General features: G+C 43.8%; 38 protein-coding genes and 3 pseudogenes. 27 read left to right on the forward strand and 14 right to left on the reverse strand.

From position 1 onward, the window contains the following. Positions 1 to 54 precede the first annotated feature (54 nt). From panD to RMO55_RS01750, 5 genes are all read left to right on the forward strand, one after another. The gene (panD, locus tag RMO55_RS01730; RefSeq protein WP_310422675.1) at positions 55 to 441 is read left to right on the forward strand and encodes an aspartate 1-decarboxylase; all 387 of its coding nucleotides are present in this window, start codon (positions 55 to 57) and stop codon (positions 439 to 441) included. A 449-nt stretch (positions 442 to 890) separates the two neighbouring features. Further along, positions 891 to 1,574, forward strand: a complete 684-nt coding sequence (locus tag RMO55_RS01735) for a (2Fe-2S) ferredoxin domain-containing protein (protein WP_310422550.1) — start codon at positions 891 to 893, stop codon at positions 1,572 to 1,574. A gap of 17 nt (positions 1,575 to 1,591) precedes the next feature. Then, positions 1,592 to 2,026, forward strand: coding sequence for a ferritin-like domain-containing protein (locus RMO55_RS01740; RefSeq protein WP_310422554.1), 435 nt, complete (start codon positions 1,592 to 1,594; stop codon positions 2,024 to 2,026). A gap of 97 nt (positions 2,027 to 2,123) precedes the next feature. Beyond that, on the forward strand, positions 2,124 to 3,566 hold the full coding sequence (locus RMO55_RS01745) for an iron uptake porin (RefSeq protein ID WP_310422557.1): 1,443 nt from the start codon (positions 2,124 to 2,126) through the stop codon (positions 3,564 to 3,566). 320 nt (positions 3,567 to 3,886) lie between these two features. Beyond that, on the forward strand, positions 3,887 to 4,396 hold the full coding sequence (locus RMO55_RS01750) for a hypothetical protein (RefSeq protein ID WP_310422560.1): 510 nt from the start codon (positions 3,887 to 3,889) through the stop codon (positions 4,394 to 4,396). A 132-nt stretch (positions 4,397 to 4,528) separates the two neighbouring features. Here RMO55_RS01750 and RMO55_RS01755 read toward each other — a convergent pair whose 3' ends face one another. From RMO55_RS01755 to RMO55_RS01775, 5 genes are all read right to left on the reverse strand, one after another. Next, positions 4,529 to 4,804 carry a MoaD/ThiS family protein gene (locus RMO55_RS01755; protein WP_310422562.1) on the reverse strand — a complete coding sequence of 92 codons (276 nt, stop codon included), beginning with the start codon at positions 4,802 to 4,804 and terminating at the stop codon, positions 4,529 to 4,531. Positions 4,805 to 4,897: 93 nt separating this feature from the next. Then, entirely contained in the window at positions 4,898 to 6,196 is a 1,299-nt protein-coding gene (gene thrC, locus RMO55_RS01760; RefSeq protein ID WP_310422565.1) for a threonine synthase, read from the reverse strand. Positions 6,197 to 6,333: 137 nt separating this feature from the next. Continuing rightward, positions 6,334 to 9,810 (reverse strand): amino acid adenylation domain-containing protein, encoded by a 3,477-nt coding sequence (locus RMO55_RS01765; protein ID WP_310422568.1) that lies wholly within the window; start codon positions 9,808 to 9,810, stop codon positions 6,334 to 6,336. A gap of 212 nt (positions 9,811 to 10,022) precedes the next feature. Continuing rightward, positions 10,023 to 10,259 carry a hypothetical protein gene (locus RMO55_RS01770; protein WP_310422571.1) on the reverse strand — a complete coding sequence of 79 codons (237 nt, stop codon included), beginning with the start codon at positions 10,257 to 10,259 and terminating at the stop codon, positions 10,023 to 10,025. Positions 10,260 to 10,308: 49 nt separating this feature from the next. Further along, positions 10,309 to 11,766, reverse strand: a complete 1,458-nt coding sequence (locus RMO55_RS01775) for a sugar transferase (protein ID WP_310422574.1) — start codon at positions 11,764 to 11,766, stop codon at positions 10,309 to 10,311. A gap of 672 nt (positions 11,767 to 12,438) precedes the next feature. Here RMO55_RS01775 and RMO55_RS01780 point away from each other — a divergent pair. From RMO55_RS01780 to RMO55_RS01810, 7 genes are all read left to right on the forward strand, one after another. Then, positions 12,439 to 16,137, forward strand: a complete 3,699-nt coding sequence (locus tag RMO55_RS01780) for an amino acid adenylation domain-containing protein (RefSeq protein ID WP_310422579.1) — start codon at positions 12,439 to 12,441, stop codon at positions 16,135 to 16,137. A gap of 235 nt (positions 16,138 to 16,372) precedes the next feature. Further along, the gene (locus RMO55_RS01785; protein ID WP_310422582.1) at positions 16,373 to 21,283 is read left to right on the forward strand and encodes an aminotransferase class III-fold pyridoxal phosphate-dependent enzyme; all 4,911 of its coding nucleotides are present in this window, start codon (positions 16,373 to 16,375) and stop codon (positions 21,281 to 21,283) included. Beyond that, complete coding sequence (locus RMO55_RS01790) at positions 21,276 to 22,409, forward strand: acyltransferase (RefSeq protein ID WP_310422585.1); 1,134 nt, start codon at positions 21,276 to 21,278, stop codon at positions 22,407 to 22,409. Before RMO55_RS01785 ends, RMO55_RS01790 begins: the two co-directional genes overlap by 8 nt. A 45-nt stretch (positions 22,410 to 22,454) precedes the next feature. Further along, positions 22,455 to 25,718, forward strand: coding sequence for an amino acid adenylation domain-containing protein (locus tag RMO55_RS01795; RefSeq protein WP_310422588.1), 3,264 nt, complete (start codon positions 22,455 to 22,457; stop codon positions 25,716 to 25,718). Then, positions 25,715 to 29,917: an amino acid adenylation domain-containing protein gene (locus RMO55_RS01800; protein ID WP_310422591.1), complete on the forward strand. Its 4,203-nt coding sequence runs from the start codon at positions 25,715 to 25,717 to the stop codon at positions 29,915 to 29,917. The genes RMO55_RS01795 and RMO55_RS01800 overlap by 4 nt, the downstream gene beginning before the upstream one ends. A 22-nt stretch (positions 29,918 to 29,939) precedes the next feature. Next, the gene (locus RMO55_RS01805; RefSeq protein ID WP_310422594.1) at positions 29,940 to 31,358 is read left to right on the forward strand and encodes an oligosaccharide flippase family protein; all 1,419 of its coding nucleotides are present in this window, start codon (positions 29,940 to 29,942) and stop codon (positions 31,356 to 31,358) included. Then, the gene (locus RMO55_RS01810) at positions 31,355 to 32,449 is read left to right on the forward strand and encodes a glycosyltransferase family 4 protein (RefSeq protein ID WP_310422597.1); all 1,095 of its coding nucleotides are present in this window, start codon (positions 31,355 to 31,357) and stop codon (positions 32,447 to 32,449) included. The genes RMO55_RS01805 and RMO55_RS01810 overlap by 4 nt, the downstream gene beginning before the upstream one ends. A 193-nt stretch (positions 32,450 to 32,642) precedes the next feature. Here RMO55_RS01810 and RMO55_RS01815 read toward each other — a convergent pair whose 3' ends face one another. Further along, the gene (locus RMO55_RS01815; protein ID WP_310422601.1) at positions 32,643 to 33,584 is read right to left on the reverse strand and encodes a methyltransferase domain-containing protein; all 942 of its coding nucleotides are present in this window, start codon (positions 33,582 to 33,584) and stop codon (positions 32,643 to 32,645) included. Positions 33,585 to 34,033: 449 nt separating this feature from the next. Between RMO55_RS01815 and RMO55_RS01820 the strand changes: the two genes are divergently transcribed. The 9 genes from RMO55_RS01820 (at position 34,034) to RMO55_RS01855 (ending at position 44,545) form a co-directional block, all read left to right on the forward strand. After that, complete coding sequence (locus RMO55_RS01820; protein ID WP_310422604.1) at positions 34,034 to 35,296, forward strand: O-antigen ligase; 1,263 nt, start codon at positions 34,034 to 34,036, stop codon at positions 35,294 to 35,296. Positions 35,297 to 35,335: 39 nt separating this feature from the next. Continuing rightward, a complete protein-coding gene (locus RMO55_RS01825) occupies positions 35,336 to 36,415 on the forward strand; it encodes a glycosyltransferase family 4 protein (RefSeq protein WP_310422607.1) in 1,080 nt (359 codons plus the stop codon). Between the two features lie 414 nt (positions 36,416 to 36,829). Beyond that, a complete protein-coding gene (locus tag RMO55_RS01830) occupies positions 36,830 to 37,603 on the forward strand; it encodes a WecB/TagA/CpsF family glycosyltransferase (protein WP_310422610.1) in 774 nt (257 codons plus the stop codon). A 64-nt stretch (positions 37,604 to 37,667) separates the two neighbouring features. Continuing rightward, positions 37,668 to 38,624 carry an NAD-dependent epimerase/dehydratase family protein gene (locus RMO55_RS01835; protein WP_310422612.1) on the forward strand — a complete coding sequence of 319 codons (957 nt, stop codon included), beginning with the start codon at positions 37,668 to 37,670 and terminating at the stop codon, positions 38,622 to 38,624. Positions 38,625 to 38,783: 159 nt separating this feature from the next. After that, the gene (locus RMO55_RS01840; RefSeq protein ID WP_310422615.1) at positions 38,784 to 39,920 is read left to right on the forward strand and encodes an endo-1,4-beta-xylanase; all 1,137 of its coding nucleotides are present in this window, start codon (positions 38,784 to 38,786) and stop codon (positions 39,918 to 39,920) included. A 121-nt stretch (positions 39,921 to 40,041) separates the two neighbouring features. Continuing rightward, a complete protein-coding gene (locus RMO55_RS01845) occupies positions 40,042 to 42,354 on the forward strand; it encodes a polysaccharide biosynthesis tyrosine autokinase (protein WP_310422617.1) in 2,313 nt (770 codons plus the stop codon). An 83-nt stretch (positions 42,355 to 42,437) separates the two neighbouring features. Beyond that, the gene (gene trmFO / locus RMO55_RS01850) at positions 42,438 to 43,820 is read left to right on the forward strand and encodes an FADH(2)-oxidizing methylenetetrahydrofolate--tRNA-(uracil(54)-C(5))-methyltransferase TrmFO (protein ID WP_310422619.1); all 1,383 of its coding nucleotides are present in this window, start codon (positions 42,438 to 42,440) and stop codon (positions 43,818 to 43,820) included. After that, positions 43,807 to 43,887 (forward strand): element excision factor XisI family protein, encoded by an 81-nt coding sequence (locus RMO55_RS22150; protein WP_396134149.1) that lies wholly within the window; start codon positions 43,807 to 43,809, stop codon positions 43,885 to 43,887. The genes trmFO and RMO55_RS22150 overlap by 14 nt, the downstream gene beginning before the upstream one ends. A 19-nt stretch (positions 43,888 to 43,906) precedes the next feature. Next, positions 43,907 to 44,545: a transglutaminase family protein gene (locus tag RMO55_RS01855; RefSeq protein ID WP_310422622.1), complete on the forward strand. Its 639-nt coding sequence runs from the start codon at positions 43,907 to 43,909 to the stop codon at positions 44,543 to 44,545. Here the strand turns inward: RMO55_RS01855 and lysS are convergent. From lysS to purS, 6 genes are all read right to left on the reverse strand, one after another. Further along, positions 44,542 to 46,098, reverse strand: coding sequence for a lysine--tRNA ligase (gene lysS / locus RMO55_RS01860; RefSeq protein WP_310422626.1), 1,557 nt, complete (start codon positions 46,096 to 46,098; stop codon positions 44,542 to 44,544). The genes RMO55_RS01855 and lysS overlap by 4 nt on opposite strands. Before the next feature lie 119 nt (positions 46,099 to 46,217). Then, positions 46,218 to 46,514 carry a Mo-dependent nitrogenase C-terminal domain-containing protein gene (locus RMO55_RS01865; RefSeq protein WP_396134148.1) on the reverse strand — a complete coding sequence of 99 codons (297 nt, stop codon included), beginning with the start codon at positions 46,512 to 46,514 and terminating at the stop codon, positions 46,218 to 46,220. A 459-nt stretch (positions 46,515 to 46,973) separates the two neighbouring features. Beyond that, a complete protein-coding gene (locus RMO55_RS01870) occupies positions 46,974 to 47,387 on the reverse strand; it encodes a YraN family protein (protein ID WP_310422628.1) in 414 nt (137 codons plus the stop codon). A gap of 89 nt (positions 47,388 to 47,476) precedes the next feature. Beyond that, positions 47,477 to 49,402 (reverse strand): amino acid transporter, encoded by a 1,926-nt coding sequence (locus RMO55_RS01875; RefSeq protein ID WP_310422631.1) that lies wholly within the window; start codon positions 49,400 to 49,402, stop codon positions 47,477 to 47,479. A gap of 62 nt (positions 49,403 to 49,464) precedes the next feature. Then, positions 49,465 to 50,127 carry a phosphoribosylformylglycinamidine synthase subunit PurQ gene (gene purQ, locus RMO55_RS01880; protein WP_310422634.1) on the reverse strand — a complete coding sequence of 221 codons (663 nt, stop codon included), beginning with the start codon at positions 50,125 to 50,127 and terminating at the stop codon, positions 49,465 to 49,467. Between the two features lie 129 nt (positions 50,128 to 50,256). Continuing rightward, a complete protein-coding gene (purS, locus tag RMO55_RS01885) occupies positions 50,257 to 50,517 on the reverse strand; it encodes a phosphoribosylformylglycinamidine synthase subunit PurS (RefSeq protein WP_310422637.1) in 261 nt (86 codons plus the stop codon). A gap of 333 nt (positions 50,518 to 50,850) precedes the next feature. On the opposite strand from purS, the pseudogene RMO55_RS01890 reads away from it, so the two are divergent. The 6 genes and pseudogenes from RMO55_RS01890 to alaS form a co-directional block, all read left to right on the forward strand. After that, positions 50,851 to 51,231, forward strand: a pseudogene (locus RMO55_RS01890) (Fur family transcriptional regulator); the annotation flags it as partial. 184 nt (positions 51,232 to 51,415) lie between these two features. Continuing rightward, a complete protein-coding gene (locus RMO55_RS01895) occupies positions 51,416 to 52,546 on the forward strand; it encodes an MraY family glycosyltransferase (protein ID WP_310422642.1) in 1,131 nt (376 codons plus the stop codon). 2 nt (positions 52,547 to 52,548) lie between these two features. Further along, complete coding sequence (locus RMO55_RS01900; RefSeq protein ID WP_310422646.1) at positions 52,549 to 53,187, forward strand: hypothetical protein; 639 nt, start codon at positions 52,549 to 52,551, stop codon at positions 53,185 to 53,187. A gap of 32 nt (positions 53,188 to 53,219) precedes the next feature. Then, positions 53,220 to 53,552, forward strand: coding sequence for a YtxH domain-containing protein (locus tag RMO55_RS01905; protein WP_310422649.1), 333 nt, complete (start codon positions 53,220 to 53,222; stop codon positions 53,550 to 53,552). Continuing rightward, positions 53,545 to 53,949: a DUF948 domain-containing protein gene (locus tag RMO55_RS01910; protein ID WP_310422652.1), complete on the forward strand. Its 405-nt coding sequence runs from the start codon at positions 53,545 to 53,547 to the stop codon at positions 53,947 to 53,949. The genes RMO55_RS01905 and RMO55_RS01910 overlap by 8 nt, the downstream gene beginning before the upstream one ends. Before the next feature lie 114 nt (positions 53,950 to 54,063). After that, positions 54,064 to 56,700 (forward strand): alanine--tRNA ligase, encoded by a 2,637-nt coding sequence (gene alaS, locus RMO55_RS01915; RefSeq protein ID WP_310422655.1) that lies wholly within the window; start codon positions 54,064 to 54,066, stop codon positions 56,698 to 56,700. 239 nt (positions 56,701 to 56,939) lie between these two features. On the opposite strand, the pseudogene istB reads toward alaS, so the two are convergent. Both istB and RMO55_RS22155 read right to left on the reverse strand, forming a co-directional pair. After that, a pseudogene (gene istB, locus RMO55_RS01920) lies at positions 56,940 to 57,569 on the reverse strand (IS21-like element helper ATPase IstB); the annotation flags it as partial. Then, positions 57,565 to 57,666, reverse strand: a pseudogene (locus RMO55_RS22155) (glutamate synthase-related protein); the annotation flags it as partial. The pseudogenes istB and RMO55_RS22155, both read right to left, overlap by 5 nt. Positions 57,667 to 57,671 lie beyond the last annotated feature (5 nt).

Consider the following 57,671-nt stretch of genomic DNA (forward strand, 5'->3'; position numbering starts at 1 on the left):
CCCACACCCCCACACCCCCACACCACCACACCTCCACACCCCCACACCCCCAAAATGCACCGCACGTTATTGGCAGCAAAAATTCACAGTTGTACGATTACAGATGCTAACCTGCAATATATGGGGAGCATTAGTATTGACGAGCTTTTACTGATGGCGGTAGACATCATGCCTTACGAACAAGTCCAGGTAGTCAATGTAAATAATGGCGAAAGATTTATTACCTATGCGATTGCAGCTCCACCTGGTTCTGGCTCGATCGAGTTAAATGGTGCAGCAGCTAGACTGGGTGTCAAGGGCGATAAATTGATTATCATGACGTATGCCCAATTCGATCGGGTCGAAGCCGAAAATCACCAACCCAAAGTAGTATTGGTAGACGATCTCAATCAAATCTCGTCAGTTAAATCCTATATTCTGACTGGATTGGGTCGATCTTGACGATTTGAAATTTCTCCTCAAAGTTTAGGGTAGGGGTAATTAATAAATTGCCCCTACCCTAAATTTTTTTATTTAATTGCTAATAGTTGTCATTTGTTTCTCGATCCTATATAGTATTTGGGGAATACTAGTGAATATCCTTACTAAAAAATTATGTCAGCCCTGTTCCTAACCATGTTTTGGAAAGGTATTGAGATAGGGTCGATCGCGATGATTCTACTTAGCTATCTATACCAAGCCGAACAACTGCACATAATGAAATCGATCTGGGAGTCGGGGTGACAAATTTGAGATATTTTATTGAACATAATTAACTACTACGATTAGTAAAAATAATAAGAATTACTGGCAGTAACGATCGAGGCGATCGCCTTGAGGATTGTGACTCAGTTCGATCTGGGGATGCGCCGTGTGGCAAAGGTTACAGTTATACATTTGATAAAGTCATCATGAGTAATCGGCAGGAAAAACTGATTCGACCATTGACAGGTAGCTTTCTGGGTTGGGGAGACGATCGAACTCCGCACCGCTATATCAAATTAGCCACCATGAATGGGGAGCATTTAATCAAGGTTGCGAAAAGTCTCCGTCCACAAATTCAAGATTGGCAACCAGGAATCTGGTTGGCATTGTTGACGCAGGAGCAGATCTGTCGATCCACTGGCAAGACAAAAATCAAAGTCAAACAGTTATTGACTCTACCGTGTATCGCCCCTGTCAACAATCGCCCCAGTGGATCGCCATCACCGTCAAAAATTGACGGTAGCCCCGTCAAGCCAACCAAAATTCAGGTTTGTCAGGGTTCGACTTGTCGGCGACGTGGAAGCGATAAGATATGTAGATTGATGGCAGCATATGTCGATCGACACGATCTCAACGCAGCAGTGCAAATTGAATCGGTAAAATGTCTCCATCAATGTAAAGCCGCTCCACACGCGATCGTCACCAGTCCAGCCGGAGCCATACTACCAGGAAAAACGCACTACCGCCAAGTCCAGTCCAGTCAAATGCAAGCAATTTTAGCCAAACATTTCCCGATCGTTTCGCAGCCAAAACTAAGCAGCACCAATTTAATCGCAAAAATTGGTGCTTATTTACAACAAAATCAAATTTCCACCTCTATTCCTCTCTAAAATTCGACTCTTCTATCATGCAAGATCTAGACCAAGAAAAAGCGATCGATGTCCTCCGTTCCCTGATGGAATTTGAATTGGCTGGAGTGGTTCGGTATACACATTACGCCCTGATGGTAACTGGCCCAAACCGGATTCCGATCGTCGATTTCTTTAAAGCCCAAGCCACAGAATCACTCCTTCATGCCCAGCAAGTTGGTGAAATTCTGACGGGCTTAGAGGGTCATCCGTCCCTCCAAATTGCTCCAATGGAGGAAAGTTATAAACACTCTGTGAGAGACATCTTAGAAGAGAGTTTGGCTCATGAAAGAAACGCATTGCAAATGTACAAAAAACTCCTCGATATTGTTGAGGATGCAAGTGTTTATCTCGAAGAGTTCGCTCGCACGATGATTGGTACCGAAGAATTACATAACATTGAAATCAAGAAAATGTTGCGTGATTTCAGCTAATTTTAACAAATAATCAGAGTGCAATTCTCCATCTCTTTTAACTTTTAACTCATTTACAGGAGCAGATATTTTGAACCGACAACTCAACTGGCTATCGATGACCGCATGGTGCATACTGGCTACATTATTACCGATCTCTGGTGCCCAAGCTGCTGACTCCATTCTGACTGGAGCCAATTCTGCTCACCCAACAGTGGCTCAACACAGTCCGAACCAACTAATCGCCCTCAGAAAGAAGAAACGCATCAAGAAAAGAGTCAAGCAAAAAGCAAAAACAACTGCTACCGCAGCTCCAAGGACAGATGCTGTCACCACATCACCAACAGATCTCACTCAAACAACACCACCTCCAGCACCACCAACACCGCCAGCACCCCCCGCACTACCTGACGTAACTCCACCACCGCCAGTTGCACCACCAGTTGAAGCACCCAAAGCACCAGAACCCACACCCCCAGCCGCAACAACTCCAGCTCCCAATCAGTTCTCATTGAACACCAAGCTACAAGGGCAAGTAATTTTTGGCGCAACTGGAACTATTGGCGGTGATTACTCGCGAAATACGGCTTTCGGACATCGGAGTCGGCTCGAACTCAAAACCGATATCAATGGCGGTACTCTCACCACTCGGCTCCAAGCTGTAGGATTGGGCTTATCCAACCAAAACCCTAAACCAGGCACTGCGGCGGTTGCAACCCCTGAAGGGAGCCTATCCTGGACAGACGGCACAACAACTAGTAGCATCGGCATCGATGCACTTAAATATGAGTTTCCCCTCTCCCCTCAAACACAAGTGGTAGTTGCAGCAAATGCTGGGGCATCAGATGACTTTACCGATACTATCAATCCTTATTTCGATGGCGACGGTGCTAGTGGCTCGATTTCGGCTTTCGGAAATCGTCCTTCGATTTACTACACCGTTCAAGGTGCTGGAGCCGGAATTCGCCACAAGTTAGGCGATACCACCGAACTCAGTTTGGGTTACTTAGCTCGCAGTGGCAACGATCCTGCGTTAGGGAATGGATTATTTGGTGGTGGTTATGGTGCGCTGGCGCAACTCACCTTCAAGACAGGCGAAAATTCTAAAGTTGGGGTAACTTATACTCGGACTCTTAATTCAGATCCTGGTACGGGTAGCCTCAATGCCAATTTGGGCGGGATTAGTAATAACTTTGGATTGCAAGGTTCCTTTCAATTGACTCCTGAGTTCGCTCTTGGTGGTTGGGCTGGCTACACCCAAAATCAAGCGACTGGTGGTGACAGGCAGATCTGGAACTGGGCATTAACGGCGGCTGCACCAGATTTTGGTGCAAAAGGCAATTTAGCTGGATTGTTAGTCGGGCAAGAACCACGGGTAACTTCTTCTGGCGACGGCACTACTGATACTAAGTCTGGATTGCATATCGAGGGATTTTATCAGATTAAAGTTAGTGACAATCTCAGCATCACGCCAGGGATTATCTATCTGACAGCACCCAATCAAGATGCTAATAGCAGCAGCGCGGTAATTGGTGCGGTAAGAACTACGTTTAGTTTCTAATTTCTGAAATGTAGGACTTATCCCCGACTTGTTGAAGAAGCGGCTCTCTCCGGTCGGGTTTCGGAAAGTGCTGCTGGTCGGGTGCCCCGCCCAGTGGTCTTGGGGTTTCCCCTGTCTTGTCGTTTTCTGATTCGGGGGGAACCCTAGACATCAAAACGCGGCTGTCTCACCTTTTTTGACAACTGGGGGGGAGACCTGTCCAGTGGGGAACCCGTCCAAAGGTGAAGCCCAAGAAGAGCACCTTTTCAAGAGAAGAGAGACAAGACAGTCGGGGAGGGAGCATCAACTGACGATCTCGAAGCAGCTAAATCTCAATCTTAATGATCACAGCTCTATCTCTATCTATAACTTCTGCGGCGGCGATTATGTTTTTTAGCCGTCGGCTATTATGCTATATGCGCCATTTTCAGGAAGGTGGCTATAGTAGAAGACAGTTTAAGGATTGGGTGATTGCCAACAGTGTTTATGATAAAAAAGGTAGTTTAATTGCCACCATCGCAGCTCTACTGCTCGAACTTACGGAGCATAGTAATGTGAGAGGCATTCAACTAGCAATTTGTACGATATCGGCTATTGCCTTAGTCTGGCTGGGTTTTTGGGAAAATGACCCCCGTGAAGTTGGCCCGTTTAAACTAAAACCCACTAAACGGGCAACAACAACTTATAATTTAGCAGTGGGTTTGTACTCGATCGCCCTTGTAATTGTGACTATTAGTGTTTATAAACTTGGTGCCCGTGATGACATTGCCTGTTATTGGCTGGTAGTTATCGCTGCAATCCAATCTTCACCAATTTGGCTGGTGATTGCTAGCACTCTCAAAAGTTACTAATTTAGGTTTTAGGCTTTAGGTTTTAGACAAATTGGTTGCTGCTAATCAATAACCAACCAGCCTACAAATACAAAGTCCGCGATGCTGCGCGGACTCGAACTTTCCATGAAGTATTTAGACATCTTAACTAGTCTAACCGCCAGCTACAGCCGGAACGATACTGACTTGATCGCCATCGGCAAGAGGTGTATTAGTACCATCCAGGAAGCGAATATCTTCATCATTGACATAGAAATTCAGAAATCGCCGTAATTGACCGTTGTCATCACACAATCGAGCTTTCACTCCAGGACAACTAACTTCGAGTGCATCTAGCAACTCAGCGATACTATTACCTTCACATTCAATGGTAGCTCTATCGCTAGTGAATTTTTGCAGTGCAGTGGGGACGAGAACTTTGACGGTCATTTCAGAATAGGGGAGAGGGGAGAGGGGAGAGGGGATAAGAATGGGGATAGGAGTAAGAGATCGGTATTTTTGTTAATTCCTATTCCCTATTCCCTAAACTAATGTTTGTTCCCAGTCGAGGCGGTTCAGGGTCTGAGAGCGTTCTAGGGCGCGTTCAAAGCTGTCTAATTTTGCTTCGATCTCAAAAGGCTCGTTGACATAGCCTTGGATAGATTCTTGGGTTTTTAAGCCGTTTCCAGTGATGTAGACAACGGTAGTTTCGTCAGGATTGATTTTACCTGCTTCAACTAGTTTTTTGAGGACGGCGATAGTGGTACCACCAGCAGTTTCGGTGAAGATCCCTTCGGTTTCAGCTAAGAGTTTCATCCCTTCGATAATTTCGGCATCGGTAACAGATTCGATATTTCCGTTAGTTTTGCGGGCAAGTTCTAGGGCATAAATACCATCGGCTGGGTTGCCGATCGCAATCGATTTAGCGATCGTGTTAGGCTTGACGGGAACGACGAAATCACGACCTTCAGCATATGCCTGCGCGATGGGCGAACAGCCTTCAGCCTGCGCTCCGCTAAACCGGACTTGCTTGTCTTCAACCAAACCAAGTTTGGCAAATTCTTGGAAACCTTTATGAATTTTGGTAAAGAGCGAACCAGAAGCTAATGGTGCAACGATATGGTCGGGCAATTCCCAGCCTAACTGTTCGGCAACTTCATAACCTAGCGTCTTGGAGCCTTCGGAGTAGTAGGGACGAAGATTGATATTCACGAATCCCCAACCGTATGTATTAGCAACTTCACAACACAAGCGATTCACTTGGTCGTAGTTACCTTGTACCGCCATTACTGTTGGGCCGTAAATCACCGTGCCTAATACTTTACCTGCTTCTAAGTCGGCGGGAATAAAGACACAGCAGTCCAAACCAGCATGAGCGGCGATCGCTGCAGTAGAATTGGCTAAGTTACCAGTACTAGCACAAGAGATCGTTGAGAAGCCAAATTCCTTGGCTTTGGAAAGTGCCACCGATACCACTCTATCCTTGAAGCTCAAGGTGGGCATGTTGACAGCATCATTTTTGATATAGAGATTTTTTAAACCTAAGCGACGTGCCAACCGATTTGCTTTAAGCAGTGGAGTCATTCCCGTACCGACATCAACAATATGCTCGTCGGGGACTGGGAGTAAATCTTTGTATCGCCAAATTGAGTTAGGGCCAGCTTTAATGCTTTCGCGAGTTACTTTTGTGCGGAGATAGTCATAATCATACTGGACTTCCAATGGCCCGAAGCAGAGTTCGCAAATGTGGGTAGCTTTGAGTTCGTACTCTGTACCGCACTCTTTGCAGGCGAGTCCTTTTGCGGCAGTAGTTCTGTTGCTGTTTAAGGTTGCTTGGGTCATGGTGGGATGTCGCTGTGTGATTAGATATCCGTACTTGTTGAGAACAACGATATCACGACTCGATCGAGTCGTCAAACATACCCGACTAAATTAGTCGGGTATCAATTTTTCAGGTAAAATTAGTATTAGGCAAACGATTAGCTAACTCGTTCCAGATACAGCTTCAGCTTTAGAGCGAGAATTTTAATATACGGCTCCTTCAACAAATTATTGTGATTTCCAGGTAGATCGCAAACCTCGACACCTCCGCCGACCAAATGGCCCCAACCCAAATCGGGGAGTAGAGCTTTGTTTACAGATTGGACATAAGAGCGAAAGAGGGTAACTTTCCCTGGATAAAATTTTCCGGTATAGTCTCGACCAGCTTGAAAATTAGCTTCTAGGACTTGTAAGTATTCAGGAGGCAGAGGTTCGACCCAATTATCGAGGAGAAATTTTTCTTCACTATTTTTGTAGATAATCCGAAACATGAATCGATCTTTAACATACTTGAATTTTTCGGAGATCGTCAGTCGTTGGAGATTTCGGACATGAATTTCCACAGATTTCAGCAATGATGGTCGAATTTCCGGTAAATTGGGAGCCTCATTATCTAGCAATGCCAATAAACCGATTTTTTGACCCTGAAGATCGAGTTTTCGGGCGATCTCAAAAGCGACCAAGCCACCAAAAGAATAACCTAATAGTAGATAAGGTCCCTGGGGTTGAAGGCGTTGGATCTCCTGGATGTAGAGATCTGCCATCTCTTCAATTCGAGTGAGGGGAGCTGCCACCCCATCCAATCCTGGCGATTGTAGTCCATACATCGGTTGCTCCAGTCCGAGATATGTAGAGAGGGGATAATACTCCAAAACATTGCCACCAACTGGATGGATGCAAAATAATGGTGGTCTCGAGCCGCGCGATTCGATCGACACCAGCGATGACCAAGCTGTCGATCCTCGCTCTTGCCGAATTACGTTCGCAAACTCCCGAATTGTTGGTGCAGCGAGAAAAGTCGCCAAGGGAAGTTTTTGATGCCAGATCTTTTCGACTGCTGAGATCGCCCGCACCGCCAACAGGGAATGACCGCCTAGCTCAAAAAAGTTGTCCTCGATGCCGATCTGCTCGATCCCCAGCACCTGTTTCCAGATTTTGGTCAGTTGCAGTTCTACTTCATCTTGAGAGGCTACAAATTCCCCTTCTAATTGACGAGTATAAATAGGGATGGGTAACGCGCGGCGATCGATTTTACCGTTGGGTGTGAGTGGGAGCAGATCGAGGAAGACAAACGCTGTTGGCACCATATAGTGTGGCAGCTTACTGGCGAGGAATTCACGTAGATCGGAGATCGTGGGCGATCGATCCGGTTGGCGTAGTCTCTCCGAAAGAGAATTGGCGACAATATAAGCAACCAAACGACGATCGTCAGGGATATCTTCACGCACGACAACAGTAACTTCCTTCACCCCAGGATGTTTGACGAGTAACCCTTCAATTTCACCTAATTCAATTCGGAACCCGCGAATTTTAATTTGATTATCGATCCGACCGATGTACTCAATATTGCCATCAGGTAAATACCGCGCCAGATCGCCAGTTTTATACAGACGTGCATTGGGAGCATCGCTAAAAGGATTCGCAATGAATTTTTCAGCCGTTAACTCGGGACGATGGAGATAGCCCTTCGCCAAGCAATCGCCACCGATATGCAACTCCCCACGAATCCCAATCGGGACGGGCTGGAGATAGCGATCGAGAATATAAGCCTGAGTATTGGCAATCGGTCTACCAATTAGCTCCAGCGCACCTTGAAAATCAGCACTTCGACGCAGACCGTTAATCTTAGAACCAGTAGACCACACAGTGGTTTCAGTCGGACCATATAAGTCCCACAATTCGGCAACCCTGTCTAGCAATAAATCCGCCAGATTGCGGGATAAAGCCTCACCAGTCGAAACCACCCGTAGATGGGGGCTACCTTGCCACCCAGCCGCCAGTAATAACCTAAAACTGACAGGAGTTGCCTGGAGAAATGTTGCCCCCGAATCGGTCAATTTGGCTAACAACTGGAAACCATCAGCAGCAACTTCACTACTGACTAAAACGATTTTCGCCCCAACGACTAATGGTAGAAACATATCGGCAGTTGAGGTGTCAAAACAGATCGTGGTTACTGCCAATAAAGTATCTGCACTAGTCAAGCCTGGAGAATGCTGAAGATAATTTAATAAGTTTGCTTGAGAAGAATGACAAACTTCCACTCCTTTGGGATTTCCGGTGGAGCCAGATGTATAGATAACATAGGCTAAGTTATCTGGTTGAGTATCAGCGATCGGATTCGATCGTGGTTGTTGCTCGATTAGCTCTTTATTTGTCACAAAGGAAACGACTTCGGCTTGATGCCTGGGCAAAGAGGCTAATAATTGGGGATCTGCAATGAGGACTTTTGCGTCAGAATCTGCCAGAATATAGGCTACACGGTCTTGTGGATAGGCCGGATCTAATGGTACATAGGCTCCACCTGCTTTGAGGATGCCCCAGATGCCTACGACCATGGCTAAGGATCTTTCGACATAAAGTCCAACTAAAACACCAGATCCGACTCCTAGAGATCGGAGGTAGTGTGCTAATTGATTGGCTTGACTATTCAACTCTCGATAGGTGAGTTGTTGGTCTTCAAATATGACCGCGATGTTGTTGGGGGTGCGTTCTACCTGTGCTTCAAAAAGCTGATGGATGCACAGATTCGGATAGTCTGCCTGAGTCTGATTCCATGCCACTAGCAATTGTTGTCGCTCTGCTGCTGTCAGCAACGGTAATTCATCGATTCGTTGGGCTGGGTTGGCGATGATGCTTTCGAGCAATGTCTGGAAATGCATCACCATCCGTTCGATCGTCTCTACCGCAAATAAGTCTGTAGAATATTCAAAATGACCAGAGATTCCGGCATCTGTCTCTGCCAATCTAAGAGCTAAATCGAGAGAACTCGATTGCCGATCTGGAATATCGATCGCCACAGACTGGTCTAAATCGAGGTTCTCAATAGTGTCAATTTGCTCGGATGGCACGGGGACGACCGTCAAGTCTACTTTGGTTTGTTCCAAGCTAAACATGACTTGAAATAAGGGATGATAGCTGGGCGAACGTTCTATCTCTAATGCTTCTAGCAATCGATCGAATGATAAATTCTGATGTGCTCGTGCATCTGCAACTACTTTCTTAATGCGTTGTAATACTTCCAAGAAAGTAGGATTGCCTGACAAGTCAGTCCGTAAAACTATATTGTCAAAACCACAACCACCCAATCCATCAACTGTCGCTTCATTTTGGCTGACAATTGGCGAACCGATCGGGATATCTTGCCGATCTGAATAACGATAAATTAAAACTTTGAATACTGCCAATAGAACTGTGAATATTTCGACATCTCGATCCCGAGCAACGATCTGGAGAGACTCGATCGATTTGTCAGACAAGACTATAGTTTGAGTTTGAGTTTTAAAAGTTATTGACGATTGGCGAGGTTTGTCTGTGGGCAATTCCAGTAATAGTGGACTTCCAGATAGTTGCTGCTGCCAATAACTAACTAATTCAATAGATTGTTCGAGTGAATTATTTTGATTTTCTAGCATTGGTTTTAGCTCTGATACAAAAGAATTTACGAATTTTATTTAATTAATTTAATATTTATCGATCCGGTAGCAAGCCTTGCCCCGTGATTTGCACCGCAGACTACTAGAGATTTAATTTCATTCTTGCTAGTAAACTAGCGGACTAACCAATATATCCTGTCGATCTACAGATCGACAGAACGATACATCAAAACTTTGAATGCGGCTAGTAGTCACACAACCAAATCTACTTGCCGATCTTCAGCTATTGTCTTGAGTGACTCCAGTAACTTTTTGGGCAAGTAGATATTTTGATTTTCTGTGCTAAAAGTAATTGCCAGTCCGCGTGGTTTGTCTGTCAGTAAATGTAGTGATGGCGGACTTTTTACCAGTTTCTGCTGCCAGTACCCGAACGATTCACCCGTTGAGTCGAGTGAATTATGTTTAGTCTCCGTGATTAATTGGTTCATTAGTAATCAAACTGATTTAGTCTCGATAGCTATAAAAAAGCTATCTTTATTAATAAGATCCCTCTTTAAATAAGACTACTTTGATTGTTTGGAGCAAGATTTTTAAATCCAATGTTAGCGACCATTGGAGGATATAGACCATGTCCCAGTAAAAAATTTCATCAGAGTCAATAGTAGCACGCCCTTTGACTTGCCACAACCCCGTAATCCCTGGTAGAACTTCATAGCGCAGAAATCGATCTCTAGAAAATTGTTCGATATTTTGAATCGATAATTCGTAGTCTCTAATTGGTAGCGGACGCGGCCCAACTAAACTCATTTCACCTTGCAATACATTGATCAACTGTGGTAATTCATCGATGCTATAGTCGCGCAGAAATTTGCCAATGCTGGTGATGCGAGGGTCGTCTTTGATCTTAAACAGTACTCCCCCCTTAACTTCATTTTGCTGTTCTAGTTCTTTTTGGAGTTCGGTTGCATTTTCTACCATCGTCCGAAACTTCCAGACTTGGAAGCGACGACCTTTTAGACCAACCCGATATTGCTTATAAAAAATTGGTCCAGAAGATGTTTTTTTGATCAGGAACGCCACAAGCAAGAGGATCGGCGATATTACTAACAAGATTGCGGATGCAGCAATCAGATCGAGGACTCTTTTCAACCAAAAATTAAACCCAAAAATTGGCAGAGATTTGAACCGCACAGTGGGAATCTCTTCGATCATTTTAGTCTCAGCAGATCTTTCTGGCAATTGGATTTCGGTCGGTACCATTCTGAGATGGATTCCGGCTGCTTTTAAGTTCCAAAACAGAATGATTTGATTATCGATTAACTGTGGCGAACAAATAAATACTTCGCTAATTTTACGAGATTTTATCTGGTCGATAATCTCATCTAATTGCCGCTGGATGTCCCAAATGGATAAGTCAATAATGCTATCAATTCTAAATTGTCGAGATCGCTTCAGTAGTTTCCTAACATGCTCGATATCCATTTGATTTCCCACCAGCACAATTGCTTGTTGGAAAATTGGATTGCGCTTGCGAATCTGAATGATAAATAGATCGAATAAAAATCTCGCACCACTAATTGACAGAAAGTTGAGGATCAATGCGATCGCAAACACCGAGCGCGACACCCAAATTCCAGGTTGATAGAAAAAAGCTGCAATGAATTCGATCAGTTGAGCCAGTGCTAGAGATTTGAATAAGTTGGCAAATCTATGCAGTTTGTCGTCAGTCCCATAAAATCCTGAAGCAGCCAGAGTGCCGATCCCAACTGCCAGAATCGGAATCATGGAGTTAGTAATATGCACCCCAGCCGTCGGCGTGCCCAAGCGATCTGCGATTGTCCATGACGCAAATAGCATGGAAGCATCTAGTCCGACTAAAAAAAGCGACTTTAGACCATTAATTAGCGTCCACCACCGAATTGATAGATTTCTGGCTCTGATATCTTCTGTCTGCCGCGCACTACTTGTGATGTCAGATGTTTGTCGATCGGTCATGCGATCTCTCCGAATGTAAATTATATAAGGTTAAATAAAATTTGTGCTGTGATTAAGATCACTGGCTATTAGTGATATTTATTCGGTGGTTTATCGAACAAACATATATTGCCATCATCGCCAAAAAGCAGGTCAAATGTCAATGATTATTTAGCTGGATTACTACGAACATGGTGCTTGTTCTCAGTAGAGTCTAATCTAAAAAAACTCAACCTTATACATCAATAGAACATATTCAGTCATCTGGCTGTTGAAAATTAAGTAGTCCTGAAGAAAGATGAGATGTATATACTAGATAGTCTATAGAATTGCCATAAAAATAGCAAATTCATAAAACAGCTAAAAGCTAGCTCAACTAAGCGGGGATTGGATCTATCTAAATTCTTGTAAAATTACAAATATACGATCGGTAATATCAACCGGTCGATTAAAGTTTACCACCGATTTAGCTTCGGACGTAGAGGATGAAAGATTTTTATTTATCGGTAGGTACCGCTTTGCTAAACAGAGCTTTTTCAAGGCTCTATGACTAAAGTCAGGTCTTCAACCAACGATCTAGAAATCGAGATAACGATTGCTCCCGCTCTAGTTGGAAACTATAAGTTTCACCTAGATCGATCGTGTTAGCTACCATACCAAAACTGAAAAATTATCACAGCTATTAAAAATTTTATGCATCAACCTTTATCTAAATCTAACCACAATAACGTGTCTGTTGTAATTCCAGCATATAACAGTAGTAAATTTTTGCCAGCAGCAATTGAGAGTGTTCTCAATCAAACCTACCCAAATGTCGAGATTGTGGTTGTCGATGATGGTTCGACTGATGACACCAAAGTAGTTTGCGATCGCTACCCAACCATCACCTATATTTACCAAAGCAATCAAGGTGTCTCTAGTGCGCGAAATACGGGTATCCGCGTCAGCCAAGGAGCATATCTGATTTTTCTCGATAGTGATGACTGCTTGTTACCTGACGCGGTAGAAATTGGGGTAAATTGCCTGAACGATCGTCCAGAAATAGGCTTTGTGTTTGGTAGTTATTTATTTAAAACGATTAATCCCGATGGATCTTATACTACCCAAAAACTCTTTGACGAGCCACCAGCAGTGGCTAGCTATGCAACTATTTTAGCCGCGCAGCATAAAATTCAATGTTCCACTGTGATATTTCGGCGGATAGCAATCGATGCCGTGGGGGGATTCGATGCCAATTTAGCCGTGATGGAAGATCTGAATTTATTTCTGCGCGTCGCTCGGAAATTTCCGATCTATTTTCACGATCGAGTCGTTTCGGAATATCGATATCATGGTGGTAATGTATCTAGTCAATCAGCCAAAATGCTGATTAAAACATTGGCTGTCCAGAGTTTGGAGCGGAGTTATCTGCAGCAACATGGTACGCCAGCAGATTTGACAGCGGATGAATGTGGACGAGCGACTTGGATTAAATTTTTTGGCGATCGATTACCTTATGAAATCATGCGCTCTCTCCAGATGAAAAACTGGGTAGCAGCATTAGGGAATTTCCGATTGCTATTAAATTACGATCCGTACTTGGAGTCGATCGATCGAGAAGTTTCTGCATCAGCCGAGTTAGCTCTCCGCGCACAATTGGCAGAATTACCGCTCCAATCTTCTCTAGCTTACTGGCAACAACAACTGAGTGACGCACCAGGATTCTTATCCCTACCAACAGATCGCCCCAGACTAACACAGCCAACTTTTCAGGGCAAATCTCAATCTTTTGAAATCGATCTAGAACTCACCACAGCACTCAATTTACTCAGTCAGCACCAAGGTGTCACTCTATCGACAACCTTATTAGCAGCATTTAAAACCTTACTTTACCGTTATACGGGTAGTGAAGATATCATCGTGGGTACTCCGACTGTCGATTCTCCAGCGGAGAGACTCCGTCAACGGATCGACTCAGAAATTTTTGTGAATGCGGTAGCTTTGCGGAGTAATTTAGGTGGAAATCTCCAGTTTCAAGTATTACTTCAACAGGTGCAGCAGATAGCTAACCTAGCGCATCGTCATCAAGCAGTCCCGATCGAGCTAATCGAGGGCTTACAGCTCCAGTTCACTTTGGTATTTGAAGAAGATATACCATTCGACCAAATCGAACTTTCAAGGCTCACAGCCATTCCTTGGACGATTGAGTCAGATACCGCGAAATTCGATCTCACTCTATATGTCAAACAAACTAGTAATGGATTAGGAGGACAATGGGTATATAGTACCGAGTTGTTTGATGCGACGACGATCGATCGATTGAATCGGCATTTCCATAATTTACTCACGGGAATTGTCGCCAACCCCAACCAGTCGATTTCTGAGTTACCGCTGTTGACAGATTCAGAGCGACAGCAGTTAATTGGAACCAATCGGCAGCCGCAGCAAAACTACGCTTCAACTAGATGTCTCCATCAGTTATTTGAGGAGCAGGTAGCTCGCAATCCAGAACAGATAGCAGTGGTATTTGAAGACCAAACATTAACCTATCGCGAGTTAAATAGTCGAGCGAATCAATTAGCCCGTCACCTACAAAGTTTGGGTGTAGAATCGAATGTATTAGTAGGTATTTGTGTCGAACGATCTTTAGAGACAATTATCGGAATTTTGGGAATTTTTAAAGCAGGTGGAGCTTACTTACCTCTAGATCCTAGCAATCCTGCCGATCGATTAGAATATATCTTAAAAGATGCCAGTGTTAGCATTTTGCTGACTGAATCTGTCTTGCTTGATAATTTGCCCGATTGCCGATGGGTTATTTGCTTAGATACAGATCTGCCGACAATTTCTCGTTATCCCACAAACAATCTAGCTGACAGCGGAAAATCGACAGATCTAGCTTATGTTATTTACACTTCTGGATCTACCGGAAAGCCGAAAGGAGTATTAGTCAATCACGATAATGTTACCCGCTTATTTACGGCGACAGATAATTGGTATCACTTTAACGATCGAGATGTCTGGACGCTATTTCATTCCTTTGCTTTTGACTTCTCCGTCTGGGAAATTTGGGGTGCATTATTATATGGTGGAAAGTTGGTTGTCGTGCCATATTTTGTCAGTCGAGATCCCGCAGCATTTTATCAATTATTAGTGTCCGAGCAAGTGACAGTGCTCAATCAAACACCATCGGCTTTTTATCAATTAAGTAAAATAGACGAACGATTGTACGGAGATACAAAATTGAATTTGCGACTGATAATTTTTGGCGGTGAAGCATTGAACTTACCGAGCTTAGAGCCTTGGTTCGATCGACATGGCGACATACTACCACAATTAGTTAATATGTATGGGATTACCGAAACCACCGTGCATGTAACTTATCGTCCCCTCACCCGCAATGATGTCAAGTCTACTGTCTGTTCGATCGGTCGGCCGATTCCTGACTTACAAGTTTACATCTTGGACGCATATCTGCAACCTGTGCCGATTGGAGTCAGTGGAGAAATGTACGTCGGTGGTGCGGGGGTATCACAAGGCTATTGGCAACGGGATGAATTGACGCAAGAGCGATTCATTCGCAATCCCTTTACGCCAACAACACTCTTAACCTCAGCACTTAATCCGAGCGGTGAGAATGCCCGTCTGTACAAAACAGGGGATCTGGCGCGTTATTTGGCAGATGGAAATCTGGAATATATCGGACGTATCGATACCCAAGTGAAAATTCGCGGATTTCGGATCGAGCTAGGGGAGATCGAAGCCTTGCTGAGTCAACATCCTGAGATCGAAAATAGCATAGTCATCGTCCGCGAGGATCTGCCTGGAGATAAACGCTTAGTGGCTTATTTAGTCACCCAAAATCGCCAACTGACAACTACTCAATTGCGTGAATTCCTATCCGAGCAGTTACCAACATATATGATTCCCACCGTTTTTGCGATCGTGGCAGCTCTCCCACTTACTATCAATGGTAAAGTCGATCGGCGTGCTTTATTAGGAAATAAAATTGATAGTCAGATAATTGGTGGCGATCCAAACCTCATCTCAAACAACCAAATCAAACCCAATTTAGCTCATCCCAATTTAGCGATTGGTTCTACAGCTAGAAATCCAACAGAGGAAATTCTCGTCGCAATTTGGTCGGAAGTTTTAGGAAAAAAACAGGTAGGAATTAATGAGAACTTTTTTGAATTGGGAGGACATTCAATTTCGATTATTCAAGTTGCCGCAGGGATTCAACAGCAACTAGGCGGGATCGAAGTATCTGTTGTCAAGTTGTTTCAATATCCAACAATTGCCAGATTAGCTGCGTATTTGAATGGATCGCAAAATAACGAACAGTCCGATCTGAAACTCAAAAATCGTGCGCAACAGCAAAAAGCCGCAAATGCTCGCCGTCAAAGGTTGTAAGTATCTCAAGTTGCTAGTTAGAGCCAAAGTTGGGAGTCAGAACTTTGGATGAGATTGTGTCCTTTCTCCTCCAAAACTTCACACTTTCAACATTAAGAACTAGCAACTTGGGTTAAATTTGCCAATATTTATAGCGATTGCTACAGAAATCGGGTATAAAATAGGACTACCTCTTGCCCTTGTATTTACTTACTCTCTATCCGGCTGCCGAGCGTAGCCGAAGTACTATCCCCTCATGAACGATATCCAAACAGTAGAAGCTCCAGATCCCATTGATGGAATTGCTATTATTGGGATGGTCGGCAAATTTCCAGGAGCGAATAGTGTCGATGAGTTGTGGCAAAATCTTTGTCAAGGGATAGAGTCAATAACTTTCTTTGAAGATCGGGATTTAGATCCAAGTATCGATCCGCTGTTAAGCCAAGATCCTAGTTATATTAAAGCGAGAGGAATCATTGCTGAAGCAGAATCTTTTGATGCTGCTTTCTTTGGCATTAATCCGCGAGAAGCTGAGGTCATCGATCCGCAGGCGCGAGTTTTCCTAGAGTTGGTATTCGCTGGATTAGAAACTGCGGGTTACGACCCAGACACCTTCGATGGTCTGATTGGGCTATATGCAGGATGCAGTCAGAACACTTATTTTACCAACCATCTACACGGTCGTCAGGATATTATCGATCGAGTCGGTGAATTGCCGATGATGTTTGCCAGTGAAAAAGACTATTTGACGACTCGTGCTTCTTATAAGCTCGATCTTAAAGGGCCGAGCGTCAGTATCAGTACCGCCTGTTCTAGCTCTCTGGTGGCAGTCGCTCAAGCCTTTCAAGCTTTGACTAGCTATCAGTGCGATCTCGCTGTGGCTGGTGCGGTCTCGATCTCGTCACCACAGCATCGTGGCTATCTGTATCAAGAGGATAGTATTTTTTCTAAAGACGGGCACTGTCGGGCTTTTGATGCCCAAGCAAATGGCACAGTATTTGGCAATGGTGGGGGCTTGGTCGTCCTCAAACGGCTGGAAGAAGCACTTGCCGATGGAGACAAGATTTATGCGGTAATTCGTGGTGTAGGGGTCAATAATGACGGGGCTGATAAGGTCAGTTTTTCGGCTCCGAGTGTGGATGGACAAGCTCAAGCGATCGCGATGGCTCAAGCCTATGCTGATTTTCACCCCGATACGATTTCTTATATTGAAACTCACGGTACTGGGACGCAAATGGGCGATCCGATTGAAGTTGCCGCACTTACTCAAGCCTTTCGGCTTCAAACTGATGCTAGACAATTTTGTGCGTTGGGATCGATCAAAAGCAGTATCGGTCATTTAGCTGATGCCGCCGGAGTCGTAGGGCTGATTAAAACAGCGTTGGCTCTAGACCACAAGCAGCTTCCCCCCAGCATCAATTTTACAACTCCCAATCCCAAACTCGATCTCGAACATAGTCCCTTTTATGTCAATACCGAGCTGGTGGAATGGCCCGCCGGATCGAGTCCCCGTCGCGCAGGGGTGAGTTCGTTTGGAGTGGGTGGGACAAATGTTCATTTGGTGGTGGAAGAAGCTCCTCCAGTCAAACCTACTGGTAAGTCTCGCCCTCAGCAGTTATTGTTACTGTCGGCGAAAAACAGTACGGCGTTAGCTACTGCTACGAGCAATTTAGGCGTACATCTAGCATCCCACCCCGATATCGATCTCGCAGATGTCGCCTATACGCTCCGTCATGGACGAAAGGCATTTAATTATCGTAGTTGTATCGTTTGTCAAAATCCCGCTGATGCAGTTAGCGGATTATCTGGAGATTCTCGACGGGTGATGACTCGACAGGTATCAGCCCAAAATCCAGATGTCGTATTTATGTTCCCTGGACAAGGTTCGCAATATGTGAATATGGGCGTAAATTTCTATCATGACGAACCTGTATTTCGGCAGATCGTCGATCGATCTGCCGAGATCCTCACACCATTGATAGGCGTGGATCTTCGATCGATCTTATATCCAACCGCTGCGGATAAAGAAACTGCGGCGATTTCCCTCGCCCAAACCTGTTTTACTCAGCCAGCATTATTTGTAATTGAATATGCTCTCGCTCAATTATGGCAAAGTTGGGGCGTTGTGCCGCAAGCGACGATCGGACATAGTATTGGCGAATATGTATCTGCTTGTCTAGCGGGGGTTTTCAGTCTGGAGAATGCCTTATTACTGGTGGCGACTCGGGGGCGATTAATGTGGGACTTACCACGCGGATCGATGCTTTCTGTGCGGTTGTCGGCGACAGCTATCGCCGCTCACTTGAGTGCAGATTTATCAGTAGCCGCGATTAATAGTCCGTCATTGTGCGTTGTCTCTGGCTCCACAGAATCGATCGAACGGCTCCAAGCAAAACTAGAGTCACAAGAAATTGTCTGTCGATTATTGCATACTTCTCATGCTTTCCATTCTACGATGATGGATTCGATCGTCGATCCCTTTGCCGCAGTAATCAAGCGGGTGAAGTTAGCACCGCCCCAAATTCCTTTTGTTTCGACAGTTACAGGCGATTGGATTACTGACGAGCAAGCGACAGATCCCCACTACTGGGCAACTCATCTGCGTCAGACGGTGAAATTCGCCCCAGGGATTCAAACGATTTGGCAGCAGCCAGGGCGAGTTTTATTAGAAGTAGGTCCCCGCACGACGACGGCTACTCTCGCCCGCCAACAAGCCAAAGATCCTCAACAGCAAATCGCTATTTCTGCTCTGAGTGATACTCCAGATAACGAGTGGACGGCATTACTACAAGCCGTTGGGCAACTATGGCTAGCTGGAGTCTCCATTAACTGGGCTAACTTCGATGCAGGGGAAACGCGCTCTCGAATTCCGCTACCTACCTATCCTTTCGATCGTCAACACGTTTGGATCGATCCACTCCCTCATCCTAGTCGGAGCGCTTCCCATCCTCCAGCAGCAAATTCTCAACCTCACATAGCAACGCCGATGTCACAGCCACAACCACCCGCAGTATCTTCTAGTGCATTGCTAATTAACCTGCTCAAGGAAATCTTTACGGCAACATCAGGGCTAGAAATGATGAATGTCGCTGAATCGACAACGTTTCTAGAAATGGGTTTAGATTCTTTATCGCTTACCCAAATTGGTATTGCTCTAAAGAAAAAGTTTCAAGTCAAGGTTACTCTTAGACAGCTACTCGAAATTTACCCCACCTTCAGCACCCTAGCAGATTTTTTAATCCAGACTTTACCGCCAGAACTGTTACCAGCTTCTCCAGTTATTATTGCATCTGTCTCAGTCGCTCCTGTTGTTCAGATCGAACTGCAGCGAACGATCTCCTCCAACCCAGCTACCCAACTAGCTGGATCTAGTGCGATCGAAACTGTCATTGCGCAGCAGTTGCAACTGATGAGTCAGCAACTAGCTCTATTAGGTCATCATGGTTCGCTCCCGATGCCCGCGATCGCAATTCCCCCTGAGCAGGGCACATCGCTGCAAAATGTTGAATCTCAACCATCGATCGTAATTAGTGCCGTAGAAGCGCAGAAAACTCAATCTTCTGACTTATTACGCAGTCGGATCGAATTACCAAATGCAGGGAAAAATCAGGCTAAAACTCTAACAGATGGACAACGCACTCATTTAGCTCAAATCATCCAGCGGTATACGCAGAAAACGCAAAAATCCAAGGAATTTGCAGGGGCACATCGGGCTTATCTAGCCGATCCGCGCACTGTTTCGGGCTTTAATCCGACGATCAAAGAGATGGTATATCCGATTGTCGTCGATCGATCGAGTGGTACCAAACTCTGGGATTTAGATGGTAATGAGTATGTCGATTTAGTCAATGGCTTTGGCTTGAATTTATTTGGGTGGTCGCCAGCTTTTGTAACTGAAGCAATTACCAATCAACTTCAACTGGGGATGGAAATTGGACCACAATCTCCCTTAGTTGGTGAAGTTGCCAAACTGATGTGCGAATTGACTGGTTTCGATCGAGCTGCCTTCTGCAACACTGGCTCAGAAGCCGTGCTGGGAGCGATTCGGATCGCCCGCACGGTGACGGGGCGAGACTTAATCGCTATTTTTGCGGGAGCTTATCATGGGATTTTAGATGAAGTAGTCGTGCGTGGCACTAAGCAATTGCGATCGATTCCCGCCGCGCCAGGGATTCCCCCCGAAATGGTTGCAAATATTTTAGTGATTGATTATGACGCACCCGACGCGCTAGAAATTCTCAAGAGTCGGGCGCACGAATTGGCGGCGGTGATGGTAGAGCCAGTCCAGAGCCGTTCGCCAGAATACCAACCGCGAGAACTACTCCATCAACTCCGCGATTTTACCCAGGAATCAGGAATTGCCCTAATTTTCGATGAAGTTGTGACTGGATTCCGCATTCACCCTGGTGGGGCGCAGGCGCATTTTGGGGTTAAAGCTGATATTGCTACCTACGGCAAAATCGTCGGTGGGGGATTACCAATTGGCATCATCGCTGGTACGTCAAAATACATGGATGCCCTCGATGGTGGCTACTGGCAATTTGGGGATGATTCGATTCCAGAGGTGGGTGTAACTTACTTTGCGGGTACTTTCGTGCGCCATCCCCTCGCGCTAGCATCGGCTAAAGCGGTGCTCACTCATTTAAAACAGCGTGGTGCTAGTTTACAACAACAGCTTAATACGACAACCGATCGATTCGTGGCAGAACTAACGGCTTATTTCCAACAAGTTGGCGCACCATTTACCGTCCATAATTTTGGTTCGTTATTTATGGTCAAGTATCCCCCCAATTTCCTGTCGGGAGATCTGTTATTTTACTTGTTACGGGAAAAAGGAATTCATATTTACGATCGTCGTCCTTGCTTCCTGACCACAGCGCATACTGATATCGATTTGGCATTGGTGATGACAGCTTTTAAAGATAGTATTGCCGAGCTACAAGCTACGGAATTTTTAGCTCCGCTCGTTGCTATAGCCTCTGTAAAAGAGCCGCTAGTTAGTCCACAATTAAAACCTAAAATCGAACAAAACGGCAATAATAAGGTTACTAATCGACCCCCACAACCAGATGCTAAATTAGGACGAGATCGACAAGGAAATCCAGCTTGGTTTATTCCCGATCCGGATCGAGCTGGTAAATATTTACAGGTGGAAACTCATGAATAAGCAAATCGGATCGCTGACAGCTTTACGGGGTATTGCTGCAACAGTCGTTGTGATTCTTCATTTCGCTTATTCAACTTTACCTGAAGCAGGTGTATTGTTATCAAGACACACCCGCTTTTTTAGGGATGGATATTTATTTGTCGATCTATTCTTTATCCTGAGTGGGTTTATCATGACCCATGTCTATTTAGAGAGTTTTGCTTTAGGTGTGAATAAATTTAACTACTGGTCATATCTCCGCGCCCGATTTGCCAGAATTTATCCACTGCATTTATTTACACTAGCAATACTAGTTGGCTTGGAGCTATTCAAACTATTTTTGCCAAATTTTAACGCATTTACTGGCAAATTTAATCTCAATGCCCTGGTTGCCAATGTATTTATGCTCCAAGCTTTTGATTTTCATTGTCCGCCACTATTTTGGTGCAAAAGTTCTTGGAATGAGCCTGCTTGGTCGATTAGTGTAGAATTTTTGATTTATTGTATCTTTCCATTTATATTATTTGCATTGCTCAAAACCAAGCCTAAAACTGACTGGATGATTTTTTTCGTCACACTGGGTCTCCTCCTACTATTAATTAGATTTACTAGAGGTACTTTAGAGTCGATTATTGGTCTGCCGTCGATCGCTAGATGCGGTTTAGAATGTGTGCTGGGAATTATTACTTACAAAGCTTATCAATGGAGTAAATATCAAAATAATCTCAATTATAATCTCCTAGAGATTGGATCTACGATCGTGGTGCTAGGACTGATGCATAAATGGATTCGCAGTCGGGTTATTTTTGATTGGTTGACTCTACCAGCCTTCTCGCTGCTAATTCTATCTTTATCCAGTGCAAAGAATGGCTTTGTATCAAAAATATTGAATTTTCCACCACTGTTGTATCTGGGGACAATCTCCTATTCAATTTACATGGTGCATTGGTGCCTGATTGAGTTTTTGGAGACGTTTTGGCTGAATGAATTTCATGTAAAATTTGGTAGTAATTTCGATTCAAATCAATGTTTGCTAGCTTTAGCCTTGTTTACCCCGATCTCTCTAGTCGTAGCATCTGCAACCTATCATTTTGTTGAAGTTCCGATGAGAAACGTCCTTAATCCTAAGCTGCAAGTTTCAAGCTAGATCGAATCAATAGATGATTAATATATATTAAATTAATTTAAACCAATGAATATTAACTCCAATTCAATCGATTCTCAATCCAAATTAATTGCTATTGATTTTGACCCATTTGCAGATGGCGAACTGCTCTTAACTGCACCAGCAACTCCATCTCAAACCGAGATTTGGCTGTCTGTCCAAATGGGCGATGCTGCTAATTGTGCATACAACTTATCTCAATCATTTCGGTTAAATGGATCGCTAGATCGAGTAGTCCTCGCATCAGCTCTTCAGCAATTAGTCGCTCGACATGAATCGCTCAGAACCACCTTCAGCTCGAATGGCGAATCACTCTGTATTGTTGCCGATTTACGGATCGAAATTCCGACGATCGATCTTACCGCCTTATCGCCACCAGAGCGAGATTTACAACTAACCCAAATCGTCAAGCAAGATCTCAACCAGCCTTTCAAGATCGAGCAAGGTCCCCTGTTTCGGGCACAAATCATCGAATTAGCAGATCGAGAGCATTTACTATTACTCACCGCCCACCATATCATCTGCGATGGTTGGTCTTGGACGATCCTAATTGAAGATTTGGGTGCATTATATTCTGCCCAAGCTCAGGGAATTACCCCCAATCTGCCAATCGCTGAAAAATTTAGTGACTATGCTAGTGCGGAGATCGCCGCAGCACAGCAGCCAGAAGCGATAGAAACCGAGCAATACTGGTTGGCACAATTTGCCGACTCTGTGCCTGTAGTCGATTTTCCCACCGATCGACCCCGCCCACCACTACGCACATTTAATGCGGCGCGGGAAGATTACGATTTAGATCTTGAAGTTGGCGAACAGCTCAAACAACTCGGTCAAAAATTTGGTTGTAGTTTTACAACGATGATCCTCGCTGGATTTGAGGTGTTATTACATCGGCTGACAGGGCAAACCGATTTAGTTGTCGGGATTCCCTCCTGTGGGCAAGTCGCAACGGGGCAAGATCGGCTGGTGGGACACTGTACGAATTTATTACCATTACGAACTCAAATTGATGGAAAGCAGCCATTTACAGACTATTTACAACAGCGTCGATCGACTATTTTAGATGCTTACGAACACCAACAATTTACTTTTGGCAGTTTGGTGGGTAAGTTAGCTCTACCACGCGATCTCAGTCGGATTCCGTTAGTGCCGATTATGTTTAATCTAGACAGAGCGGCGGTAAGTAATCGCAGTTTATTTAATGGATTGGAGCTATCTAGTCATCTGAATTCGCGTGAGTTTGAGACGTTCGAGCTATTTATCAATGCGGTAGAGCTAACTGATAAGATTGTGTTGGAGTGTCAATACAATACCAATTTATTCGATCGAGCAACAATTCGGCGGCGGATGTCTGAATTTGAAACTTTGTTACGGGGCATCGTTGCCCATCCCGAACAGTTAATTTCACAATTACCGCTCCTGACAACCGCAGCACGACAGCAGTTACTTATAGATTGGAATGCGACTCAGGCGGATTATCCCGACACAAAATGTCTACATCAGTTAGTTGCAGCGCAAGTCGAATTGACTCCTGATGCTGTGGCTGTGGTGGATGCAGGGCAACAGCTCACCTATGCAGAGTTAGATATTCAGGCAAATCAAGTCGCCAATTATCTGATCGATTTAGGCGTGCAGACGGAAACCTTTGTCGGGATTTGTGTTGAGCGTTCCCTGGCGATGGTAGTCGGATTACTTGGCATTCTCAAAGCGGGTGCAGCCTATGTGCCGATCGATCCTAATTATCCACTCGATCGGATCGAGTATATGCTCCAAGATGCCCAAATTAATGTGCTATTAACTCAACAGCCTTTAATTAACAGGCTACCGACTCAGATCGAAAATCTAGTTTGTCTAGATACAGATTGGCAGAATATCGCTCGAACTGCTAAGACTGCAACCCAGGTGAAGATTACGCCCGATCATATTGCCTATCTCATCTATACATCCGGCTCTACAGGTAAACCCAAAGGAGTCGAAGTATTGCATCGCGGTGTGGTGAATTTCCTGACTTCGATGCAACAGCAGCCAGGGATGACGGCGACGGATATTCTGCTATCGGTGACGACATTATCCTTTGATATTGCGGTATTAGAAATTTTCTTACCAATAACTGTCGGCGCACGGGTAGTATTGCTCAGTCGCGAAGATGCAATGGATGGACAAAAATTGGCAGCCACGATTGCTGAAGCGGGAATTACGATGATGCAGGCTACCCCCTCAACTTGGCGACTACTACTCGAAGCTGAATGGGCTGGTAATCGAAATCTAAAAATTCTCTCTGGTGGGGAAGCAATTACTAGCGATGTGGCAGCTCAGTTACTCGCTAAAAGTGGTGAAGTCTGGAATATGTATGGCCCAACTGAAACGACAATCTGGTCTACAGTTTATCAAATAACTGGAGCCGAACAGCGGATCTCGATCGGCAGACCGATCGCCAATACTGAGATTTATATTCTAGACGATGAGTTGCAACCAGTACCGATCGGCATTGCTGGATCACTATATATTGGTGGCGCAGGATTAGCCAAAGGCTATTGGCAACAGCCGACTTTAACTAACGATAAATTTATCCCTCATCCATTTAGTCATGCTCCCGCCAGAATTTACCAAACAGGTGACTTGGCGCGGTATTTACCCGATGGCAATATTGAATGTTTGGGTAGGGCAGATTTTCAAGTTAAATTACGCGGCTTTAGAATCGAACTAGGTGAAATCGAAGCCTTGCTCTGTCAACATCCTACCATCGCTCGATCGACTGCAATTATTCGCGAAGATCTACCTGGAGATCGTCGCTTGGTAGCTTATATTGTCGCCAACCCTCAGTCTTTAACAGCTCCAGTTCCCAGTGAATTGAGGCAATTTCTCCAACAGAAGTTGCCCGATTATTTTCTCCCTGCGGCGATAGTCACCCTTCCATCGCTACCCCTAACGCCAAATGGTAAGATCGATCTCAAAGCTCTACCCGTACCAGATTCAACCAGTTTTCAACTTCAAACTAGCTTTGTCGCTCCCACTACCCCAACCGAAATCACCCTCGCCCAGATCTGGATTCAAGTGCTGAGAATCGATAAAGTTGGCACTAACGATGATTTCTTCGAGCTGGGCGGGCATTCTTTATTGGCGACTCAAGTTATCTCTCGTGCTCGTCAAGCATTTGCGATTGACATCCCGCTGCAATCATTATTCGAGCAACCAACAATTGCCGGATTAGCCAGCCGCATCGATACATCGATTTGGTTTAAGGATGGTAGTCAAGAGAGTTCCGCTGAGATGGAGGAGATTGAAATATGAGTACCCTAGAATTATTATCCGAACTACGTCTACTCGGTGTCCAACTTTCTACCGATGGTAAAAAGCTGAAATGTAAGGCACCTAATGATACTCTCACACCTCGGTTGCGATCGGCATTAGCCGATCGCAAAGCGGAAATTATTAGCTTTTTACATGAAGGCAATCGCGGAGTAGGATCGACAGTGGCAGAAATTCCGACTGTGCCCCGAGATCGAGATCTACTCTTGTCTTTCGCCCAACAGCGATTATGGTTTCTCGATCGCATCGAACCGAATAGCTCTTCCTACAATATCTCAGAAGCTGTCCAGTTGACAGGCGAGTTAGATTTGCAAATCTTACAACAAGCTCTCGATGCGATCGTGGCTCATCATGAAGCAATTCGCACCAATTATCTCACGGTAGATGGCAACCCGATCCAAATCATCAACGCACCTTGCCAATTAAAACTAGAGATCGTCGATCTCCAACAATATCCAGCCACTGAACAGCAACTAGAAGTCCAAACATATCTCCATCAAGCCAGTCAAAAACCATTTAATCTCACTACAGATCTGATGTTGCGCTGTTGCTTGTTGCAATTAGCACCCAATCGGCACATTTTCCTGGCAACGATGCACCATATTGCCTCAGATGCTTGGTCGATGGGTCTATTTTGGCAGCAACTAGGACAAGTCTACAATGCTTTCTTACAGCACCAACCCAATCCCTTACCCCCACTCCCAATTCAGTATGCAGACTATGCTGTGTGGCAACGAGAGTGGCTCTCCAGCGCAGTTATCACCCAGCAACTCGACTACTGGAAACAACAGCTAATTAACGTCAATCCCGTCTTAGACTTACCGACAGACTATCCCCGTCCAGCAATTCAGACCTATGCTGGTAACATTAGCTCGATCGATCTATCGCCCCAACTAACGGCAGATCTCAAAGCTCTCTGTCGTCAAGAGGGTGCGACGCTATTCATGACGCTACTTGCCGCATTCCAAACGCTGATGTCTCGCCAGAGCGGACAAGAAGATTTTATCATTGCTTCGCCGATCGCTGGTCGAAATCGCACCGAAGTAGAAGGATTAATTGGCTTTTTTATTAATACTTTATTATTAAATGCTGACTTATCGGGCAATCCCAGCTTTCAAGCACTATTGGGGCGCGTCCGCCAAACGGCACTAGGCGCGTATGCTCATCAAGATGTTCCCTTTGAAAAACTGATCGAAGAACTAAACCCCAGACGCGATCTTAGTCGCAATCCCTTGTTTCAAGTATTGTTTAATATGCTCAACATCGAGGATCTGAACTTAGATCTTGATGGGCTGACAGTAGCACCAATCGCCATCGCCGAAGCTAATTCCAAATTTGACTTAACTCTCTACGTCAAAGAACAAGATTGCCAAATCCATTTCGATCTCGCCTACAATACCGACTTATTTGCACCAGCCAGAATGGTAGAAATGCTCGCCCAATTTGAGCAACTCCTCACCCAAATCGTCGCCCATCCAGCTCGCCAAATTCAGTCCTATTCCCTAGTTACCCCTAACGCTCAAGCCCTCCTTCCCAATCCTCGGCTCTCCCTATCCAAAACAGAATACGCCCCAATTACTGCCACATTTACCAATTGGGCAACCCAAACACCCAACCAAACCGCCATTATTCAAGCCGAACGCACCTGGACTTATCAAGAATTGGCAACAGCAGCCCAGGCTATCGCTCAACTATTGAGAGCGAACCAACTCTCGATCGGTAATGCTGTAGCAGTTTCTGGCGATCGCAGTTTTGGACTAATCGCCAGTATGCTCGGCGTACTGATGAGTGGTGGCGTACTGCTAAATCTCGATCCAAATCTGCCGGAAGCTAGACAACAATTGATGTTGACAACCGCTGAGGCTAAATATCTCTTAGCTGTTGGGAGAGCAGGCTCGATCGCCAATCTCAGCGCAGAGATCCAGATTTTGACCATCAACCCCGATACAGGTAAAACGAGTTACCCAGAGACGATTAATGACCCAAATGCGGCACCAATTGCCCTACCCATAATAGATGCCGCTGCCTATATCTTTTTCACCTCCGGCACCACAGGTACACCCAAAGGAGTTTTAGGCACACATCAAGGATTAGCTCACTTCCTCACTTGGCAACGGGAGACATTCTCGATCGTACCTGAAGATCGCGCCGCACAGCTCACTGGTTTATCCTTTGACGTGGTACTCAGAGATATATTTTTACCGCTTACCAGTGGTGCCACCTTATGCCTACCCTCGATCGCCGAAGATCTCACACCTGGTAGAATTCTACCCTGGATGGAATGTCAGCAGATAACGATCCTGCATACCGTCCCCACCCTCGCCCAATCCTGGCTGATGAATGTCCCCACAGGCGTATCCTTACGGACTTTACGTCAGATATTTTTCGCAGGCGAACCACTCAGGGATACCCTAATTAACACATGGCGGGAGCATTTTCCCGCTGCTGGAGAAATCGTCAATCTCTATGGCCCCACCGAGACAACTCTCGCAAAATGCTACTATAGAGTGCCCAAAAATATCTATGCGGGCATTCAACCCATCGGCGGATCATTACCAGCAACCCAAACATTACTATTTAAACCAGATCGTCAACTCTGTGGCATTGGAGAAACTGGCGAAATTGCCATCCGCACACCATTTCGGACTAAAGGCTATATTAACGGCCCGGCAGAAAATCAGTCCCAGTTTATCGAAAATCTATTTGCTAATAACGAAGACGATTTAATTTATCTGACAGGAGATCGAGGCAGATATCTGCCCGATGGCACACTAGAGATTTTAGGTCGGATCGATCGCCAAATCAAGATTCGCGGTGTCCGCATTGAACCAGGTGAAATTGCTGCACTATTGAATCAACATCCTCAAATCCAAGCAACTGTAGTAATTGCCAGAGAGGATATTCCTGGCGATAAACGTCTAGTTGCCTACTTTGTGCCCAAACAAAATACTCACATTCAACCTAGCGAACTGCGGCAGTTTCTCAAACAGCAGCTACCAGACTATATGGTGCCATCAGCATTTGCGATGCTATCGACGCTACCGCTGACACCGAACGGTAAAATAGATACAAGGGCACTACCAGCACCCGATCTGAGCGGACAAGAATCCGCACCAAATTTTGTGGCTGCTCGCGATGAATTTCAAGTGCAACTTACAAAAATTTGGCAGCAAGTTTTAGGCGTTCGATCGATTAGCATTACTGATAATTTTTTTGAATTGGGTGGACACTCTCTCTTAGCTATTCGCCTCTTCAGTGAAATCGAGCGAATCTGGGGTAAAAATCTACCATTAGCTACTTTATTTCAAGCTCAAACAATCGAGAAATTAGCTGATATTATCTCGCAAGAAGGCTGGTCGGCACCATATTCTTCCTTGGTACAGATTCAAGTCGGCAGCACAAAACCACCACTATTTTGCGTTCATCCAATTGGCGGAAATGTCCTGGAATATTACAAGCTGGCAGCTTATTTAGGCGAAGAGCAACCAGTTTATGGGCTACAATCATTAGGGTTGGATGGAACCCAAATTCCGCTGCGCAGTATTGAAGCAATGGCTGCTCACTATATTACGGAGATGCAGATAATTCAACCAAATGGCCCTTACTTTTTAGTAGGCTATTCTTTTGCTGGACTGGTCGTATATGAAATTGCCCAACAACTACATCGCCAAGGTGAAAAAGTAGCTCTACTTGCGTTACTCGATCGAACTTCTCCCACCTTTGTCCCGTGTCGCCCTTCATTACTTAAATCTATAAAAATCCATTTATATAATCTCTGGCTATTAGACCTGAAGGGACGGGTGAAATATTTTACCGCTCGAATTAAATATAAATATATATATAAGGAAAATTTTAGAAAATATATGCTTGACGAATGGAAGAACACTCTTTCACCCGAATATGTTAATGTTTTCGATGCTAATCTCCAAGCTAGTCAAGATTATCAAACTCTAGTTTATCCAGGTAAATTGACTCTATTCCGTTGCCAAATTCAGCCCCAAAATCAAGCACTTTCTAACGATCTAAGCTGGAGCGATCTAGTAACTGGCGAGATCGAAATTTATCCTATTTCTGCCCCCCATTATGATATGTTGCTAGAACCACACGTTCGTTCTCTAGCTGAGAAATTAAAAGTTTGTATCGATCGATCTTTGGCAAATATTCACTCCCCGATCGATTAAAATCCGGTTTATCAAAAAAAGTATGCCACCAATGTCAGAAGGACGAAAACTAGCATTTAATTCGATCGCAATGTTAGCGAATCGATTAACACAAGGAATCGCCACATTTGTCTTAACTGCCGCGATGGCTCGGACATTAGGTGCTGAGGTTTTAGGACAATACTTGCTTGCCATTAGCTATTACTACATTTTTGTATATCTTGCCTCCCAGGGCTTCAAAACTCTATTTACTAGGGAACTTACCCGCAATCCAGAAATTACCCCAGTCTATTTAGTTAGCGGTACATTATTACAGTTGGTGTTTGGATCGATCGGCTATGTGGCAATGGCAATCGTCATATTTATCCTACCCTATAGCGATCGAACTTCATTCATTTGCTACATCACAGGCTTGATAATTATTCCATTTTCGCTCTCCAATGTAACTGAGGCGATTTTTCAAGCACAAGAAAAAATGCATATAATTGCATTCTCTACAGTGCCAATTTATCTGTTGCGACTATTAGCCATGATTTGGATGATGCAGCATCAACATGGACTTCCATATATTATCGGAATTTTATTTGGATCGGAAGTATTAATTCTTTTAATTCAATGGATATTTTTACTGCGGACTATCAAGCCTAAATGGCAGATAGATCGAGATTTTATTTGGAAAACTATTAAGGCAGCTCGGACATTTTTTGCGATCGAAGGAATCGGCATTATTGCCAGTAGAATTGATGTGCTTATTCTTTCTCTCCTCGGTAATGAAGCTCTAATTGGTATCTATGGTGCTATTTGTCAATTATTACAGCCCTATTTTATTGTCTCTAATAGTGTCGCTCTGGCAGCTTTTCCCAGTATGTCAAAAGCAGTAGCTGAAGGCAAGGATAAACAGCGGCAGGCAGCACAGAAGACGATTGAGATTCTGCTATCAATCAGTTTACCTTTCTTGGTTGGTATATTTTTTGTTGGCGAGCGATTGATAGTATTTATCTATCAAGATCCAAGTTTTGTCAAGGAAGCAATCGTTCTTCATATTATTTCAATAGCATTAATCACAGGTGGATTTTCCAAGATTTTTAGCTATTTACTTATGGCTAATGGTTTGGAAAAATTAAATTTAATTGAAGTTGTGATTACTAATATAGTCGGCAGCTTGACAGGCATTGTCTTAATTTCTCAATACAAACTGCTTGGTGCTGCACTGATGAGTTTATCTCTAAGTCTTACCAACTTTATCGTGCTTGCATATTTTGTCTACAGTCGCTTGTTTCCTCTACAACTATGGCAAGTTATGCGTCGCCCGCTGCTCATTAGTTTTTTGATGTCGATTGTGTTTTTAGTACTCGATCGAATTCATCCAGACTTTATCGTAACTTTAATCATCGCAGTTCTTGCTTATATAATTTTTGCTGGTTTAATAATTTTTCGTAAATCTGGAGGAGTTTACTCGTGAGAATTGCGCTATTGCATTTTTGCTTTGAAGACTACACAATTGAATTGGCAAATAGTCTCGTAAAACATGTTGACTTAACACTCATTCAACCAGAAAAAGTCTTTAATACCTGTCGAGATGCTCTCGATCCCAAGATCCGCACGATTAGCTTCCAGAAACCACGGATGCGAGATCCTCGTAATCTATCCTCGATGGCAGCGATGATGCAAATTATCAGAGATATAGAACCAGACTTGCTACACGTTCAGGAAACTAACGATCCGTGGTATGACATCACACTGATGATGAATAAAATGCCGCCATTAGTGACAACAGTTCATGACGTATCTAGTCATCCTGGAGATAAGCAAAGTGTCTTTGGCTCAAATTACACTCGACGGATTGCTTTCCACCGTTCTCAACAGATTATTATTCATGCCAATTATCTCAAGAATTTGGCAATCGAACAATTCAAAGTACCTCCAGAAAGATTAAATGTGATACCGCATGGAGAACTTGGAAGTTTATACCAACGATTAGCTAAGGATCGAGATCCGGTAATTAGAGAGCCTTGTACACTACTATTTGCAGGTAGAATTTGGCCATACAAAGGACTAAAATATTTAATCGAGGCAATGCCACTAGTTGCCGAAATTATCCCAGCAGTCAAACTAATTATTGCTGGAAGCGGTGAAAATATCGATCGATATTTCCCTCAAGGCTACGATCCTAGCCGTTATGAAATTCTCAATCGATTTGTTGAATCAGACGAACTAGTCCGGTTATTTAAACGAAGTACATTATCAATTTTACCGTATATTGAAGCATCCCAGAGTGGTGTTGCCGCCCTAGCCTATGGGCTGGGAACACCAATTATTGCCTCTGAGGTAGGTGGTTTACCGGAGGTAGTTAGACACGAGCAGGATGGATTACTTGTGCCACCAGGCAATGTTCGTGCTTTAGCTGATGCAATCGTTCGACTGTTAAAAGATCTCCCCTTGCAGGAACAGATGAGACAGGCATCACTAGTTCGTTGTCAGCAAGATTTGAATTGGTCAAATATTGCCGAACAAACATTAGCAACATATCATCAAGTAATAAAAATGAAATAAATCATTCAACAGAGAACAAGCTATAAAATTTTAGCGAAGGTCTATAGCCTAGTTTCAATCTAGTACTAGGCGGTGCAAGTTACGGGACTATTTCCAAACTCTTAACCCCGAATCCCGACAATAAAGTAGTAGCTTTATTTGCGCCGCCCTGTATTAGTTAAAAATTGTGTTTTATTTAGAATCGACTATTTTTTTATTTGTGAGCAACCAAGAAAATATTATCTGCAAAGATATAAATCTTTCTTAAAAATTTAGCGAAGGGGCGACGTATTTTTTTAATGGGAATCAAGAACAACATTTTCTCAACGAGTAGCATAAAATTGAAATATAAGGCACCAACTTTGGTTAGGCGATCTTGGTCTTTAATTCCTGATTTTTGGAGAAATTTGTTAATTCCAAAAGGAATAGTACAAGATATATTTTTAAATCCAGCTAAAGTTAATGGTTCAATTAATTGACTATATGTATACTCCTTGAGGTGCATACCTTTAGAATCATCATAGTCAAATACAAAGGAGACATCTTGTGGCCCAGTATGACAATGAGGTGTACTAAAAATGTATCGCCCATTTTTATTCAGGATACTAAAAGCATTCTGAAAGTGTGTTTGTAAATCGTCAGGATGAAAATGTTCGATTACTTGATTTGATACAACTAAATCGTAATAGTCCATAGGCTCAAACTGCACTAAATTTATGCCATCAGAACTCGCCCAAACTAAGTTAGGTAATGACTCATTTACGTGTTTCGATCCACGTTCTTTGGTAATTTCAGTACCTTTACATTCAAACCCACATTGAGCTAAATATGAGATCATCTCTCCTTTCCCCGAGCCAACCTCATAAATTTTCTTAGGCTTATCACCGATTGTTGTTACCCACGTCTGATACTTTTCAGATGCACTTCTAGTATCCCCTGGTATCTTGTTTAGCCATTCTAATTCGCTATATAGTAGAGTATAAGCTTGCTCGAATACTTCCCACCGACTTTCTGGAGTTGAGTCTAACAGCTCTTTTGTCAATTTTTTCTCTAAAGCCCAATGATGGAGTACCATTTCTTCTGAAATTTCTACATCAGTAGGGATGCCATAATAAGACTTGTAGCGACTTACTAATTTAATTCCTCTTGGTTCCATAAAATTAATCCTTTTTGAGACATAATGAATAGAGTTACCTTCTCCATTCTACTTACTTTTCGTCCCGTCATATACAGCTAATTGGCTGCTTTTTCGTAACTATTCGGGGGTGCGAAGTCAATGGGTTTGAACCATCACTGATACGATAAAACGACTAACTTAGACCCAATAGCTGCCTAGAATCGCTTGAAACCCATATTCTCTCATGACCCCCTGAACAGTTGTGCTTTTTCACATGGATCGGAATCTCACTCTGTGATAAAACTTAAATGATTATAATCATGTTGCTAATCACAATCGCAAGTTGAGTGAAATCACAGCATGTCAGCGATCTACATAATATAATAGCCTAATGATTGAGCAAATATAAATCTGATTAGAGATGGCAAATTTATCTGTTAATTTTAAATATGAAAAATATTTTTAAGCGTAATTAGCTCGATCCAATCATGAATAAAATACTTATATTATCGGAAAAAATATTCACAATTCTCTCTTTTCTTCACTATTCAGGAGGTCCATTATTTGTAATTCTCTCTGACGGTATAAGCGAGGGTGAATTCCCTGACACTACTCCTGAAATTCCTTTTATCAATCAAGTATTTTTGATAATTTACCCAATTACTTTTTGCTTGTTACTTTTAAGATGGAAAAAAGTCCTTCCAGCAATTCTTAAAAATGGCTTAATCTGGCTATTATTGGGAGTTGCCATATTGTCTATTTCTTGGTCATACTCACCAGAACTAACAAGAACTCGCGTTGTCGCTCTCACAGGGACGATGATGTTTTCGCTTTACTTTGCCACTCGCTACACCCTAAAAGAACAGTTGCAGCTACTAGGTTGGGTATTCGGGATAATTGTAGTTGGCAGTATTCTATTTTCTATAGCACTGCCAAAATATGGCGTAATGACCAATATTCATAATGGAGCTTGGCGCGGAATTTATAATCATAAAAATGTGCTTGGCAAAAATATGGTTCCCAGCGTCATAATCTTTTCACTACTAGCACTAAAAGCCCAAAAACAGCGTTGGATTTTATGGATTCTCCTCAGTGCATCTATGGGACTGATCGTACTTTCAAGATCGTCGTCACCTTTAATTAACTTGTTAATTCTGATAAATATATTCTCGATCGTGTATATCTTTCGCTGGAAATACATTTTCATGGTTCCCGCACTGATCGGAATATTATCAATCGTCACTATTATATATTTGTTACTTACCGCGAACGCCGAGCAACTTGCAAGTAGCTTTGGCAAAGATTTAACACTTACTGGGCGGACGAATTTTTGGCCTTTGATCTTAGATAAAATTTGGGAGAAACCTTTGCTTGGCTATGGATTTGGGGCTTTTTGGCAAGGATTAGATGGACCTTCTTCATATGTTTGGAATGCATCAAGTTTTAAAACACCAAATGGTCATAATGGTTACTTAGATCTTTGTCTCGAACTAGGATTTGTGGGACTATCAATTTATATGCTTCAATTTATCAACAGCCTTATTAAAGGAATAGCCTATATTATGTCAGTGAGAACATCAGATGCCTTTTGGCCGATACTATTGCTTTCTTACATCGTCTTATCTAATCTCACAGAAAGTTCACTCGTAGTGCAAAATAATTTTTTATGGACTATGCAATTATCAATATTTTTCTCTCTTTCTATTCCACAACCAAGTGAAATGACCGATCCAGTTCTCCAAAAAATATAGTATTCTAATAACAGATATCCATAGCCATTTTTTGATTCAATGGAAAAAATAAAAATTCTGATGTTGGGGGAAAGCTTAGATAGATTTGGTGGGATAGTTTCGGTTGAGAAGCTAATTATGGCATATGCACCTGCCGAAATTGAAATCGCTCATTTAGCTACGTTACCAGATGGATCGACAATACGTAAAATATTAGTCTTTCTCCAAGCTTTAGTCTTCTTGTGTTCGCGACTATTAACACAAGAAATAGATCTCGTTTATATCCATGTTTCTGAGCGAGGCAGTGCCTTTCGTCAAGCAATTACCACGACGATTTCATGGTTATTTCGTAAACCAGTAATTCTTCATAGCCATAGTGCAGATTTTCATGACTTTCATACTAATTTGCCACGAATTATTCAAATTGGACTAAGTTGGGTATTTTGCAAATCAAATCGATTTATTGTTTTATCGCACAGTTGGAAAAAATTCTATGTAGAAAATCTTGGTTTGAAGCCAGAACAAGTAATTGTATTACCTAACCCAGTAAAATTCCCATCGGCAATCCCTCAACGGATCGACACGCAGAAAGTTATTCTTTTGTTTTTAGGAAGAATTGGCGAACGAAAAGGATCTTTCGATCTAATTTATGCTTTTGCGGCTATTCCTGTAGCGCAAAAACAAAATGTCGAGCTAATTATAGCAGGAGACGGAGAAGGACAAAGAGCTAGAGATATCGTTGAAAAATTAAACTTAAGTCAGTATATTAAAATTTTGGATTGGGTAAATGAATTACAACGAAACGAACTTTTAGAAAAAGCAAATATTTTTATCTTACCTTCTTATAACGAAGGTTTACCGATGGCATTGCTTGAGGCGATGAGTTGGGGATTGCCTGTAATTACCACGCCTGTAGGTGGTATTCCTGAATTAGTAATCTCAGATAAAAATGGTTTACTAGTCAATCCTGGGGAAATTCAACAGTTAACAAAGGCAATGCAATCCTTGATTGAAAATGAAACTTTAAGATTATCTTTGGGAAATGCCGCTAGAGAAGCAGTCAGCCCTTTTGATATAAGTAAATATTCTGCTCGATTAGGAGCTATTTTCAGACAATGTTGTGAAGATAAAAAAGTGTAATGTAACATATTAGATTTTGTGAAGATAAAAAATGTTAATAAATACAGCTTTACCGAAATCATAAAGATCGCAAAGGATGGTATGTTTTTAGTATATTTTAGTGAAAATACAATCCAATATAATGTTTAAAAACTACTATAATTTAAGCCTAATGGCTGACGTTACAAACTAGATTAATGGCTTATCCTAGTAAGGTGCTAATCCGAGCAATACTTAAGTTTACTATTGTAGATTAAATCAGTTAGTGATTCTTGCTTTAAGACACTGAGACAGCAAAGGTTGTTTACGGTTATTGCATTCGCTAAAAGTTTACGTCAATCGGTAGAAATCTCCAGCTCGGAAGAATTGAATATTTACTTAAGACTTTTAGGTGTAAATTTTAATAAAGAATGATAAATAATTCTCGATCGAAATATGAAAACATGTAACTTTATTGGTACTCGCGTAGACGCAATTACCTATGACGAGTTGTTCGAGAGATGCGATCGTTGGCTTAAAGATAAGCAAGCCAAGTCAAAGCATATTGCTTGTGTAAACGTTAACTGTGCTGTTGAGAGCTATTTAAATCCTGAAATCGCCGCTATTTTCGATAAAGCTGATATTTCTGGCGCAGATAGTATGCCGTTTGTATACTGGATTAAACTCTTAACTGGTGAAAGATGCGATCGTCTTTATGCACCAGATATTATTCTGAAATTATGCGAAAGAAGCCTTCAATCTAATTACCGTTTATTCTTGTATGGAGGAGCAGAAGGCGTGCCTGAGAAAATGCAATCATTTCTCGAAACAAGTTTCCCTGGGATAAACATTGTCGGAGCATATTCACCTCCATTTAGACAATTAACTCCAGAAGAAGATCGAGAAATTTGCGATCGAATCAACCAGACAAATCCCGATTTTATCATTGTCGGTTTAGGTTCTCCGAAACAAGATAAATGGATGCAAGCACATTTAGATACAATCCCAGGCACGATCATGATTGCCTCTGGAGCAGCATTTGATTTTTTCGGTGGAACGATTAATCAAGCTCCAATCTTTATCCAGAAATCAGGATTTGAATGGCTATTTCGACTATTTCAAGATCCAAAAAGATTGTGGAAGAGATACACACTGTACAATGTTATTTTCCTGTGGATGTTCTTTTTGCAGATCGTTGGATTGAAAAAATTTGACAGTCGGAAAAATTAATTTTCCTCAGATTGTCATATAGACAAGTGTACTGAAACTTTCTTATTAGTTCAAAAATAATCAAATGAAAAAAATTCTAGTTGGTGGCGCAGGCGGATTTATCGGTTCTCACCTAGTTAAAAAACTCAAAGAGCAGGGATTTTGGGTGAGAGGGGTGGACATCAAACACCCTGAATTTGATACAACCTGTGCTGATGAATTTGAAATCTTAGATCTCAGAAGACAGGATGATTGTCTCAAAGCAACTAGAGACGTAGATACCGCATATTGTTTGGCTGCAAATATGGGTGGAATCGGGTGGACTCATGCTGCTCCAGCCGAAATTCTCCATGACAATCTCCTGATGTCTACAAATACATTAGAAGCTTGTAGATTGAGCGGAGTAGAAAATATTTTTTATTCATCTTCTGCTTGTGTTTATCCAAATTATTTACAAGAAACAAATGATAGCCCAGGATTAAAAGAAGATAAGGTTTTCCCTGCCGATCCCGACATGGAATATGGTTGGGAAAAGTTGACTGCCGAGATGATGCATGAAACCTATCGGAAGTCCTATGGTTTGAATATTAAAGTGGCTCGATTTCACAATATCTATGGGCCATTGGGTACCTATGATGGTGGTAGAGAAAAGTCTCCTGCGGCACTTTGTCGGAAAATTGCCAATATCCCAGGTAATGAAGGTGAGATTGAGGTGTGGGGCGATGGAACTCAGGCACGTTCATATTGTTATGTCGATGATTGTGTTGAGGGTTGCATTCGGATCGTGAATTCAGATGTAACGATCCCGCTTAATTTGGGGTCGGATCGAATGGTCACAATCAATGAGTTGATTGCGATGATTAGTGATATCTCTGGTAAGAAAATTCATTGTAAATACGATCTATCTAAACCTGTCGGTCCAAAAGGGAGAAACTCCGACAACACACTGATTCAACAAAAGTTGGGCTGGGCACCTAACATTACACTAGAGCAGGGCATGGCTGATACTTACAAATGGATCGAGGCTCAACTTAAAAAATAGTCACGCTGGATTCTTTGCCAACAGGCTCTGAGGGTACCCATCAAGGTACCTTCATCAGGTTATAGCAGTAATTAAAATCTACCTATTGGTGCAAGAGGCTAAGGAACAGTGAGTATAATTAAATTTTCTAGGAATCGGCTGATATCTAGACGACAAGCTTTGAAGATCGGGATTAGTGCTATTACTGCGCTTGCCATTTTGTCATTTGGTAAATTAAAGGTATTGAGCTACTTAATTTACACATTTACCGATAAACAGAAACCCAAGAATAATGAGCTGAGAACTTTTAAAATAGTTGGCAAGGGGTCTTTAAAAAGTAGAGCCAAGGCAAAAGGCTTAATTTATGGAGCGACACCAGAAGCCGATCACCAAAAATTCGATCGAGATCTACAGTTGAAGTCTATTTTTGCACGAGAGTGCGGTCTAATGGTATCAACCTTGCATTGGGACAATATTCGTCCAAACATCAACACTTTTGACTTCACCAAAGCCGACTACTTCGCTAAATTTGCTGCTAGTCAGAAGATGTTGTTGCGGGGTCATACGTTAGTATGGTACAACGCTCTACCGGAATGGCTGCCAAAAACAATAAATAGTCAAAATGCCGAAAAAATCCTGACTAACCACATTCAAACTGTGGTTAAACGTTACGCGGGCAAAATGCATTCATGGGACGTAGTTAACGAACCGATCGAACTAAAAGATGGTAAATCAACTTTCAGAAATAATATCTGGGCGCAGTTTCTCGGCAAAGATTATATCGATTTGTCGTTTCGGATTGCGGCACGATCCGATCCTAAGGCTTTATTAGTCTACAATGAAACCGATCTCGAATATAGCGAAGTCCATCAGGTCAAAACACTCAAACTATTAGAGCAACTGAAATCTAAAGGAACCCCGATCCATATCCTCGGAATTCAATCTCATCTGCTGAGTTATCGAGATGATTTTAATCCACAGAAGTTTAGAAAGTTTCTCAAAAATGTAGCTAGCTTGGGGCTGAAAATTATGATTACAGAGCTGGATGTGATCGACAAACATTTGCCACTAGATCCAAATAAACGGGATCGAATTGTTGCCGGAATATATGAGGACTATCTCACCGCTGCTTTAGCTGAAAAAGCCGTAATTGGGGTTGTTAGTTGGGGCTTAACAGATCGGTATACCTGGGTGAATGACTATATCCCGCGAGAGGATCGAGCACCAACCCGACCATTGCCTTTCGATCGGGACTACAAGCCTAAACTAGCATGGAATGCGATCGCGCGTGCTTTCGAGCGAGCACCAAGACGATAATCGCGAAAATATTTAATTAATCTGCTAAAAGCAATACCCCGTTGTAGCCCTTTGTTTCAGCCTTTTGGCGGATTGAAATCATAAAATACTTGTTATAATAGCGGATTATATAGCGACTTTTATGAAATCCAAAGAATCGATAGACTTAGACTTGAGTCATTATCTATTAGCCATGAAACGACGGTGGATACCTGCGGCTAGTATCTTTGCTTCTACAGTCGCCCTGAGTATTTTAGGTGCATCACTAATTAAACCATCATATCAGGCAGAAGGCAGATTATTATTTAAAAATTCTGCGTTTAAAGTAGTAGGTTCTAATCTGATACCGAGTAATAATGAAGGCGGCGAATCGGGAGAGTTGAAGCCATTGGTCACGAATCAAAATCCCATCAGTACTCAGATGGAAATAATTTCTTCTCGCCCATTATTACAGCGACTCATCGAGACACTAGATCTCAAAAATGAGAAAGGTAAATCCCTCAAGGTTATCGATTTGCAACCAGCACTGACTTCTAAAATTGTTGGCGGCTCGGATATATTGCAAATTAGCTATAAAAATCGCAATCCTAAAAAAGCTGCCACTGTCGTTAATACGCTGATGAATCTTTATTTAGAAAATGATATTCTCACGAATCGTGCTGAGGCAGAGACTGCACGTCAGTTTATGGACAAACAGTTGCCAAAGACTCGATCTGCAGTTAATGAATCCGAAGTGGCATTACGTAAATTTAAACAGCAAAATAATGTCGTAGATCTATCCGAAGAGGCAAAATCAGCCGTTGGCATTATTGGCAACCTGGAAACTACAATTAATGCGACACAAGCTCAACTGGAAGAGGCAAACGCTCAAAGCAAAGAACTGCAAAAAAAAGTTAATTTAAATGCTCAAGAAGCAATTGCCGTCAGTGCCATTAGCCAATCACCAGCCATCCAGGCAATTCTCACTCAACTTCAAGATGTAGAGCGGCAGCTAGCAACTGAAAGTAGCCGTTTTTCTGATAATAACCCAATCATAATTGGGTTAAAAGAAAAGCAATCCAAATTAAAAACTCTGTCAGAACAACAGATTCGTAGCACGATTGGCAATCAGGCCCAAATTCCCCAAGGATTATTGCGAGTTGGGGAACTCAAACAGAACATGATTAAAGAGTCATTACAAGCAGAAGTGCAGCGAACTGGATTGATTAAAAAATTGGCTTCACTTCAGAACTCTCGTTCGGCTTACGAAAAAAGAGTAAATGTGATACCTCAATTGGTACAAACGCAACGTCAATTGGAACGGCAACTTGAAGTATCTCAATCCACACATCAAAACTTATTAAAAAAGGTTCAAGAATTACAGTTAGCCAAAACAAAGAATACATCAACTGCGCGAATTATTGCTAGTGCAATTGTACCCGAAACACCAGATAATAGTCAAAAGACGATTGTTGGAGTTTTAGGGTTGTTACTTGGTGCTTTGCTGGGCACTAGTGCAGTTGCCTATCTGGAAATCAAAGATAAATCTTTGAAAACTGTCAAAGAGATCGATAAAATATTTGGATATACATTGCTGGGAGTGATACCTGCAAATAAGAAGAAGAAAACTCGATCTCGCGAGGTCGATGGTGCTTTGACAACACTAGAAGTTGCAGTTCGCGATACCCCACAGTCTTTAACTAGTGAAATGTCGCGAACAATCCAAGCTAATCTGAGATTTATCAGTTCGGAAAAAGCATTAAAAACGATTGCGATTACTAGTGCGGTTGCAAATGAAGGCAAGTCTAAAGTAGCCGCTAATTTAGCAGCAGCAATTGCTGGACTGGGACAGAAAGTATTACTGATTGATGCTGATATGCGCGTTCCTTATCAGCACCGTTTTTGGAAACTACCTCTGAAAAAAGGTTTGAGCGAGCTACTAGTTGGCAGATCTAAATTCAAGCAAAATTTATGGACGGTGATGGATAATTTAGATGTGTTAACGGCTGGAGCGAGACCGCCAAATCCGCTATCTTCGCTTGAATCCAAGCAAATGAAATCACTAATTCAAGAAGTTTCCGCTCTGTATGATTTTGTAATTATCGATACTCCGCCGATTCTGGTGGCTACAGATACGTTGACAGTCGGTCATCTGACTGACGGGATTTTGTTAGTATCTCGACCTGGGGTAATTGAGGCGAGTAATGCTCTTGCTGCTCGGGAAAAATTGGAACTAGCTCATTCTCATGTTTTGGGACTAATTGTAAATGGTGTAATCGAACAAAATGAAACTCAAGACCATTTTGCTTCTGCTCAAGACTACTTTACTGCCGAACAAGATACCGAAGTACCTTGGACAGATTACATGACACAACTCGGTGAAACCATCGCCGATCGATCTCGACAAGAAACCAGATTTACCGATTCAAAAATGGCAACAACCATGCTCGGCGAGTCAGACAACTCCAAAAAATAATCTCAGTTGGCAATCTACCACGAGTAACCTCGATCGCTTGGGCAGCTTATAATGGAACGGTAGACTTAAAATCTTAAATCGTTATGCGCGTTCGGGTGATTGGTGGTGGTTTAGCAGGTACGGAAGCAGCTTGGCAAATTGCCCAGGCTGGTGTGCCCGTGACACTGTATGAGATGCGCCCCCACACTTTGAGTCCCGCTCATCATAGTGAGGAATTAGCCGAGCTGGTATGTAGCAACTCTTTTGGTGCCCAATCTACCGATCGAGCCGCTGGATTATTGCATGAAGAATTACGCAGGTTAGGTTCGATTATCATTAGTAAGGCAGATGCTCATGCTGTCCCCGCTGGTGGAGCATTGGCAGTCGATCGCGGTCGATTTAGTCACGATTTGACTGAAACATTGGCAAGCCATCCCCTGGTCGAATTTTGCCGCGATACAGTGCCAGAAATTCCCCGCGATGGCATTGTAGTTTTAGCAACTGGGCCATTAACAGCTCCCTCGCTAGCCGAGGATTTACAGCGATTTGCGGGGATGGAATATCTCAATTTTTTTGATGCGGCGAGTCCGATTATCGTCGGGGATTCGATCGATAAAAACATCGCTTTCTTGGCTTCGAGATATGACAAAGGGGATGCCGCTTATCTCAATTGTCCGATGAATAAGGAGCAATATTTAAACTTCCGCCAGGAATTGTGTCAGGCGGAACAGGCAGAATTAAAGGATTTCGATCGAGAAACTGCTAAATTTTTTGAAGCCTGTCTGCCGATCGAGGAATTAGCTCAACGCGGGGAGGAAACGATGCGTTATGGCCCCTTAAAACCCGTCGGCTTGTTTGATGGTCGTAGAGGTGATTTTAAAGCTCCTGAGAACCAAATTCATCGTCCCTATGCAGTCATTCAACTGCGTCAGGAAGATAAAGCTGGGCAACTGTGGAATATGGTCGGGTTTCAGACTAATCTGAAGTGGGGCGAACAAAAGCGGATTTTCTCAATGATTCCTGGCTTGCAAAATGCCGAATTCGTGCGGTTGGGAGTGATGCACCGCAACACCTTTATCAACTCGCCGCAATTAATCTCTTCCTCACTCCAATTTCATAGTCGCAACACCTTATTAGCAGCAGGGCAAATCATTGGTACCGAAGGTTATACGGCGGCGGCGGCTGGGGGCTGGTTGGCGGGAACGAATGCGGCTCGGTTAGCATTAGGATTAGAACCGATCGTCATGCCGCGTGTCACCATGATGGGTTCCCTATTTGATTTTATCAGTACTGCCGAATCTAAATATTTTCAGCCGATGCCGCCAAATTTTGGAATTTTCCAGGAGTTGCCGACTAAGATTAAGAATAAGCAAGAACGTTATGGAGCCTATCGAGATCGATCTTTAAGTGCGATCGATTCACTGATTGTCGAGCATTTATGTTTTGCACAGCAACAATCTGGAGTTAGAAGAGATGGGTATCTCTAAAAAGGAAATAGTGGTGGGATTTCACCGTCCTTCCATGCGTGAATATTCAGAATATGCTGTTTCCTGAATTATCATCTCAACTGAACATGGAAAAATATTTACGATCTAGCAGAATAATTGACTGGCAAAATCCAGAAATTGTAGAACTTGCCCATCGTCTCGGCTCAACTTGTCAAACCACAGAAGAAATCGCCAAAGCTTGTTTTGAATGGGTACGTGATGAAATTTATCATAGTCGCGACTATCAAATGAACCCCGTCACTTGTCGTGCATCAGACGTACTAAAGTACAAAACCGGATATTGTTTCGCTAAAAGCCATTTACTTGCCGCATTACTTCGCGCTAATCAGATTCCTGCTGGATTGTGTTATCAACGATTGACTATTGACAATCCGCCAGAGTCGAAGCTTATTTCTAATAATATACCTTGCACTTTACATGGTTTGAATGCAATTTTCTTGCCAAAAATTGGTTGGTATCGCGTCGATCCGCGTGGTAATCGGGATGGAGTTGATGCACAGTTTGTACCACCGCAAGAGAAATTAGCTTTTGAAATTAAATTACCACAGGAAGCTAATTTTGTTGGTGTTTTAGCAGAACCATTACCAGTAGTTTTGCAAGTATTAGAGCAATGCAAAATATGGGAGGAGGTATTACTTTCTGTGCCGGATATATCTTTGGAGAGTGCGTTAATGACAGGGCTAACACACCCTCCAATCGTTTAATCGTCTCCAGATTGTTCGGTCGATTCCGGTTTCAGGAGTGGGAAAGCGATCGCATCCCGAATGCTGGCACAATCACATAAGAGCATCACTAATCGATCGATCCCAATTCCCAATCCGCCTGTAGGTGGCATCCCATATTCTAGAGCGGTGAGGAAATCTTCATCGACATCGTGAGCTTCGTTATCGCCTTCGGCTTTGCGGGCTGCTTGAGCCTCTAAGCGTTCCCGTTGATCGACAGGATCGGTTAATTCTGAGAAACTATTGGCGAGTTCCCGCCCGACTGCGAATAATTCAAACCGCTCGACGATGCCTGGTTTCGATCGATGTGGCTTGGCGAGTGGTGAGATTTCCGTGGGATAATCGAGGACGAAGGTGGGCTGAATTAGGGTTGATTCACACTTTTGCTCGAATACCTCGTTCAAGAGTTTTCCGAGGGTTTTAACGTCATTACAGCCATGAATTCCCGCGTTTTTGACGGCTGTTTGAGCTGTCTCTAGAGAATCGAAGGTACTAAAGTCTAAACCTGTGGTTTCTTTGACGATATCGTTCATCGTCACTCGTCGCCAGGGAGCTGTCAGACTAATGGGGGTGTCTTGATAGCTGATTTCCAAGGTTCCCAGTACTGACTGCGCGACGGTGGTAATCATATCCTCGGTGAGCGTCATCATATCCTCGTAGTCAGCATAGGCTTGATATACCTCGATGCTGGTAAATTCGGGATTATGGCGGGTGGAGACACCTTCGTTACGAAAAATCCGCCCTAGTTCAAATACTTTCTCAAACCCACCGACGATTAACCGTTTTAGGTGTAGCTCGGTAGCAATCCGCAGGTACAGCGGCATTTCGAGGGTATTGTGATAGGTATTAAATGGACGTGCATCGGCTCCGCCGGCTTCTGACTGCAAGACGGGGGTTTCGATTTCGATAAAGTCGAGGTTTTCGAGATAGCGACGAATTCCGGCGGTAATCAGGGAGCGTTTTCTAAATGTATCGCGTACCGAGGGATTAACAATTAAATCGACATAGCGTTGACGATAGCGTTTGGCGACATCGGTTAAACCGTGCCATTTATCAGGGAGGGGGAGTAAGGATTTCGTCAACATCACATATTCGTTGACGAGAATGGATAATTCCCCTTTCTCCGTGCGTTTAATCGTCCCCTTCACGCCGACAATATCACCGACATCGGTTAATTGTTTGAGATGACTAAAAGCGTCGGGAAGAGCTGACATCCCTTCCTCAATCTGCTGCTTATTCAGATAGAGCTGAATCGTACCTGTCTCATCTTGAATACTAAAAAAAGCTAATTTGCCCATCACCCGCCGTGCTATGATTCGTCCGGAGATCGAGACGGGGATATCTACTTCCTCACCACTAGCTAAATCTTTGTACTCTAGCTGTAATGCTGCGGCTTGGTGAGTAGATACCCAATTGTAAGCGTAGGGATTCATCCCTATTTCGCGGAGTTTGTCGGCTTTAACCAGGCGCGTAGCCCGAATTTCGGCTAATGTCGAATGTGGTTCTGGCTGCTGGGGCGACTGTTGCTTGGACATATTAGGATCGATCTAGGCTGGACTCTCTATTCTACGTCAAGCTCGATCGATATTCACCACTTGTACTGAGCGGCTTGCACTGAGCGGAGCCTAAGTATTACCTACCCTCTACCCCCTAATTAGCAATATTGACTGATATCTTCGCCACATTCGTCAGCGAGATAACACATTGCTTTGAACCTAAGCATCACAACTTCCTCGTAAAGGGGGTTGAGTTTGCACATGGGAGGAATGTGTACGAGCGTGCGTCCAAATAAATTGAGATCGCGTTCAAAGGGACATTGAGAGGGGATGAGTTGACAAAGTTTGTGAGCTAATCGGGGATTAGAAATCTTCAGATTGTCCAACCATTCACGCAGTGGTTTGAACAGATCGAATTTGGATGAGTGACGAGGATCAATTGTTACTTGTGACATAAATCCGTTAGAGATAGAACGAGCAAGTTTTGATAGATTAGAAACCATAATATGAGATGTATTAGTGGTGTCGGGGAGATAACTATTCATGACTGCGTTCCTGAGTGAAATGTTCATCTATTGATAAACTACGCACACTAGCAGGCAATTTCCGGAAAGAAAGCGAGATTGGCTTTAACAGTATCGTTCATCAGCATCAATTTACTCCGTTGGTACTGACGGGTTTCCGCACTGCTCTCATATTCTCTTAGCTAATACTCCTCTGGCAACGGTAAATCTACGGAGATATCATAACGCATTCGCCCTTCATTTCAGCGTATTTTCGATCTAATTATTTGTATATTTGAATACACTTTTTCAAATGAAATTTGCCAATTATTAAAAAATTCCGATCCCCTGCTAGTTCTCGTGCAAACTGACCTATTTTGAGTCGTTTGGAGATGACGATGAGAATTAAATTTATCCGTCGAATGCACCAGGAATATAGTCAATTAATAGCAGATGCTCGCCAGCGGTGAGATCCGCCAAAATATGGAGCGGTGTCCCAACGATCGATCGATTTATGGGCTGATGGCGGACGATAGCCACGTCAAAGCGGCAAGGTTGCTCGCATAGGTGTGGATGCTTGAGGAGGAATAGCTCGGCGGTACGGACGATTCTGGCCTGCTTCTGGGGGGTAATAGCCAGTAGTCCATCTGCATCCCAATTCGATCGATTTCGGGTTTTGACTTCGATAAATAGCAGGGTGTCAGATTCGGTGGCGATTAGGTCGATTTCGCCTCTTTTCCATCGCCATCGATGATAGAGGATAAGTAACCCACGCTTAATTAACCACTGGGCGACAACCTCTTCACCTTTTTTGCCTGTATCCATTTTCAACGAGAATTTTGACCATTCCGGTGAGATCCAAAGGCTTCTTCAAAGAAGCCTTTGGATCTATTTTGTCTTACTTATTAATTAACTTAACCGCCGACGTGAATACCTGGGCGGCGGGAAGGATCTGGCTCAGCGCGTCTGAGTACCTCGCGGGTGACTACGGCGGTATCCCCTTCCCCAAACAGCAAGAACCGCAGCAAATACTTAATGGGATTACCTTCTGCCCAGCCAAAATAAGCGTGGGGATATCGATCGGTTTCATTCCGATTCCGAATATCGAGTAAAATGGCGGCAATAGTATTAGGTACCGCAGATCCTTTCGCGCGAAGAATCCGATAGCTACCTACTCGCGCACCTTGAACTTCGACCTTTTGGACAAACTCTGAAGCATCGGAAATCTGAATTTCGAGAAATAGGACTGAATCAGTTTCAGGAATGTGATTATCATCCCGTACTTCTCGTTCTTTTTCATAATATTCCTTCTCATCTCCAACCTGCTTGCGATGGGCTATCAATCTGACGGTATCCTTGGTATCTTGGGCAATGAAGTTTCGAGCTACTTCGTCTAGCTCAATATTGTCTACTCGCAGTTCGGTCGATCGCATCACGCGGGATACTAGAGAAACAATCACGATCGAACCGATAAATAGACTAGCAATCTTTAAACCATCAGGTCGTTCAACAATATTGACGATCGTGGTATAGATAAATAATAGGGTAATTACACTAAACATCGAAGTTCTAGAGATCGAGGCGTTACTCCCTTTCCTAACTGATAACGTTACGGCAAAAGCCGCCGAACTCATTAATACCAATACTCCTGTTGCATATGCTCCACCTTGAGCTTCGACATTTGCATTGAAAATAATCGTCACAATAAAGGCAATCGCCGTAAATACTAACACCAATGGACGAGTCGCCCTCGCCCAGTCTGGAGCCATCCCATAACGTGGTAAATAGCGCGGCACGATATTCAATAATCCAGCCATTGCTGACGATCCTGCGAACCAGAGAATTGCGATCGTACTGAGGTCATATACCGTCCCAAAGCCATCTCCCAAGAATTTATGACTCAAGTAAGCTAAAGCACGTCCATTGGCTGGCCCGCCCGCTTTAAACTCGGCTGCGGGAATTAGTACTGTGGTAATCAAGCTACTTGTGAGCAAGAAGAAGCTCATAATCAGCGCAGCCACCGTCAGTAGCTTGTAAGTATTCCTAATTCGTCCGACGGGATTGTCTTCTGTTTCACCAGGATCGCCTGCTACGAGTGGCATTACAGCGACTCCAGTTTCAAATCCCGACAAACCCAGTGCTAATTTTGGAAATAGCAGTGCTGAAGCGGCTAGCATCATCACGGGATTGCCATGACTGGTAAACAATTCTCGTTGCCAATTCGTCAGTACTGCTGGATTTTGGATAATGTGCCCAATGCCAACAATAATTACGATGAGATTGAGAGATAGATAAACTACCACCAAGACTACCGCTAAACCGACAGCTTCTTGGAATCCGCGTAAAAATACTCCACCCAATAAAGCAATCAATAGGAGGGTAATTATCACCTCATTACCTGCTGCCCACTGATGCACTAGGGGGTTTTCAGTGATATGCGCCGAGGCATCTGCTGCGGATAAAGTGATCGTGATAATAAAATCCGTTGCCACAAACCCCAGTAGACACAGCACAAATAGCTTACCTTGCCACCAAGATAATAGCTGCGCTAGCATCGAAATCGAACCTTCACCGTGGGGGCTGATTGTCGCGACTCTGCGGTAGATCGGCAATGCGCCAAACAGTGTCAGCAAGACTAGAATCAGCGTCGCAATCGGCGACAGCGAACCAGCCGCTAGTGCCGCAATCCCTGGCTGATACCCTAATGTCGAAAAATAGTCAACTCCGGTGAGACACATCACCTGCCACCAGGGATGTGTTGGGTGATGTGTACTATCCTGTGAGCGATGCTCATTCAGTAACCATCGACCGATTCGGGTCCGCTTTTTGACAATTGACATATGGGTTACAGCTTATTCAAGAATTGATAATTGATAATTACCAGCCTCCGAGCGAGCAGATCTCACAACCCAGCCTGCGCCAGATTTTTGAACAACTGAATGCCATCGGCGTTACTGAGGATCGGATCTGCTGCCCGTTCGGGGTGGGGCATCATTCCTAACACGTTTTTGGTTTCGTTGCAAATTCCGGCAATATTATTTAATGAGCCGTTGGGGTTGGTGCCAGCGTATCTAAATAATACTTGTCCGTTGGACTCTAGTCGATCGAGTGTCTCAGGATCGGCATGATAGCAGCCTTCACCGTGGGCGATCGGAAGATTAATTAAGGTGTTATCATAGCCTTGCGTCCAGATGGAATCGGTACTCTCGACGGTAAGAGGAACCCTGTCGCAAATAAAGTGCATGTCACGGTTGCGAACTAGTGCCCCAGGCAGTAATCCTGCCTCTGTCAGCACCTGAAAACCATTACAGATACCTAAAACATATTTACCCTGTTCGGCATGGGCGATAACCTGCTTCATGATGGGCGAGAATCTAGCGATTGCCCCGCACCGGAGGTAATCACCATAACTAAAGCCACCAGGAACGACAACCACATCTACATCGTGTAGATCGGTTTCTTCATGCCAAATAGTGCGCGTAGGTTGTCCGAGTAAGTCGCGGGTAACATATACCACATCGCGATCGCAGTTAGAGCCAGGGAAGACGATTATTCCGAATTTCACAGGAAGGGGGGGGGAGGGTGTGGGGGTGTGGGGAGTGTGGGAAGGTGTGGGGGGTGTGGGGAGGTGTGGGAAGATCGAATAATGATTAAATCCAAATTCACTATTCACTATTCACCATCCACCATCTGTCTATTCACCATCCCCTAATTCAACTCGATAATTCTCAATCACTGGATTGGCGAAAAGTTGGTCGCACATCACATCTAATTGTTTGTGTGCTTCGGCTTCGTCGGTGGCACTGAGACTGACTTCGATGTATTTGCCGATGCGGACGCTTTCGACATCAGTGTAGCCCATATGTGCTAAACCAGACTGTACCGCCGTACCAGCCGGATCGAGTACCGAGGGACGAAGTGTAACGTAAATGCGAGCCTGATATTTTTGCTTCAACGGAATCCCTCAACTTTGCGATAATTAAATGTACACCGATTACCTGCGGTAGGCTTCTGCGAAGGCAGACGCACTCGCGTTCGCCAACGAGCCAACTTAAATCTACCACTCCCAATTGTAAACTAGTAACAAACTTGGCTGTCATTCAGATCGGCATCGATCGTTATTGATAAATCCAGGTAGCGGTTCTTACCAATCCGAGCGATTCACAAAGGCTCTTCCCTAACACCTAACACCTAACACCTAACACCTAACACCCAACACCTAACACCTAACACCTAACACCTAACACCTAACACCTAACACCTAACACCTAGCACCTAAAGCCTTCCCATGAAATCCGATCGAACTCGCAGCCAAGAACGTATTTTACAGCTCCTAAAGCAATTCGATCGAGCGATTTCCGCTCAAGATATTTATGTCGAACTGCGAACTCGAAACCAAACAGTCGGGCTAGCTACTGTCTACCGCGCCCTGGAGAGTTTAAAGTTGGAAGGGATCGTTCAAGGTCGAACATTACCAACAGGCGAATCATTGTATAGTTGTGTGCAAGCAGATCGACATCATCTGACTTGTTTGCACTGCGGACAATCGATTCCAATCGATGAGTGCCCAGTAGAGCAATTAGAAGACAGACTAGAATCACTCCATCAATTTAAAATTTATTACCATACGCTCGAATTTTTTGGAGTATGCTTAACTTGTTTGCCAACAGCAGTAAACAATACCAGCGCAGATCGAGTCACTCATTCACATCACCATCACGATTGCGATCGACCTAAATTAATTATCGATCTAACTAATTAAGGGGTTTAACATCCCTGATTCAGCAACAACTCGCTGACTATTTACAATTTACGACTTAATCCCCCGTCCCCCTTCTTAATCAGGAATCTGCATGACTTTTGAGAGTTTTATGAATTCGATCGGTATTGCCGACCCCCATGGACGCGGTTGGCTAGCCGTAGTACTAACTTTCATGTTCGCATGGATTGTGACCTATTTATTTATTCCGAAAGTACGGACTTTCGCTTTGAAGGTAGGCTGGGCAGATGAACCTAATGCCCGCAGACTCAACCAAGAACCGCGTGCAAATGCGGGAGGATTGGCGATTTATACAGGGGTACTTGCCGCAATTATTTTAGCAGGATGTCTCTCGCCGATCGTGCTGGCGAAAGTACAGGTCGCGATCTTAGCGATCCTGCTCGGTGGCTCGATCCTAGTCATCGTCGGCTTTATCGACGATCAGTTTGGACTACCTGCATTATTTCGGCTGCTGATCCAAATCTTGACAGCACTATTACTGGTAGTCTGTGGCATCCAAATTCATGTTATTTACTTTGGTGCGCCGATCGATGGGATTCTATCAGTTATCATTACAGTCTTTTGGATTGTCGGGATTACCAATGCGGTGAATTTGATGGATGGGATGGATGGTTTAGCTGGCGGAGTGAGCTTCATTACCGCGATGAGTCTACTAGCTGCATCCGCTCAATTTGAAACTAGAGCTGCTGCTACCCTGATTTGTGCAGGTGTAGCAGGGGCAGCATTAGGTTTCCTACGGCATAATTATCACCCCTCACGGATTTTTATGGGTGATGCTGGAGCTTATTTTTTGGGTTATGTTTTAGCTGCTACTAGTATTTTGGGCAATATCAAGGTGACAACTGGTACTTCCCTGATCCCGACAATTATGTTGTTTGTCGTGCCAGTGATCGATACCAGCCAGGTGATTATCAAACGCTTGCTGTCGGGTCATAATCCGCTCAGTACGCCTGGTAAAGATCATCTCCACCATCGGTTATTAGCCCAAGGATTTTCCCAGAGACATTCAGCCGCAATCTTGTGGGGCGTTACTCTTGCTGGCGGGATTATTGCCATGCAGATGCAGGGTGCCAAACAGATGGCGATTGTTGTAACGGCGATTGGGATTGCGTTACTGTTGATAATGACTGTCTGGCTGCGGCTGCGGGCAATTGTTAATTCTCCAGATAGTTCAATTCCACCTCGTCCTGACGATAACCCATAGCATTGGATCGAGAGCTAGGGATTAAGGATAATTTTCACCAAATTGGAGTAAGTAAACTGACTGTACAGGGATGGATGGGGGCGATCGCGGGTGTTTTATCATTAGGTGGATTTTTGCCCTACTGGTGGGCAATTTGGCAGGGGAAAACTCGTCCGAATCGAGCGACATGGTGGATTTGGTCGATTGTCGGCGTTATCATTGCTTTGAGCTATCGTGCCTCGGGTGCTGACTCCACCATATGGGTCCCGATTAGTTACGTCATTGGGCCATTAGTGACTAGTCTCTTCGCGCTAAAATTTGGCGAGGGCGGCTGGACGAAATTAGATCGAATCTGTTTGGTTGGAGTGGGGATTGGTTTGATATTATGGGTAGTGTATCGATCGCCATATCTCGCACTAGGGATTAATATCGGCATCGATTTTTTGGGTGCGCTACCGACTATTCGTAAATCTTTACGTCATCCAGAAGGTGAAGATCTCTTGGCTTGGTCATTATTTACCATTGCCAATCTGCTAAATTTCCTCGCGATCGATCGTTGGCGATGGGAAATTGTTGTCTATCCGATCTATATGTTTCTCGTGTGCTCTACAATTTGCTCGATCTTGTGGTGGGGACGACGGAAAAGAAAAAAATTAATCTAAACTAATACATATCGGTTGAGTGGTATCAATCTATGGCAGATAAAAATCGCGGTACATTTGTCGGCGGCATTTTCATCGGTGCGGCAATTGGTGCTGTCACAGGGCTATTAATGGCTCCCCGCAAGGGTCGAGATACGCGCAAAATTCTGAATAAGACAGTGTCGGCAGTGCCCCAAATGGCAGAAGATATTTCGAGTAGCATTCAACTTCAAGCCGACAAACTCTCGGCTGCTGCTGGCGATCGGTGGCATGATACACTCGATCGACTAGCAACCGCGATCTCTGCTGGCATTGTCGCCAGTCAATCCGTGCGAGAACTAGAAACTTCCACTCGTTCCAAATCTTCTAATGAGGTGGATGAGTAACATTCAACTATCAACTATCGCTTTGACTCTCCTCGATCCGCTGCTATTCCTAGGCTGCTCGATACTGTTGGTTGCTATCAGTTTGACAGCACTAGTGGTTGCTGCTTTCCCAGCGATTCAAGACTTGTCTCGTGCGGCTAGGAGTGCAGAAAAACTATTCGATAGACTCGATCGAGAATTACCCCCTACACTGGAAGCAATTAGACTCGCAGGATTGGAGTTGAGCGATCTGAGCGATGAAATGTCCCAAGGGGTGCAGAGTGCCACTGCAGTGGCGCAGCAAGTCGATCTGAGTCTCACACAGGTTAAAAAACAAGCTGGAAATGTCCAAACAAATACTCGGAGTGTTTGGGTAGGTGTCAAAGCGGCTTGGCGCACATGGCAAGATCGGGGTTAAGCTAGTGTGCTGCCAAACACAATCGATAATGTGAATGTCGCTCTTGGTTATTGCTGAAGCCAAAAATGGCACAATAGAGACATAGCTAATACTGCCGTTCCTACTTAAAATTCTATGTCTGCTCTCAAATTCAGTGGTGCCGAGATACGTCAAGCCTTCCTCGATTTTTATAGCCAGCGGGGACATCAGCCGTTGCCGAGTGGTTCGTTGGTACCGGAAGATCCGACAGTGTTATTGACGATCGCGGGGATGTTACCATTTAAGCCGATATTCTTGGGTCAACGTCAGCCAGATTTTCCTCGTGCGACGACTTCCCAGAAGTGTATCCGTACCAATGATATTGAGAATGTGGGGCGGACGGCGCGGCATCATACGTTTTTTGAGATGTTGGGCAATTTTAGCTTTGGGGACTATTTTAAGGAACAAGCGATCGAATGGGGCTGGGAAATCTCGACTAAGGTGTTTAATCTACCCCCTGAGCGGTTGGTTGTCAGCGTGTTTGAAGATGACGATGAAGCTTTTGCGATCTGGCGGGACAAAATTGGCGTGAATCCCCTGCGGATTAAGCGATTGGGTGCGGATGATAATTTTTGGGTGTCGGGGCCGACGGGGCCTTGTGGGCCATGCTCTGAGCTTTATTATGATTTCCATCCCGAATTGGGGAATGACAATATCGATTTGGAGGATGACAGCAGATTTATTGAATTTTATAATCTGGTGTTCATGCAGTACAACCGCGATGTCAATGGCAATCTCACGCCGTTAGCGAACAAGAACATCGATACAGGGATGGGTTTGGAGCGGATGGCGCAAATCTTGCAAGATGTACCGAATAATTATGAAACAGATCTGATTTTTCCGATCGTGCAAACTGCGGCGGAAATTGCGGGGATTGATTATTTTAATAGTGATGAAAAAACCAAGACTTCGTTGAAGGTAATCGGCGATCATGTGCGGGCGGTTGTCCATATGATCGCCGACGGGATTCGCGCTGAAAATACTGGGCGGGGTTATATTTTACGGCGGTTAATTCGGCGGGTGGTACGTCATGGTAGATTAATTGGCATCGATGCTGAGTTTACAACTAAGGTAGCGGAAAGTGCGATCGCGATGTCGGAAGTTGCTTATCCTAATGTGCGGGAGAAGGCTGAGAAGATTAAGGCGGAGCTTCAGCGGGAAGAAGTTCAGTTTCTAAAAACCCTAGGGAATGGGGAGAAATTACTGGCAAATATTATCGCCGACGCACTTAGTCATGGCGTGAAAGAGATTTCGGGTAAGGATGCGTTTACGCTCTTTGATACTCATGGTTTTCCACTGGAATTGACTCAAGAAGTCGCCGAAGAGCAGGGTTTAACTGTTGATGAAACAGGATTTAATGCCGAGATGGAAATTCAGAAAGTTCGATCGCGTGGTGCGGTAGAATCGATCGATCTCACGGTTCAAGGTTCGTTAGATACCCTCGCAAATACAATTCAAGCAACTGATTTTATCGGCTATCATCAGTCTAATAGTATCGCTCAAGTGGTGGCATTATTATTAGATGGTGAAGTTCGCGATGAAGTAAATACTGGCGCGAATGTTCAAATTGTCTTAGATAAAAGTCCCTTTTATGCCGAATCTGGTGGACAAGTTAGCGATCGAGGTTATATCTCAGGCGAGAATTCATTAGTCTCTATTAATGATGTCAAAAAGGAATCAGCTTTCTTCGTGCATTTTGGCACGATCGAACGTGGAAGTCTGCGAGTTGGCGATACAATTACCGCCCAAATTGATACTGGTTCCCGTCGTCGCGCTCAAGCAAATCATACAGCAACTCACCTACTCCAAGCAGCCCTGAAAAAACTCGTCGATCCTGAGATTTCTCAAGCAGGTTCGTTAGTTTCATTCGACAGATTACGGTTCGATTTTAACTGTTCTCGTGCTCTCACACCTGCGGAAGTTCAACAGGTGGAAGAGTTGGTGAATAACTGGATTACTGAAGCTCATAAAGCAGATATTGAGGTAATGCCGATCGCATCAGCCAGAGCAAAAGGAGCTGTAGCAATGTTTGGTGAAAAATACGGTGATGAAGTTCGCGTCATCGACTTCCCTGGCGTATCGATGGAATTGTGTGGTGGTATTCATGTCAGTAATACCGCCGAAATTGGTGCATTTAAAATCATCAGTGAAGCGGGAGTAGCTGCGGGAGTGCGGCGGATCGAAGCTGTGGCGGGTAATGCTATTTTAGATTATCTCAATGTGCGAGATAAAGTAGTCAAAGAATTGAGCGATCGATTTAAAGCTAAACCCGAAGAAATTCTCGATCGAATCTCGACAATGCAAACCGAACTCAAAGCCAATCAGAAGCAATTGGAGACAGTGAAGGGCGAATTGGCGATCGCTAAATCCGAACAATTACTAGCTGAAGCGATAACGATCGGCGAGTTTAAAATCATTATCGCCGAACTGGGTGATGTCGATGCTAATGCGCTCCAAACTGCGGCGGAACGATTATTAAATAAACTCGGTGAAGGCGCGATCGTATTAGCATCAATTCCCGAACCGGATAAGGTTAGTTTGGTGGCGGCTTTTAGTAAGGGGGTAAATGCGAAGGGCTTACAGGCTGGGAAGTTTATCGGCAATATCGCGAAGATCTGCGGTGGTGGCGGCGGTGGGCGACCGAATTTGGCTCAGGCTGGGGGACGGGATGCGAGTAAGGTGAAGGAGGCTTTGGTGGTGGCTAAGGCGGAGTTGGAGAGTGGTTTAGGCTAGTTAAATGTGTGGTGGGTAATACCTACCACTCGCTCTTCCCATCAATAGTCGTTCTGATTTTAGAAAGTAACTTAATGAAATTTTAATAATCTTGAAAAAGTAAATACTATGCCAAACAAACTTGGTATCCAAACACTGTTAAATGTCAAGTGGTTAGACGTGACGCGACAGGTTATTGTCGGGTAAGTGACGCGAAAGCTTTCCTCAGATCGAAACGACAAGTACAAAAAATAGAGCAGTTAGGAAGGAGAATTATTCAAACGATCGCTAGCAGCCTGACGACGATAGCTATCAGACTTAATCTCAAAGATCGTACCGTGATGCACCAGTCGATCGACAGCAGCGACCGTCATCATCGAATCTGAAAAAATCGAATCCCATTGGCTGAAAGGCTGATTAGCAGTGATGAGAAGACTTTTACGCTCATAACGATGAGCGATTAACTCAAACAGTACTGAAGTTTCCGCCTCAGACTTTTTGACATAGCCCAGATCGTCAAGCACCAGCAAGTCAAAACGATCTAACTTCCTGAGCAAAGCTGGGAGTTGTAATTGCAGTTTCGCGTGCTGCAACTCCTGAACCAAAGCATTAGCAGCAAAGAACTTAGCCCGCTTGCCCAACTCCACCATTCGACGGGTTAAACCAGCAGCCAAATGAGTTTTTCCCACCCCAGACGGCCCAAACATTAGGCAATTTCCAGCCCGCTCCAGCCAAGCAGTATCTTCAGCCAACTGCATCAGTGGTGCAGGATTGAAGTTAGGACAATGGGTAAAATCAAAGTTGGAAAAACTTTTTGCGCTGGGCAGTTGAGCCTCGGCAAGTGCGCGTTGTAGCCGCAGATCGTTGCGGCGTTGAGTTTCTTGTTCGGATGATGTCGGCGTTGGCTTTGGCGACTCCGGCGGCGATCGTACCGATACCGATTTCGGCTACTAGTTTGGCGGAGACGGCGGCTTTGGGGTTGATTTCAAGCT

This window comes from Chamaesiphon sp. VAR_48_metabat_135_sub (assembly GCF_031418915.1).
GTDB lineage: Bacteria > Cyanobacteriota > Cyanobacteriia > Cyanobacteriales > Chamaesiphonaceae > Chamaesiphon.

What these genes read in the sequence shown, in the direction of transcription:
- panD (WP_310422675.1), top strand. Translation starts at nt 55, where the DNA reads ATGCACCGCACGTTATTGGCAGCAAAAATTCACAGTTGTACGATTACA.
- RMO55_RS01735 (WP_310422550.1), top strand. Translation starts at nt 891, where the DNA reads ATGAGTAATCGGCAGGAAAAACTGATTCGACCATTGACAGGTAGCTTT.
- RMO55_RS01740 (WP_310422554.1), top strand. Translation starts at nt 1,592, where the DNA reads ATGCAAGATCTAGACCAAGAAAAAGCGATCGATGTCCTCCGTTCCCTG.
- RMO55_RS01745 (WP_310422557.1), top strand. Translation starts at nt 2,124, where the DNA reads ATGACCGCATGGTGCATACTGGCTACATTATTACCGATCTCTGGTGCC.
- RMO55_RS01750 (WP_310422560.1), top strand. Translation starts at nt 3,887, where the DNA reads ATGATCACAGCTCTATCTCTATCTATAACTTCTGCGGCGGCGATTATG.
- RMO55_RS01755 (WP_310422562.1), bottom strand. Translation starts at nt 4,804, where the DNA reads ATGACCGTCAAAGTTCTCGTCCCCACTGCACTGCAAAAATTCACTAGC.
- thrC (WP_310422565.1), bottom strand. Translation starts at nt 6,196, where the DNA reads ATGACCCAAGCAACCTTAAACAGCAACAGAACTACTGCCGCAAAAGGA.
- RMO55_RS01765 (WP_310422568.1), bottom strand. Translation starts at nt 9,810, where the DNA reads ATGCTAGAAAATCAAAATAATTCACTCGAACAATCTATTGAATTAGTT.
- RMO55_RS01770 (WP_310422571.1), bottom strand. Translation starts at nt 10,259, where the DNA reads ATGAACCAATTAATCACGGAGACTAAACATAATTCACTCGACTCAACG.
- RMO55_RS01775 (WP_310422574.1), bottom strand. Translation starts at nt 11,766, where the DNA reads ATGACCGATCGACAAACATCTGACATCACAAGTAGTGCGCGGCAGACA.
- RMO55_RS01780 (WP_310422579.1), top strand. Translation starts at nt 12,439, where the DNA reads ATGCATCAACCTTTATCTAAATCTAACCACAATAACGTGTCTGTTGTA.
- RMO55_RS01785 (WP_310422582.1), top strand. Translation starts at nt 16,373, where the DNA reads ATGAACGATATCCAAACAGTAGAAGCTCCAGATCCCATTGATGGAATT.
- RMO55_RS01790 (WP_310422585.1), top strand. Translation starts at nt 21,276, where the DNA reads ATGAATAAGCAAATCGGATCGCTGACAGCTTTACGGGGTATTGCTGCA.
- RMO55_RS01795 (WP_310422588.1), top strand. Translation starts at nt 22,455, where the DNA reads ATGAATATTAACTCCAATTCAATCGATTCTCAATCCAAATTAATTGCT.
- RMO55_RS01800 (WP_310422591.1), top strand. Translation starts at nt 25,715, where the DNA reads ATGAGTACCCTAGAATTATTATCCGAACTACGTCTACTCGGTGTCCAA.
- RMO55_RS01805 (WP_310422594.1), top strand. Translation starts at nt 29,940, where the DNA reads ATGCCACCAATGTCAGAAGGACGAAAACTAGCATTTAATTCGATCGCA.
- RMO55_RS01815 (WP_310422601.1), bottom strand. Translation starts at nt 33,584, where the DNA reads ATGGAACCAAGAGGAATTAAATTAGTAAGTCGCTACAAGTCTTATTAT.
- RMO55_RS01820 (WP_310422604.1), top strand. Translation starts at nt 34,034, where the DNA reads ATGAATAAAATACTTATATTATCGGAAAAAATATTCACAATTCTCTCT.
- RMO55_RS01825 (WP_310422607.1), top strand. Translation starts at nt 35,336, where the DNA reads ATGGAAAAAATAAAAATTCTGATGTTGGGGGAAAGCTTAGATAGATTT.
- RMO55_RS01830 (WP_310422610.1), top strand. Translation starts at nt 36,830, where the DNA reads ATGAAAACATGTAACTTTATTGGTACTCGCGTAGACGCAATTACCTAT.
- RMO55_RS01835 (WP_310422612.1), top strand. Translation starts at nt 37,668, where the DNA reads ATGAAAAAAATTCTAGTTGGTGGCGCAGGCGGATTTATCGGTTCTCAC.
- RMO55_RS01845 (WP_310422617.1), top strand. Translation starts at nt 40,042, where the DNA reads ATGAAATCCAAAGAATCGATAGACTTAGACTTGAGTCATTATCTATTA.
- trmFO (WP_310422619.1), top strand. Translation starts at nt 42,438, where the DNA reads ATGCGCGTTCGGGTGATTGGTGGTGGTTTAGCAGGTACGGAAGCAGCT.
- RMO55_RS22150 (WP_396134149.1), top strand. Translation starts at nt 43,807, where the DNA reads ATGGGTATCTCTAAAAAGGAAATAGTGGTGGGATTTCACCGTCCTTCC.
- RMO55_RS01855 (WP_310422622.1), top strand. Translation starts at nt 43,907, where the DNA reads ATGGAAAAATATTTACGATCTAGCAGAATAATTGACTGGCAAAATCCA.
- lysS (WP_310422626.1), bottom strand. Translation starts at nt 46,098, where the DNA reads ATGTCCAAGCAACAGTCGCCCCAGCAGCCAGAACCACATTCGACATTA.
- RMO55_RS01865 (WP_396134148.1), bottom strand. Translation starts at nt 46,514, where the DNA reads ATGTCACAAGTAACAATTGATCCTCGTCACTCATCCAAATTCGATCTG.
- RMO55_RS01870 (WP_310422628.1), bottom strand. Translation starts at nt 47,387, where the DNA reads ATGGATACAGGCAAAAAAGGTGAAGAGGTTGTCGCCCAGTGGTTAATT.
- RMO55_RS01875 (WP_310422631.1), bottom strand. Translation starts at nt 49,402, where the DNA reads ATGTCAATTGTCAAAAAGCGGACCCGAATCGGTCGATGGTTACTGAAT.
- RMO55_RS01895 (WP_310422642.1), top strand. Translation starts at nt 51,416, where the DNA reads ATGACTTTTGAGAGTTTTATGAATTCGATCGGTATTGCCGACCCCCAT.
- RMO55_RS01905 (WP_310422649.1), top strand. Translation starts at nt 53,220, where the DNA reads ATGGCAGATAAAAATCGCGGTACATTTGTCGGCGGCATTTTCATCGGT.
- RMO55_RS01910 (WP_310422652.1), top strand. Translation starts at nt 53,545, where the DNA reads ATGAGTAACATTCAACTATCAACTATCGCTTTGACTCTCCTCGATCCG.
- alaS (WP_310422655.1), top strand. Translation starts at nt 54,064, where the DNA reads ATGTCTGCTCTCAAATTCAGTGGTGCCGAGATACGTCAAGCCTTCCTC.